54 protein-coding genes and 1 pseudogene are annotated in these 55,744 nt (G+C 74.0%); 29 read left to right on the top strand and 26 right to left on the bottom strand.

The annotated features are described in order from the left end of the window. The first annotated feature begins 218 nt into the window (after nucleotides 1–218). Nucleotides 219–1,115 carry an alpha/beta hydrolase gene (locus tag CBZ_RS00680; RefSeq protein WP_130779698.1) on the top strand — a complete coding sequence of 299 codons (897 nt, stop codon included), beginning with the start codon at nucleotides 219–221 and terminating at the stop codon, nucleotides 1,113–1,115. Here CBZ_RS00680 and CBZ_RS00675 read toward each other — a convergent pair. Further along, nucleotides 1,078–1,662: a DapH/DapD/GlmU-related protein gene (locus tag CBZ_RS00675; RefSeq protein WP_130779697.1), complete on the bottom strand. Its 585-nt coding sequence runs from the start codon at nucleotides 1,660–1,662 to the stop codon at nucleotides 1,078–1,080. The genes CBZ_RS00680 and CBZ_RS00675 overlap by 38 nt on opposite strands. 43 nt (nucleotides 1,663–1,705) lie before the next feature. Then, the gene (locus CBZ_RS00670) at nucleotides 1,706–2,590 is read right to left on the bottom strand and encodes a helix-turn-helix transcriptional regulator (RefSeq protein WP_130779696.1); all 885 of its coding nucleotides are present in this window, start codon (nucleotides 2,588–2,590) and stop codon (nucleotides 1,706–1,708) included. 138 nt (nucleotides 2,591–2,728) lie between these two features. Between CBZ_RS00670 and CBZ_RS00665 the strand changes: the two genes are divergently transcribed. Together CBZ_RS00665 and CBZ_RS00660 are read left to right on the top strand one after the other, a co-directional pair. After that, nucleotides 2,729–3,748: a zinc-dependent alcohol dehydrogenase family protein gene (locus CBZ_RS00665; protein WP_130779704.1), complete on the top strand. Its 1,020-nt coding sequence runs from the start codon at nucleotides 2,729–2,731 to the stop codon at nucleotides 3,746–3,748. A gap of 68 nt (nucleotides 3,749–3,816) precedes the next feature. Further along, a complete protein-coding gene (locus CBZ_RS00660; RefSeq protein ID WP_130779695.1) occupies nucleotides 3,817–4,419 on the top strand; it encodes a hypothetical protein in 603 nt (200 codons plus the stop codon). A 45-nt stretch (nucleotides 4,420–4,464) separates the two neighbouring features. On the opposite strand, the gene CBZ_RS00655 is transcribed toward CBZ_RS00660, so the two are convergent. The 6 genes from CBZ_RS00655 to CBZ_RS00630 all read right to left on the bottom strand — a co-directional run bounded on the left by CBZ_RS00655 (nucleotide 4,465) and on the right by CBZ_RS00630 (nucleotide 10,195). Beyond that, on the bottom strand, nucleotides 4,465–5,106 hold the full coding sequence (locus CBZ_RS00655) for a winged helix-turn-helix transcriptional regulator (protein ID WP_130779694.1): 642 nt from the start codon (nucleotides 5,104–5,106) through the stop codon (nucleotides 4,465–4,467). Between the two features lie 5 nt (nucleotides 5,107–5,111). After that, on the bottom strand, nucleotides 5,112–5,546 hold the full coding sequence (locus CBZ_RS00650; RefSeq protein ID WP_130779693.1) for a VOC family protein: 435 nt from the start codon (nucleotides 5,544–5,546) through the stop codon (nucleotides 5,112–5,114). Between the two features lie 65 nt (nucleotides 5,547–5,611). Next, nucleotides 5,612–6,256, bottom strand: coding sequence for a maleylpyruvate isomerase family mycothiol-dependent enzyme (locus tag CBZ_RS00645; RefSeq protein WP_246012920.1), 645 nt, complete (start codon nucleotides 6,254–6,256; stop codon nucleotides 5,612–5,614). A gap of 38 nt (nucleotides 6,257–6,294) precedes the next feature. Continuing rightward, complete coding sequence (locus tag CBZ_RS00640) at nucleotides 6,295–7,296, bottom strand: DNA polymerase III subunit beta family protein (protein WP_130779691.1); 1,002 nt, start codon at nucleotides 7,294–7,296, stop codon at nucleotides 6,295–6,297. 33 nt (nucleotides 7,297–7,329) lie between these two features. After that, a complete protein-coding gene (locus CBZ_RS00635) occupies nucleotides 7,330–8,595 on the bottom strand; it encodes an MFS transporter (RefSeq protein WP_130779690.1) in 1,266 nt (421 codons plus the stop codon). A 79-nt stretch (nucleotides 8,596–8,674) separates the two neighbouring features. After that, the gene (locus tag CBZ_RS00630) at nucleotides 8,675–10,195 is read right to left on the bottom strand and encodes an SDR family NAD(P)-dependent oxidoreductase (RefSeq protein ID WP_130779689.1); all 1,521 of its coding nucleotides are present in this window, start codon (nucleotides 10,193–10,195) and stop codon (nucleotides 8,675–8,677) included. Between the two features lie 160 nt (nucleotides 10,196–10,355). On the opposite strand from CBZ_RS00630, the gene CBZ_RS00625 reads away from it, so the two are divergent. The 4 genes from CBZ_RS00625 (at nucleotide 10,356) to CBZ_RS00610 (ending at nucleotide 13,001) form a co-directional block, all read left to right on the top strand. After that, a complete protein-coding gene (locus CBZ_RS00625) occupies nucleotides 10,356–11,225 on the top strand; it encodes an AraC family transcriptional regulator (protein ID WP_130779688.1) in 870 nt (289 codons plus the stop codon). Between the two features lie 44 nt (nucleotides 11,226–11,269). Next, nucleotides 11,270–11,656, top strand: coding sequence for a Rid family detoxifying hydrolase (locus CBZ_RS00620; protein ID WP_130779687.1), 387 nt, complete (start codon nucleotides 11,270–11,272; stop codon nucleotides 11,654–11,656). 153 nt (nucleotides 11,657–11,809) lie between these two features. Continuing rightward, nucleotides 11,810–12,532 (top strand): dienelactone hydrolase family protein, encoded by a 723-nt coding sequence (locus tag CBZ_RS00615; RefSeq protein WP_130779686.1) that lies wholly within the window; start codon nucleotides 11,810–11,812, stop codon nucleotides 12,530–12,532. 25 nt (nucleotides 12,533–12,557) lie between these two features. Next, on the top strand, nucleotides 12,558–13,001 hold the full coding sequence (locus tag CBZ_RS00610; protein ID WP_130779685.1) for a hypothetical protein: 444 nt from the start codon (nucleotides 12,558–12,560) through the stop codon (nucleotides 12,999–13,001). Between the two features lie 19 nt (nucleotides 13,002–13,020). On the opposite strand, the gene CBZ_RS00605 is transcribed toward CBZ_RS00610, so the two are convergent. Together CBZ_RS00605 and CBZ_RS00600 are read right to left on the bottom strand one after the other, a co-directional pair. Continuing rightward, nucleotides 13,021–13,812, bottom strand: a complete 792-nt coding sequence (locus CBZ_RS00605; RefSeq protein WP_130779684.1) for an SRPBCC family protein — start codon at nucleotides 13,810–13,812, stop codon at nucleotides 13,021–13,023. Continuing rightward, nucleotides 13,809–14,387 (bottom strand): ArsR/SmtB family transcription factor, encoded by a 579-nt coding sequence (locus CBZ_RS00600; protein WP_130779683.1) that lies wholly within the window; start codon nucleotides 14,385–14,387, stop codon nucleotides 13,809–13,811. Before CBZ_RS00600 ends, CBZ_RS00605 begins: the two co-directional genes overlap by 4 nt. 116 nt (nucleotides 14,388–14,503) lie before the next feature. Here CBZ_RS00600 and lgt point away from each other — a divergent pair, with 116 nt between their 5' ends. Next, nucleotides 14,504–15,373 (top strand): prolipoprotein diacylglyceryl transferase, encoded by an 870-nt coding sequence (gene lgt, locus CBZ_RS00595; RefSeq protein WP_130779682.1) that lies wholly within the window; start codon nucleotides 14,504–14,506, stop codon nucleotides 15,371–15,373. A gap of 25 nt (nucleotides 15,374–15,398) precedes the next feature. Next, on the top strand, nucleotides 15,399–15,773 hold the full coding sequence (locus CBZ_RS00590; RefSeq protein WP_130779681.1) for a DoxX family protein: 375 nt from the start codon (nucleotides 15,399–15,401) through the stop codon (nucleotides 15,771–15,773). Nucleotides 15,774–15,800: 27 nt separating this feature from the next. Here CBZ_RS00590 and CBZ_RS00585 read toward each other — a convergent pair whose 3' ends face one another. From CBZ_RS00585 to CBZ_RS00575, 3 genes are all read right to left on the bottom strand, one after another. Continuing rightward, complete coding sequence (locus CBZ_RS00585) at nucleotides 15,801–16,202, bottom strand: type II toxin-antitoxin system VapC family toxin (RefSeq protein WP_130779680.1); 402 nt, start codon at nucleotides 16,200–16,202, stop codon at nucleotides 15,801–15,803. Next, complete coding sequence (locus tag CBZ_RS00580; RefSeq protein ID WP_130779679.1) at nucleotides 16,199–16,471, bottom strand: type II toxin-antitoxin system VapB family antitoxin; 273 nt, start codon at nucleotides 16,469–16,471, stop codon at nucleotides 16,199–16,201. The genes CBZ_RS00585 and CBZ_RS00580 overlap by 4 nt, the downstream gene beginning before the upstream one ends. Before the next feature lie 75 nt (nucleotides 16,472–16,546). Further along, nucleotides 16,547–17,116: a TetR/AcrR family transcriptional regulator gene (locus CBZ_RS00575; protein ID WP_373862129.1), complete on the bottom strand. Its 570-nt coding sequence runs from the start codon at nucleotides 17,114–17,116 to the stop codon at nucleotides 16,547–16,549. Nucleotides 17,117–17,256: 140 nt separating this feature from the next. Between CBZ_RS00575 and CBZ_RS00570 the strand changes: the two genes are divergently transcribed. Then, nucleotides 17,257–18,093 carry an alpha/beta fold hydrolase gene (locus tag CBZ_RS00570; RefSeq protein WP_130779677.1) on the top strand — a complete coding sequence of 279 codons (837 nt, stop codon included), beginning with the start codon at nucleotides 17,257–17,259 and terminating at the stop codon, nucleotides 18,091–18,093. A 64-nt stretch (nucleotides 18,094–18,157) separates the two neighbouring features. Here CBZ_RS00570 and CBZ_RS00565 read toward each other — a convergent pair whose 3' ends face one another. After that, the gene (locus CBZ_RS00565) at nucleotides 18,158–19,354 is read right to left on the bottom strand and encodes a VOC family protein (RefSeq protein WP_246012919.1); all 1,197 of its coding nucleotides are present in this window, start codon (nucleotides 19,352–19,354) and stop codon (nucleotides 18,158–18,160) included. Between the two features lie 64 nt (nucleotides 19,355–19,418). Next, on the bottom strand, nucleotides 19,419–20,366 hold the full coding sequence (locus CBZ_RS00560) for a helix-turn-helix transcriptional regulator (protein ID WP_130779676.1): 948 nt from the start codon (nucleotides 20,364–20,366) through the stop codon (nucleotides 19,419–19,421). A gap of 63 nt (nucleotides 20,367–20,429) precedes the next feature. Here CBZ_RS00560 and CBZ_RS00555 point away from each other — a divergent pair, with 63 nt between their 5' ends. Beyond that, nucleotides 20,430–21,419, top strand: coding sequence for an alpha/beta fold hydrolase (locus CBZ_RS00555; protein WP_130779675.1), 990 nt, complete (start codon nucleotides 20,430–20,432; stop codon nucleotides 21,417–21,419). Here CBZ_RS00555 and CBZ_RS00550 read toward each other — a convergent pair. From CBZ_RS00550 to CBZ_RS00540, 3 genes are all read right to left on the bottom strand, one after another. Further along, nucleotides 21,410–22,783: a permease prefix domain 1-containing protein gene (locus CBZ_RS00550; protein ID WP_130779674.1), complete on the bottom strand. Its 1,374-nt coding sequence runs from the start codon at nucleotides 22,781–22,783 to the stop codon at nucleotides 21,410–21,412. The genes CBZ_RS00555 and CBZ_RS00550 overlap by 10 nt on opposite strands. Beyond that, nucleotides 22,780–23,139, bottom strand: coding sequence for a PadR family transcriptional regulator (locus tag CBZ_RS00545; RefSeq protein WP_130779673.1), 360 nt, complete (start codon nucleotides 23,137–23,139; stop codon nucleotides 22,780–22,782). The genes CBZ_RS00550 and CBZ_RS00545 overlap by 4 nt, the downstream gene beginning before the upstream one ends. Nucleotides 23,140–23,253: 114 nt before the next feature. After that, a complete protein-coding gene (locus CBZ_RS00540; RefSeq protein ID WP_165446594.1) occupies nucleotides 23,254–24,873 on the bottom strand; it encodes a cellulase family glycosylhydrolase in 1,620 nt (539 codons plus the stop codon). 132 nt (nucleotides 24,874–25,005) lie between these two features. On the opposite strand from CBZ_RS00540, the gene CBZ_RS00530 reads away from it, so the two are divergent. The 3 genes from CBZ_RS00530 (at nucleotide 25,006) to CBZ_RS00520 (ending at nucleotide 27,189) form a co-directional block, all read left to right on the top strand. Beyond that, on the top strand, nucleotides 25,006–25,587 hold the full coding sequence (locus CBZ_RS00530; protein WP_246012917.1) for a GNAT family N-acetyltransferase: 582 nt from the start codon (nucleotides 25,006–25,008) through the stop codon (nucleotides 25,585–25,587). A 241-nt stretch (nucleotides 25,588–25,828) separates the two neighbouring features. Continuing rightward, complete coding sequence (locus CBZ_RS00525; protein WP_130779671.1) at nucleotides 25,829–26,770, top strand: cold-shock protein; 942 nt, start codon at nucleotides 25,829–25,831, stop codon at nucleotides 26,768–26,770. A gap of 77 nt (nucleotides 26,771–26,847) precedes the next feature. Further along, the gene (locus CBZ_RS00520) at nucleotides 26,848–27,189 is read left to right on the top strand and encodes a YciI family protein (RefSeq protein WP_130779670.1); all 342 of its coding nucleotides are present in this window, start codon (nucleotides 26,848–26,850) and stop codon (nucleotides 27,187–27,189) included. A gap of 19 nt (nucleotides 27,190–27,208) precedes the next feature. On the opposite strand, the gene CBZ_RS00515 is transcribed toward CBZ_RS00520, so the two are convergent. Continuing rightward, nucleotides 27,209–28,036 carry an SGNH/GDSL hydrolase family protein gene (locus CBZ_RS00515; RefSeq protein ID WP_130779669.1) on the bottom strand — a complete coding sequence of 276 codons (828 nt, stop codon included), beginning with the start codon at nucleotides 28,034–28,036 and terminating at the stop codon, nucleotides 27,209–27,211. Nucleotides 28,037–28,218: 182 nt separating this feature from the next. Here CBZ_RS00515 and CBZ_RS00510 point away from each other — a divergent pair, with 182 nt between their 5' ends. The 4 genes and pseudogenes from CBZ_RS00510 to CBZ_RS21615 all read left to right on the top strand — a co-directional run. After that, nucleotides 28,219–28,767 (top strand): sigma-70 family RNA polymerase sigma factor, encoded by a 549-nt coding sequence (locus CBZ_RS00510; RefSeq protein WP_246012915.1) that lies wholly within the window; start codon nucleotides 28,219–28,221, stop codon nucleotides 28,765–28,767. Continuing rightward, the gene (locus tag CBZ_RS00505; RefSeq protein WP_130779668.1) at nucleotides 28,757–30,202 is read left to right on the top strand and encodes a hypothetical protein; all 1,446 of its coding nucleotides are present in this window, start codon (nucleotides 28,757–28,759) and stop codon (nucleotides 30,200–30,202) included. Before CBZ_RS00510 ends, CBZ_RS00505 begins: the two co-directional genes overlap by 11 nt. An 89-nt stretch (nucleotides 30,203–30,291) precedes the next feature. Next, nucleotides 30,292–31,479, top strand: coding sequence for an FG-GAP repeat domain-containing protein (locus tag CBZ_RS00500; protein WP_165446593.1), 1,188 nt, complete (start codon nucleotides 30,292–30,294; stop codon nucleotides 31,477–31,479). Between the two features lie 76 nt (nucleotides 31,480–31,555). Beyond that, nucleotides 31,556–31,999 (top strand): annotated as a pseudogene (locus CBZ_RS21615) (GNAT family N-acetyltransferase); the annotation flags it as partial. A gap of 651 nt (nucleotides 32,000–32,650) precedes the next feature. Here the strand turns inward: CBZ_RS21615 and CBZ_RS00490 are convergent. The 3 genes from CBZ_RS00490 to CBZ_RS00480 all read right to left on the bottom strand — a co-directional run bounded on the left by CBZ_RS00490 (nucleotide 32,651) and on the right by CBZ_RS00480 (nucleotide 35,096). Continuing rightward, the gene (locus tag CBZ_RS00490) at nucleotides 32,651–33,250 is read right to left on the bottom strand and encodes a histidine phosphatase family protein (protein ID WP_246012926.1); all 600 of its coding nucleotides are present in this window, start codon (nucleotides 33,248–33,250) and stop codon (nucleotides 32,651–32,653) included. 180 nt (nucleotides 33,251–33,430) lie between these two features. Then, entirely contained in the window at nucleotides 33,431–34,597 is a 1,167-nt protein-coding gene (locus CBZ_RS00485; RefSeq protein ID WP_130779666.1) for a hypothetical protein, read from the bottom strand. Nucleotides 34,598–34,616: 19 nt separating this feature from the next. Beyond that, a complete protein-coding gene (locus tag CBZ_RS00480) occupies nucleotides 34,617–35,096 on the bottom strand; it encodes a GNAT family N-acetyltransferase (RefSeq protein ID WP_246012924.1) in 480 nt (159 codons plus the stop codon). A 41-nt stretch (nucleotides 35,097–35,137) separates the two neighbouring features. Here CBZ_RS00480 and CBZ_RS00475 point away from each other — a divergent pair, with 41 nt between their 5' ends. Further along, nucleotides 35,138–35,653: a GNAT family N-acetyltransferase gene (locus CBZ_RS00475; protein WP_130779664.1), complete on the top strand. Its 516-nt coding sequence runs from the start codon at nucleotides 35,138–35,140 to the stop codon at nucleotides 35,651–35,653. Between the two features lie 342 nt (nucleotides 35,654–35,995). Here the strand turns inward: CBZ_RS00475 and CBZ_RS00470 are convergent, their stop codons facing one another. Beyond that, nucleotides 35,996–37,084, bottom strand: a complete 1,089-nt coding sequence (locus tag CBZ_RS00470) for a HEAT repeat domain-containing protein (RefSeq protein ID WP_165446592.1) — start codon at nucleotides 37,082–37,084, stop codon at nucleotides 35,996–35,998. Between the two features lie 442 nt (nucleotides 37,085–37,526). On the opposite strand from CBZ_RS00470, the gene dnaK reads away from it, so the two are divergent. The 8 genes from dnaK to CBZ_RS00430 all read left to right on the top strand — a co-directional run bounded on the left by dnaK (nucleotide 37,527) and on the right by CBZ_RS00430 (nucleotide 48,044). Next, nucleotides 37,527–39,386 (top strand): molecular chaperone DnaK, encoded by a 1,860-nt coding sequence (dnaK, locus tag CBZ_RS00465; protein WP_130779662.1) that lies wholly within the window; start codon nucleotides 37,527–37,529, stop codon nucleotides 39,384–39,386. Then, entirely contained in the window at nucleotides 39,383–40,036 is a 654-nt protein-coding gene (locus CBZ_RS00460) for a nucleotide exchange factor GrpE (protein ID WP_130779661.1), read from the top strand. Before dnaK ends, CBZ_RS00460 begins: the two co-directional genes overlap by 4 nt. A 40-nt stretch (nucleotides 40,037–40,076) precedes the next feature. Continuing rightward, nucleotides 40,077–41,060 carry a DnaJ C-terminal domain-containing protein gene (locus CBZ_RS00455; RefSeq protein WP_130779660.1) on the top strand — a complete coding sequence of 328 codons (984 nt, stop codon included), beginning with the start codon at nucleotides 40,077–40,079 and terminating at the stop codon, nucleotides 41,058–41,060. 121 nt (nucleotides 41,061–41,181) lie between these two features. Continuing rightward, nucleotides 41,182–41,607 (top strand): heat shock protein transcriptional repressor HspR, encoded by a 426-nt coding sequence (locus CBZ_RS00450; RefSeq protein WP_130779659.1) that lies wholly within the window; start codon nucleotides 41,182–41,184, stop codon nucleotides 41,605–41,607. Nucleotides 41,608–41,793: 186 nt separating this feature from the next. Beyond that, nucleotides 41,794–43,284, top strand: coding sequence for a hypothetical protein (locus CBZ_RS00445; RefSeq protein WP_130779658.1), 1,491 nt, complete (start codon nucleotides 41,794–41,796; stop codon nucleotides 43,282–43,284). 169 nt (nucleotides 43,285–43,453) lie between these two features. Continuing rightward, nucleotides 43,454–44,923: a hypothetical protein gene (locus tag CBZ_RS00440; RefSeq protein WP_130779657.1), complete on the top strand. Its 1,470-nt coding sequence runs from the start codon at nucleotides 43,454–43,456 to the stop codon at nucleotides 44,921–44,923. Nucleotides 44,924–44,992: 69 nt separating this feature from the next. Further along, a complete protein-coding gene (locus CBZ_RS00435) occupies nucleotides 44,993–46,492 on the top strand; it encodes a hypothetical protein (protein ID WP_130779656.1) in 1,500 nt (499 codons plus the stop codon). Between the two features lie 34 nt (nucleotides 46,493–46,526). Next, nucleotides 46,527–48,044, top strand: a complete 1,518-nt coding sequence (locus tag CBZ_RS00430; protein WP_130779655.1) for an FGGY-family carbohydrate kinase — start codon at nucleotides 46,527–46,529, stop codon at nucleotides 48,042–48,044. A gap of 156 nt (nucleotides 48,045–48,200) precedes the next feature. On the opposite strand, the gene CBZ_RS00425 is transcribed toward CBZ_RS00430, so the two are convergent. The 3 genes from CBZ_RS00425 to CBZ_RS00415 form a co-directional block, all read right to left on the bottom strand. After that, the gene (locus CBZ_RS00425; protein WP_218022687.1) at nucleotides 48,201–49,796 is read right to left on the bottom strand and encodes a sensor histidine kinase; all 1,596 of its coding nucleotides are present in this window, start codon (nucleotides 49,794–49,796) and stop codon (nucleotides 48,201–48,203) included. Further along, nucleotides 49,793–50,527 carry a response regulator transcription factor gene (locus CBZ_RS00420; protein WP_130779654.1) on the bottom strand — a complete coding sequence of 245 codons (735 nt, stop codon included), beginning with the start codon at nucleotides 50,525–50,527 and terminating at the stop codon, nucleotides 49,793–49,795. The genes CBZ_RS00425 and CBZ_RS00420 overlap by 4 nt, the downstream gene beginning before the upstream one ends. A 117-nt stretch (nucleotides 50,528–50,644) precedes the next feature. Further along, nucleotides 50,645–51,343 (bottom strand): TetR/AcrR family transcriptional regulator, encoded by a 699-nt coding sequence (locus tag CBZ_RS00415; RefSeq protein ID WP_130779653.1) that lies wholly within the window; start codon nucleotides 51,341–51,343, stop codon nucleotides 50,645–50,647. 89 nt (nucleotides 51,344–51,432) lie between these two features. On the opposite strand from CBZ_RS00415, the gene CBZ_RS00410 reads away from it, so the two are divergent. Then, nucleotides 51,433–53,973, top strand: a complete 2,541-nt coding sequence (locus CBZ_RS00410; RefSeq protein ID WP_130779652.1) for a beta-d-glucosidase — start codon at nucleotides 51,433–51,435, stop codon at nucleotides 53,971–53,973. A gap of 57 nt (nucleotides 53,974–54,030) precedes the next feature. Next, entirely contained in the window at nucleotides 54,031–55,716 is a 1,686-nt protein-coding gene (locus CBZ_RS00405; RefSeq protein WP_130779651.1) for an ABC transporter substrate-binding protein, read from the top strand. The last annotated feature ends 28 nt before the right edge of the window (nucleotides 55,717–55,744 follow it).

Here is a 55,744-nt window from a genome sequence, read left to right as displayed (position 1 = left end):
GGGGGGGGGGCGTCGAGGGGGCGCGGAGGTGCGTCGACGTCGAGTGTGCCGTCACTGCGGCCTGGCCGATGCCGGATTCGCCCTGGTTCGCCCGGTTGGCCGAGCGGTGGTCCACCGGGAGCAACCTGCGGGTGAACGTCCGGCCGGTCGGCCCGTCCGCACGGCGTCCCGGTGAATCACCGTGCCGGTGGCCTGACCGGTCCGGCAGAGTCACGGCCGTGACCGCGCCCGTGCCGTACCGCCCGCTCCCGCTCGACCTCGCGGACGTCCGGTACGCCCACGGCCCCGACTCCGAGCGCCGGCCGGACGTCCCGGCCGGGAAGACGACCGAGGTGACGCTGACGACCAGCGCGATCTACCCGGGGACGTCGCGGAAGGTCTGGGTCCACGTCCCCGCGGGGTGCGACGCATCCGTCCCGGCGGCGCTGCTGGTCGTCAACGACGGCTGGTGGTACCTCGACCCCGCGGGTGAGGTGCGGGGCGGGGTCGTCCTCGACAACCTCGTGCACCGCGGCGAGATCCCGTGCACGATCGGCGTCTTCGTCGACCCGGGGGTCGTCGTCGGGAGCCCCCGGCCGAAGAACCGCAACGTCGAGTACGACGCCTTCGACGACCGCTACGTGACGTTCCTGCTCGACGAGGTCGTCCCGCTCGTCACCGCGCCGTACGCGGTCACGGACGACCCCGAGCGGTGGGTGGTCTGCGGCGGGAGCAGCGGCGGCAACGCGGCGTTCACGGCTGCCTGGCTGCGCCCCGACCGGTTCCGGCGGGTCGTCGCGTACCTGTCGAGCTTCGCGCAGATGCCCGGGGGCAACCCGTACCCGGACCTCGTCGCGCGCGCGGACCGCAAGCCGCTGCGGGTGTTCCTGCAGGCGGCGCACCGGGACCTCGGCTGGGACGCGCCGACGCGGAACTGGTTCGCGGAGAACCTGCGGGTGGCCGCCGCGCTGGCCGAGGCGGGGTACGACCTGCGGCTCGTCGTCGGCGACGGCGGGCACAGCCCGAACCACGGGGGCGTGCTGCTCCCCGACGCGCTGCGGTGGGCGCTGGGCGGGGTGGCGGCGGCGGCCGCGCCGATCACGCCTCCGAGGACCGGAACCCCGTCGGCCGGATGACGCGGGCCGGGACGCCCGCGACGACGGTGTCGGCGGGGACGTCTTTCGTGACGACCGCCCCCGCGCCGACGACCGCGCCGTCGCCGATCGTCACGCCGGGGACGACGGTCACGGCGGCACCGAGCCACACCGAGCGGCCGATGACGACCGGTGCGGGGACCATGTCGCCGCGCCGTGCCGGGTCCATCGCGTGGTTGAGCGTGACGATCGTGCAGCCGTGGCCGACGAGCGTCCCGTCGCCGATCGTGATGCCCCCGGCGTCCTGGAACCGGCAGCCCATGTTGACGAACACGTCCGTGCCGAGCGTGAGGTTCTTGCCGAACTCGCAGTGGAACGGGGGGAAGAGGGCGACGGACGGGTCGACGGGCCGGCCGGTCAGCCGGGCCAGCAGGGCGCGGACCTCGTCGGGCGTCCGGAAGCCGGTGTTGAGCTCGGCGGTCACCCGCAGCGCCTCCTGGGCGGCCTCGTGGAGGAAGGCGTGCTGAGGGGAGCCGGCCTCGATGACCGCGCCCCGGCGCACGTGGTCGAGGAAGTCCTGCAGGTCCATCACCGCTCCCGTCCGTGGTCGTGCGCGCGGCAGCCGCCGGCAGTCATCCGGCGACCGGCGGTGCGTCGGTGGTGACCGGGTCGGCCGCCCACGACGCGAGCAGGCGCAGGCGCTCGGCCGACGGCGACCCCGGCTCGGCGGTGTAGACGAGCAGCACCTGACCGGGCTCGGCGGTGATCGCGAGCTCCTCGTAGGCCAGGGTCAGGTCGCCGACCACGGGGTGGTGGAACCGCTTGGTGCCGGACCCGTGCGTCCGGACGTCGTGCGCGCCCCACAGCCGGCGGAACGTCTCGCTCCGGGTGGAGAGCTCGCCGACGAGGTCCTGCAGGCCCTTGTCGTGCGGGTCCCGGCCGGCCTCGGCGCGCATGATCGCGACACACATCTCCGCGAACAGGTCCCAGTCCGGGTAGAAGTCGCGTGCCACGGGGTCGAGGAACTGGAACCGGGCGAGGTTCGGGGTGCGGCCGCCGTCGCCGATGACGGGCGAGTAGAACGCCCGCCCCAGCGCGTTGGTCGCGAGCAGGTCCTGACGCTGGTCGCGCACGAACGCGACACCGTCCGTGATCGCGGACAGCGCCCACTGCAGGCCTGGCCGGGGTGCCGACGACCGTGCCGTCCGGCGGCGGGGCCGGCCCGACGACGGGACGCCGTCGGCCGCGCGGGCCAGGTCGAACAGGTGCGCACGCTCGGTGTCGTCGAGCTGCAGCGCCCGCGCGACGGCGTCCAGGACCGACGCCGACGCCCCGCCGATCGCGCCCCGCTCGAGCTTCGCGTAGTACTCGACGCTCACCCCGGCGAGGATCGCGACCTCGCTGCGCCGCAGCCCCGGCACGCGCCTGTTCGCCCCGCCGACGACACCCGCCGCCTCGGGGCTCACCTTCGCGCGCCGCGACATGAGGAACTCGCGCACGTCCGCCCGGTTGTCCATGCTCCCGACGGTAGGCCGGTCGGCGCCCGCGAGGGAGGCCACGGCGAGGGGTGTACCGCGGGTACACCGCTCGACAGGGACTCCCCGTCGCTCCGGCGGTCCTGTTCCGTGGAGGTCATGAGCGAACGAGAGAACACCATGCGGGCCGTCGTCATGTACGCGTCCGGCGACGTCCGCGTCGACCGCACCCCCCGCCCGACGATCGTCGAGCCGACCGACGCGATCGTCCGGCTCGCCGCGACCTGCATCTGCGGGTCCGACCTGTGGCCCTACCGCGGCACCGACCACGTCGACCACCAGCCGATGGGCCACGAGTACGTGGGCGTCGTCGACGAGGTCGGCTCGGCCGTCGAGAACGTGCAGGTCGGCGACTTCGTCGTCGGGTCGTTCTTCGCGTCCGACAACACCTGCGAGATCTGCCGGGCCGGCTACCAGACGCACTGCGTGCACCGGCAGCCCGGCGCCCAGCCCGGCGCCCAGGCCGAGTACGCCCGCATCCCGCTCGCCGACGGCACGCTCGTCGCGACGCCCGGCACGCCCGACCCCGACCTGGTCCCGTCGCTGCTCGCGGCGTCCGACGTCCTCGGCACCGGTTGGTTCGCGGCCGTCGCCGCCGAGGTCGGTCCGGGCAAGACCGTCGCGGTCGTCGGGGACGGCGCCGTCGGCCTGCTCGGGGTGCTCGCCGCGAAGCAGCTCGGCGCGGAGCGGATCATCGCGATGTCCCGCCACGCCGACCGCCAGGCCCTGGCCCGTGACTTCGGGGCGACCGACGTCGTCGAGGAGCGCGGCGACGCGGGCGTCGCCCGCATCAAGGAGCTCACCGGCGGCCTCGGCGCGCACTCGACCATCGAGGCCGTCGGCACGCAGGAGTCGATGATGCAGGCCATCCGCGCCACCCGAGCCGGCGGGCACGTCGGGTACGTCGGTGTCGCGCACGACGTCGCGCTGCCCGGGGAGGAGATGTTCTTCTCCGGCGTCCACCTGCACGGCGGGCCCGCGCCCGTGCGCCGCTTCCTGCCTGAGCTCATCAAGCTCATCTGGGACCGCGAGATCGACCCGGGCAAGGTCTTCGACCTCACCCTGCCGGTCGAGCAGGCCGCCGAGGGCTACCGGGCGATGGACGAGCGCCGCGCCACGAAGGTCCTGCTGACGTTCTGACCGGCGGTGCGCCGGCGCGGCCCTGGTTCGCCCGGGCCGCGCCGCGACCCCGGCGATAGGTTCCCCTCGTGACCCGCTCCCGGCGTGCCGTCGTCGTCCCTGCCCTGGTGGTGTCGGCGGTGGTCGCGCTCGGGGGGTGTGCGGGCCGTGCCGGCTCGGCGACCGCGACGCCGACGTCCACCGGCCCGGCCGACCCCGCCGTCATCGCGGCGCGGGTCCGGCCGGCCGGGATCGCGCCGGAGCTCGTGTACGTCACCGACGTCGTCGGGTTCGACCTCGCGACGCAGTCCGTCGGGGTGGTCGGCGACGACGGCATGTCGGCGATCTACGTGCGGCTCGGCGGCGACGCGACCGGCACGGTGGTGCTGACGACGGGACGGACCGCCGACCCGTCGGCGGTGCCGTGCGCCGACCTGCCCGACTCCGCGGGCTCCGTCCTGCGGTGCGGGGTCCAGCGCGGCGACGCGCCCGTCGTGCACGTCCTGCTCGAGGGCGACGGGGCTGACGCCGCGACCTTGCGCGCCGCGGGCGAGGCTGTCCGGGTGCCGCGCGCGGACGAGCTCGACGCGCTCGTCGTCGACCTGCCGACACCCGGCGCACCGGTCGAGCGGGGCGACCTGCCGCCGTTCGGCGAGGGCGCCCCGGTCGACCCGCCGGCGCAGGGTGGGTGACACCGAGAGCGCGGAGCCCGAGCGTGTCGCGGCGGCGTCACCGGGTCAGGCGGCCAGGTGGAACGTCGTCGCGAAGCGGTCGAGCAGGTCGCCGCGCCCGCGCAGCACCTCGACGACGCCCGTCTCGATGGCGCGGCCCGGCGCGAGCTCGCCGGAGATGAGCCGGTGGATCGACGGTCCGGCGGCGAACGCGAGGTCGGCCGGCCCGTCGCCGCGCGTCACGACGAGCGACGGCCCGTCGACCCGGACGAGCAGCCCCGTCGGGCCGAGGTGCGCCGCGTAGGCGGTCGCGGGCAGGTCCGCCGCGACCTGCGGCCGGAAGGCGGTCCGCAGGGTGATGGCGAGCGCGTCGGGCGTGAGGACCTGCTCCTCGCGCGGGTCGCCCATCGCCTTGAAGCCCCAGGCACCGAGCGCGAGCACGACGGGCTCGAGCTCGCGGCCGTAGGGCGTCAGCTCGTAGACGATGACGCGCGAGCGCGGCGCACGGCGCAGGATGCCGGCCTCCTGCAGCTCCTTGAGCCGCGCCGCGAGGATGTTGCTCGGGATGCGGGGGAGGCCCGCGGCGAGCTCGCCGTAGCGGCGCGGCCCGACGAGCAGGTCGCGGACGATGAGCAGGGCCCAGCGCTCGCCGACGAGCTCGAGGGCGCGGGTGATCCCGCAGTACTGCCCGTAGTCGCGTGCGGCCATCGGCCTCAGGCCTGCTGGCTCGCGAAGGCCTCGGGCCCCTGCTCGGCGGCACTCGGGTCCATCCAGCCGAACTCGAGGACGTTGCCGTCGGGGTCGGTGAGCCCGCGCTGGTACATGAAGCCGTAGTCGGACGCGGGGCGCGGCTCGGCGCCACCCGCGACGAGGCCGGCGGCGACGGTCGCGTCGACGCTGTCCCGGCTGTCGAGGAAGACGGCGGTCGACACCGACGGGCTGACCGCGGGGTCACCGAGGGGCAGGTCGGTGAAGGTCTGGAAGTACTCGCGGGTGAGCAGCATGAACGCGCTGTGGTCCTCCTCGACGACGACGCAGGCCGCGTTGTGGTCGGTGAAGAGCGGGTTGATGGTGAACCCGAGCGCCGTGTAGAAGGCCTTGGCGCGCTCCAGGTCGGTCACGGGCAGGTTGACGAACATCGCGGTCATGGTGCGCTCCCTCGTGTGCTCCGGACTGCTGACAGGAGCCACGCTTGCAAAAAACAAGTGGGGCGTCAAGACCCGCAGCGCGCACGGAGCGTGGCGACGCCCGGGCCGGACAGGTCGTCGCAGAACGCGGCCCGGCCCGCGACCGCCATCGTCAGCGCGAGCGTCGACCCGCGGACGACGTCCCCGTCCGCGTCACCGGCCCGGAACGGCCCGTCCGTCGCCTCGACCCGCAGCCCCCGGATCGCCGCCCGGCCGTCGACCGTGACGTCCCGACCCACGAACAGCTCGGCCACGTGCGTCACCACGTCCACCGGCGGGGCGCCCGTCAGCCCCAGCGGGCGGCGGACGTCCTGGCCGTGCACCACGACCTCGCCCAGCCACGCCGCGACCGGCCCCGGCGGCGCCGTCGTGCTCGCGACGACCGACCGGAAGCGCGCCAGCGTCTCCGCCGGGCCGGCACCGCGCTGCTCCGCGAGACGCCGGTCGTTGTGCGCCGCGAAGTCGAACCGCGCCCCCACGACGCTCCGGAACCACGCGGCCCGGCCGTGGCTCGCCCCCGCCGTGAGGTGCGCGACGACGTCCTGCACCGACCACCCCGCGCACAGCGACGGCTGCGCCCACCGGTCGTCGGTCAGCGTCGCCAGGTCGTCCGCGAGCGCCGCTCGCTCGGCGTGCACGGCGGTCCACAGGGGGTCATGGTCGCGGCTCATGGGCGAGAGCCTGCCAGCAGCCCCGGACACCGGGGCGATCATGCGCCGACCGCCCCGACGGACGGAGGGTGCAGGCGGATCGGCATCACCAGCCCGACGTCATGTGGGCGGTCTGCCGGGGAGACGTTGAGCGCGGACCGCTCGTCGAGGGTCAGGGCGACGTGCTCGGCACGTGCCGCACGGACGGCGTCGAGCAGGAACGTCCGCGAGAAGCCGAGGGCGTCACCGACCCGCGGCTCGGACAGCTCCACCTCGCCCCCGTCGAGACGCACGACCACGACGTCGGCGGCCTCGGTGGCGGTCGCCACCAGCAGGTCGGTCGCCACGGTCACACCGCGTGACCCGCCGGCCCGCAGCAGCCGCTCGTAGGCGGGGTACGCCGCGACGAGCGGCTGCCCCCGGACTCCGAGGACGTCCAGCACGTCGGGGCCGAGCACGACCGGACCGGACGCGGGCGGCGAGGCGGACTCCAGCCCGTCGAGCAGGGCGAGGGGCGCGACGACCCTGGCGCTCGGCCCGGAGCGTTCCCGGACAGGGACGGTCGCGACCGCGATACGGAAGCCGTCGCAGCCGACGAGCCGGAGCGTGGCCCCGTCGAGGTGGAGCAGCACTCCGGCCAGCCCCGGCCAGGCGGGTGTGGCGCCGACCGCGTGGCGGACCGCCGCGACGGCCGCGACGAGCTCGGCGGTGATGACGGTGCCGCGGGCGGGTCCCGCCAGGAGGTCCGTGGCCGCGTCGAGGTGCGAGGACGCCGCGACCAGGTCCTCCTCGAGTCGCCGACGGTGCCGGGCGAGGACCTCGTGCGCGTCGTCGGGTGCCGTGAGGACGGCGACGAGGTCGGCGACCGGCAGCCCGGCCCGGCGCAGGCGGGCGATCAGCAGGGCCGTGTGGACCTGCGACGAGGTGTACCGGCGGTACCCGGTCACCGGGTCGACGTGCGCGGGTCGCAGCACCCCGGCGGCGTCGTAGAACCGCAGCGCGGTGACGGGAAGGTCGCCGACGCGAGCGAAGGCCCCGATGCTGAGCAGGTCGTCGTTCACGGGGCCACTGTGAACCCTCGACCGGCGTGAGGGTCAAGCCCGGGCGGTCACCTCGTCAGGCGCGCCACCCACGCCCTTCGCGGACGTCGCCGCGCTCCCCGGCGCACCTGCGGACCAGATCCCGAGGGAGGCCAGGCCCGCTGCGGTCACCCCGAGGGCCCACGGCGTCGACGTGCGCTCCGCGAGTGCGCCGAGCGCGGCGCTCGTGACCATCACGGGCACCACCTGGACCAGCCCGACGAGCGCCTGCACGCGGGCGAGGTGCGTCCGCGGGGCACTGCCGAGGACGACTGGCGCCAGCCGGGAGACGACCACGCCGTTCCCCACCCCGAACGCCAGCGCGCCGACGACCGAGACGGCGACGGCCGACGGGCTGCCTGCCGTCGGCCCGGCTGCGAGGACCGCAGCCCCGGCCGCACTCATGACGAGCGCACCGCGCAGGCCCGCGTGGGCGCGAGCCCGACGCCGAGCCGCGAACCAGGCCGCACCGATGACCCCGCCCCCGACCGCGCCGGCGACCGCGCCCGTCTCGACCGGCCCCCAGCCGGCCGCCCGGCCCAGCAAGGGGACGAGCAGCGACGGGACGGGCACCATGAGAGCCGCAGCAGCCCCCACGAGGACGAGCGCACCGCGCAGCCTGGGGACCTGGGCGACGACCCGCAGCCCGCCGACGAGGTCGAGCCGCCGCCTGTCCGCAGCGGCGGACTCCACAGGGCCGGACCGCTCCCGCACGGCGACCAGGACGCACAGCCCGATGCCGAGCAGGACCGCGTCTCCCCAGGCGACCGCCGCGAGGCCGAACCCGCCGACCAGGGCACCGCCGAGCGGCGCGGCGGTCAGCAGCACCGCCTGACCCAGACCCTGGCGCACGGCGAGCGCACGGGAGAGCTGGTCGTCCGGGACCAGCCGACGTGGCATGGAGCCGGTGGCCGGCAGGCAGAACGCGGACACCGTGCCGAGCGCCAGAGACGACGCGAGGAGGAGCCACGTCGGGGCGCCGAGTCGTGCGAGCGCGGCGGCGAGCGCGACCGTGAGCACGAGGAGGGCCGACTCCCCGGCGAGGAGGAGGCGTCGCGCACCGAGGTGATCGGCAACCGCACCGCCGACGACCAGGAGGATGACGCGGGGCAGGGCGCCGACGCCGAGGACGAGCGCCGCCGTCGTCCCGCCGTGACCCGACGCCGCCCAGCCGAGCGCGAAGGTCAGCACGGCATCGCCGAGCCGCGCGATCGTGGTACCGGACAGCCAGACGAGGTAGGGGCGGGGGAGCGCCAGGGCAGGGGCGTCGACGAGGGGCATGGCGGCACGCTCGCGTCTCGACCCGGTCGAGGGTCAACGCCGTGCGGAGCCCCGCACGGCAGCGGCTACCGCGGGCGGGTCACCACTGCGAGCGGACGTAGTCCTTGAGGAAGCAGCCGTACAGGTCCTCGCCGGCCTCGCCGCGCACGATCGGGTCGTAGACCCGTGCCGCCCCGTCGACCAGGTCGAGCGGCGCGTGGAAGCCCTCCTCGGCGAGCCGCACCTTCGTGTGGTGCGGGCGCTCGTCGGTGATCCACCCGGTGTCGACGGCCGTCATGAGGATGCCGTCGGTCAGCATCTCCGCCGCGCTCGTGCGCGTCAGCATGTTGAGCGCGGCCTTGCTCATGTTCGTGTGCGGGTGCCCCGGACCCTTGTACCCACGGGAGAACACGCCCTCCATCGCGGACACGTTGACGATGTACGTGCGCCGCGCGGGCGACGCGGCCAGCGCGGGGCGCAGGCGGCTGACCAGCAGGAACGGCGCCGTCTGGTTGCAGAGCTGGACCTCGAGGAGCTCCATCGGGTCGACCTCGTCGACGGTCGCGACCCAGCTGTTCGTCGTCGCGACGTCGGGGATGAGCCCGCCGGCGTCGATCGACGTGCCCGCGACGAGCCGCTCCAGGCTCGCGGCCTGCGCGGTGAGCGACTGCGCGACGAGGTCGTCGGCGGCGTGCGCCGCGCGCTCGATGGCGAGCGACGGGCTGGACAGCTCGCTGACCGACCCGGCGAGGGCGCGCGGGTGCGCGTCGCTCGTGTGCCCGAACGTCGTGATCATCCGGTCCGCCTCGGCGGGCAGCGGCGCCTGCTCGGCGTCTGCGAGGCGCGAGTACGCCCCGGGCGAGCGGCGCACGGTCTGCGCGGCGTTGTTGATGAGGACGTCCAGCGGGCCCTGCGCGGCGACGTGGTCCGCGAGCGACACGACCTGCGCCGGGTCGCGCAGGTCGATGCCGACGACGTGCAGCCGGTGCAGCCAGTCGCCCGCGTCCTCCATCGCGCTGAACCGGCGGACCGCGTCGCGCGGGAACCGGGTCGTGATCGTCAGGTCCGCGCCGTCGCGCAGCAGCCGCAGCGCGATGTACATCCCGATCTTCGCGCGGCCGCCCGTGAGCAGCGCCCGGCGACCCGTGAGGTCCGTGCGGGCGTCACGCTTCGCGTGGTGCAGCGCCGCGCAGTCCGGGCAGAGCTGGTGGTAGAACGCGTCGACGACCGTGTAGTCGTCCTTGCAGACGTAGCAGGCCCGCGCGCGCAGCAGCACCCCGGCGGTCGCGCCGGTCGCCGCGGACGTCAGCGCCACGCCGTTCGTCTCGTCGTCGATCCGCCCCGGGCTCCCGGTCGCGGTCGCCGCGACGACCGCCGCGTCGGCCTCCGCGACCAGGCGCCGCTTCTCGTCCCGGCGGTGCTTCTTCGCCGCCTTGAAGAGCGCCGACGCCGCACGCCGGGCGGCCGCGTGCTGCGGGTGCGTCTGGGGCAGCACGGCGACCTGGTCGACGACCCGCAGGAACGCTGCGAAGTCGGCGGAGGAGACCCCGGGGGCCTCGGTGGCCGAGTCGTCGGGGGTGTCGCCGGGGTGCTGCACCGGCGTGGTCGTCTGCGCGCTCATGCGCCGTTCCGTCCTGCGGGGGGAGGGCCGTCGCGGTCTCGCGCGCCCGGAAGATGGTACGCAACCCGCCGCGACGGCGACGCACCTGATCACGACGGACCGCGATGATCGGGTCCCGCGGCACCCGCGGACGTCAGGGTGGACGGCGGAAGGGAGCACCGTGATCGCCTGGCTCAACCGGCTCGTGGACCTCGTCGAGGAGAGCCTCACCGAGGACCTCGACGTCGACCGTCTCGCCGCCGCGCTCGGCACGACCGAGTACCACCTGCGCCGCATGTTCTCCACGCTGGCCGGGATGCCGCTCTCGGAGTACGTGCGCCGCCGGCGGATGACGGTCGCGGCGGCCGACGTCCTGCGCGGGTCCGACGACCTGCTGGGCGTCGCCGTCCGGTACGGGTACGGCTCGGCCGAGGCGTTCGGCCGGGCGTTCCAGTCGGTGCACGGCGTGAGCCCGGGTCAGGCCCGGCGCGACGGAGGGCCCTTCCGCAGCCAGCCCACCCTCAGGTTCCGCCTGACCGTCGAAGGAGCAAGCCCCATGGACGTCCGACTCGTCACCCGCCCCGCGTTCCGCCTCGTCGGGCACGCCGCCCGCGTCCCGCTCGTCCACGAGGGCGTCAACGCCGCGATCCAGCAGCACGTCACGTCGCTGCCGCCGCAGGAGCACCAGCGTCTCAAGGACCTGGGCGACGCCGAGCCGCACGGCCTGCTCGCCGTCAGCGCCGACCTCGACCCCGACCGCCGGGAAGGCACCGACCTGACCTACCTGCACGGCGTCGCCGTCAGCGACTCGGCGGAGGTCCCGGGCGACCTCGACGTCCTCGACGTGGACGCCGGCACGTGGGCCGTGTTCCGCGCCTCCGGCCCGTACCCGCAGACCCTGCAGACGGTGTGGGCCGCGACCGCGACCGAGTGGTTCCCGTCGAACCCGTGGCGCCTGCGGCCCGGCCCCGAGGTGGTCGCGGTCGTCGACCGCGCGGACGACTTCAGCACCGCGACGGTCGAGCTCTGGCTGCCGGTCGAGGCCGACTGACGCGTACCCGCGTCGGGGGGCGGGGCGCTGGCAGCATGGGAGGCATGACTCGGTCGACCGTCACCGCTGCCGCCGCTCCCGCCGCGATCGGCCCCTACTCGCACGCCGCGACCGGCGGTGGACCGCTGTTCCTGTCCGGCCAGACGCCCATCGACCCCGCGACCGGCCGCCTGGTCGACGGGGACGTCACGGTGCAGACGCGGCGCGTCCTCGACAACCTCGAGGCGGTCCTGCGGGCCGCGGGCGGGACCCTGGCCGACGTCGTGAAGGTGAACGTCTACCTCACGTCGATGGACGACTTCGCGGCGATGAACGCGGCGTACGCGGAGGCGTTCACCGAGCCGTTCCCGGCGCGCACGACGGTCGCGGTCGCGGGGCTGCCGCTCGGTGCGCGGGTCGAGATCGAGGCCGTCGCCGCGATCGGGGCGTGAACGCCCGCTGCTAGGGTCGTGGGCACCGTGCGAGAGAAGAAGGAGGTGGGACCCGTGAGCTCGATGTCGACCTGGGTGCTCCCCTCCGGGGTCACGGTCGGACGCTAGGTCGTCCGGGAGCGCCACCCTGCAGCGCTCCCGAAAGGCACGACCATGCACCTCACCTCCGAGCACCTCCACGACGACGGCGTCCTCGAACGCGACTTCACCGTCGGCGAGATCCCCGGCACGCTGTGGACGCCCGCGTCCACGCCCGCACCCCTGCTCCTCATGGCCCACAACAACGGCCTGCCCCGGACCGACGCGCGGCTCGTCGCGCGGGCCCGGTTCCACGCCGCCGAGCTCGGCTACGCGGTGGCGTCCGTCGACGCCGCCGGGTGCGGGGACCGTCCCCGGTCGGCCGCGCAGGAGCACGCGCGCGCCGAGTTCCGCCGCGCGATGCAGTCCGGCGGGCCGAGCGACGAGGTCTTCGAGACCTTCATCGGCCCGCTGGTCGAGCAGGCCGTCCCGGACTGGCGGACCGCGCTCGACGCCCTGCTCGCGCTGCCCGAGGTCGACGGCCCGGTCGGGTACTCCGGGTGGGCGGCCGTCGGCATCCGGCTGGCGGTGAGCGAGCCGCGCATCGCGGCCCTCGGCCTGTTCGCCGGGGGCTACGTGCCTCAGGCCCAGCGCGAGGAGGCCCGGCAGGTCACCGCGCCGCTGCTGCTCCTGCTGCAGTGGGACGACGAGGGGAACCCGCGCGAGCGGGCGCTGGACCTGTTCGACGCGTTCGGCAGCACCCAGAAGACGCTGCACGCGAACCCGGGCGGGCACCTCGGCACCCCGTGGTTCGAGGCGCAGGACCAGGGCCGTTTCTTCGACCGGCACCTGCGCTGAGGGCGGCGACGGTTACGGTGCGCGCATGAGCAACCTGAACGAGGTCGGCGAGCGGGACGCGTGGCGGTGCTGGCTGTGCGACGAGCCGGTCGACCCCGACGCCTCGGTCAACTCGGACCGCGGCCCCAGCGTCGACCTCGGCGCCGCCGGGAAGTCGAAGAAGCCGGCGGCGGGCAGCGAGCGGCTCGCGCACCGGGCCTGCAACACCCGCAAGGGTGCGGTGACGCCGGTCGTGCCGTGGTCGCCCGACCTGTTCGTCGTCGACCCGGCGCCGATCGTCCCGACCGTGGAGCGCCTGGGGCGCAAGCGGGGGCGTGAGGTCGTCGCGCGCTGCCCGAGCCGTGCGGACGCCGACCAGGCTGCCGCGTGGCTGGTCGACCGGCTCTCGCGGCTCGCCCCGGACCTGGCGGTCACGACGGACGTCGAGCCGGGTGGCGGGCAGTTCTTGCTGGTCCTGCGCACCGCCTGACGCCTGACGTCGTCGAAGGTCAGGCCGAGACCGACAGGCCCTGCAGCCAGGCCTGCCAGGCCGGCTCCTCGCGCCGGACGTAGTCGGCGGCGTCGGCGGAGAACAGGTACGCCCGCACGCCGACCGCGGCCGTGCCGTCGCCCATGTCGTGCACGAAGGCGCTGAGCATCCCGGGCACGGGCGCGGTGAGCCGGACCAGCGCGTGGCGCACGCCGACCCGCTCGACGGTGCCGGTGACGCCGCGGGCGTCGACCGCCGTGCCCTCCTCGCCGAGCCCGAGCGCGTCGTGCAGGGCGGACCAGAGCCTCGGCGTGTCGCCCGGGACCACGGCGGTGACCTCCATCTGCGTCGCCTCCTGGCCCGGGAAGTGCGCGACGTAGAGCCGCAGGTTGTCGAAGTACTGCAGCCACGCGGGGCCCATGCTGTCCCACCACGGCGCCTCCCAGTCGGCGCCCGTCCCGAAGCCGCTCGTGGTGACGCGCACGACGCACGTCCCGCCGGACTGCGCCTCGACGACGAACTCCGAGGTCAGCGGGCTGAGGGTGTCCGGGTCCTTGCCCATGAGGGCGGCCCAGTCCTCCTCGTACTCGATGCGGTGGGGCGGGTCCCACCGGGTGACGTGCCCGTCCGAGCCCATCTCCGGGCCCATCGAGAAGTGCAGGGTCCCGCCCTCGCGCTCCTCGAGCCGGGTCGGCAGGAACCAGGCGCTCATGCCCGTCGCGGTCGCGACGGCCTGCCAGACCTGCTCGGGCGTTCCGGGGACCTCGACGCTGAACTCCAGGCGGTACGGGACGTTCGTGGCGGTGCTCATGGCATCTCCTCAGGGACGGGGTGCGCGGCGACGACGAGCCGGTGCGGTCGCCCGTCGTCGTGGTGGTAGCGGGCGGCCAGGTCGAGCACCGCCGCGGTGAGGTCGTCGGCGAAGGCCGCCCGGTCGGCGGCGGAACGGAAGCCGATCTGCGTGTCGATGGTCAGCGTCGGCAGCCGCCCGCCGGACGCGCCGGCCCGGCGGGCCAGGGCGCCGACCTCGCGGACGAGCCGTCCGGCGAGCGCGACCAGGTAGCCCGCCGACAGGTGGTCGGCGCGGGCGCCGGGGTCGGCCGCGGACGCGCTGACGACGGCGGGCGACACGACGTACGACGCGGCCGACGCCCGCAGCACCCGCTCGGTCAGGCCGCCGTGCCGGCGCTCCTCGGCGAGCTCCACGAGGCCGTGCGCCTCGAGCGCCTTGAGGTGGTAGTTGACCTTCTGGCGGGTGATGCCGACCCGGGCGGCGAGCCCGGCGGCGGAGGCCGGGACGGCCAGCTCGCCGAGCAGCCGGGCCCGGACGGGGTCCAGCGCGACGGCGGCTGCGCCTGCGTCCTCGATGACCTCGACGTCCCGCATGCCACCAACGTCGCATTGACAAGAAATGTTGTCAAGAGGTGGGACGCGAACCCGCGTCGAGCGAGCGCCCTCTGCTCCTAGGCTCAGCAGCGGCGTCGACAGGAGAGGTCCCGCGCGTGCGCACCAGCATCCCGAGCCCCGACCCGTCCTGGGCGTCGTGGTCGATCGGCCCCCTGACCGTGCACGCGTACGCCCTGTGCCTGCTCGCCGGCATCGTCGCCGCCGTCTGGCTCACGTCGCGCCGCCTCACCGCCCGCGGCGGGCACGAGGGCGCCGTCGTCGACATCGCGATGTGGGCCGTCCCGCTCGGGATCGTCGGCGCGCGGGTCTACCACGTGCTCACGCACTGGGGCGACTACGTCGGGCCCGGCCACGACCTCGTGCACGTCCTCTACGTCTGGGAGGGCGGGATCGCCGTCTTCGGCTCGCTCCTCGGCGGCGCCGTCGGGGCGTGGATCGGGTGCCGTCGCGCCGGGATCCGCCTCTGGTCGTTCGCCGACGCGCTCGCGCCCGCGATGCTGCTCGCTCAGGCCATCGGCCGACTCGGCAACTGGTTCAACCACGAGCTGTTCGGACGCGCCACGACCCTGCCGTGGGGGCTGGAGATCCCGTCGAGCAACCCCGCCTTCCCGGCCGACCTGCCCGACGGCACGCTCTTCCACCCGCTGTTCCTCTACGAGGCGCTGTGGAACCTCGTCGGGATCGCCGTGATCCTGCGGCTCGAGAAGCGGTTCGGGCTGCGGTGGGGGCGTGCGTTCGGCCTCTACCTCGTCTGGTACGGCACCGCCCGCGTGTGGCTGGAGGCGCTGCGGATCGACCCCACGAGCGTCACGCCGCTCGGGCTTCCCGCCAACGTCTGGGGCGCCCTCGCGGCCGTCGCGCTCGGCGTCGGGATCGTCGTCGTCCAGGGCCGACGGCACCCCGAGCCGGAGCCGTCCGTGTACGTGCCCGGGCGCGAACCTGTCGCGACCGACCTCCCGGCGTGACGCCACCGACGAACGGGGACGACCGATGGACCTGGTGCTGTGGATCGTGGCCGGCCTCCTGGCCGCCGTCTTCCTCGCGACGGGACTGCTCAAGCTCACGCGCACCAAGGCGCAGCTCGCCGCGTCGGGGCTCGGCTGGACCGAGGACTTCGGCGCCGGGACGATCAAGGCGATCGGCGCGACGGAGGTGCTGGCCGCGCTCGGCCTGATCCTGCCCGCCGTCACCGGGATCGCCCCGGTCCTGGTCCCGCTCGCGGCGATCGGGCTCGTCCTGGTCATGGCCGGGGCGATCGTCGTGCACGCCCGGCGCCACGAGACCCCGCTGCTCGTCGCGAACGCGGTGCTGCTCGTCCTCGCCGCCTTCGTCGCGTGGGGGCGGCTCGGGCCGTACGCCTTCTGACCGGCGCACCGACCAGCCGTCGACGTCTCAGCTCGACGGCACCGCGGGCCGCAGGTCGGTCCGGCTGAAGTCCTCCCCGACGAACAGCAGCGGCTCGTCCTCCGCCGCCGCGAGCGCGTACGCGAAGCAGTCGCCGAGGTTCAGCCGCGCCGGGTGTCCGCTGCCGCGCCCGAAGTCGCGGTACGCCTCCGCAGCGATCCGCGCGTGCTCGGGCGTCATCGCGACGACCTCGACGCCGAGGCGGTCGAGCAGCGCGTCGACGCGGCGGCGCTGCTGGGGGGCGCCGTTCTGGTGGACGACCGCGGCCAGCTCGACGAAGGTCGCGGCCGACATGCGGGGACGCGGGTCGGCGAGGACCGCGCGGGCGAGGTCGTCGGCGCCGGGCTCGCCCAGCAGGATCGCGACGACCGCCGACGTGTCGACGATCACCGCGGCAGGCCGTGCTCGTCGTACAGGTCCGCGTCGGCGCCGAGGATCCGCGCGCGGTCGTCCGGCGTGACCTCGGACCGGTACTCGACCAGCAGGCGCTCGACGTCGGCCCACTGCGCGTCGATCCGCCCGGCCGAGGCGAGGGCCTCGACCTCGGCGAGCCTGCGCGCGACGGCGTCCTCGACGGCGGCGGTCTGCGACTGACCTGTGAGGTCCGCGAGGCGACGGACGAGCCCGTGCGTCCGCTCGTTCTTGATGTTCAACGACACCGTGCCATTCTACCGGGGGATACGATGGTGTCTACCGTTCCACCTCGCCGTCGGAGGAGCCGGGCCGCATGCTGCTCAGCGCGGGCCGAGCGCGGCGTCGACCAGGACCTCGGCGGCCTTGCGTGCCTGGCCGGCGGCGTCGGCGCGGCCCGAGATCGCGGCGGTCGTCTGGGCGCCTTCGGCGAGCAGCGCGAGGTGCGCACCGAGCGACGCGTCGGCACCGGCCTCGACGGCGAGGCGTGCGACGTGGTCCTGGAAGGACTGCTTGTGCGCGCGGGCGGCGTCGGCGACGGCGGGTGACGTCGCGCCGAGCTCGCCGAAGGCGTTGACGAAGCCGCAGCCGCGGAAGGTGTCGTCCCGGAACCACTCCTCGAGGAAGTCGAACACGGCGAGCAGGCGCTGCCGGGGGTCGTCGAGCCCGGCGGCGGTCCGGGCGAGGCCGTCCTCCCACTGCCGGTGCCGCGACGCGAGGACGGCGAGGACGAGCTGCTCCTTGCCGGGGAACTCGGCGTAGAGGCGCTTGAGGGAGACGCCGGCGGCGGTCCGGACCTCGTCCATCCCGACGGCGTTGATGCCGCGGGCGTAGTAGAGCGCGTCGGCGGTCGAGACGATCCGCGCGCGCGTCTCGTCCGTCTGCTCGGTCACGTCGACCATGGTCCACCGTCCTCCGCCGGGGTGTCGCCCGGTGTTCACGCCCGGCCCCTTGCGCCGAGAACGTGCGTTCTCTACTGTAGGCCACACAGCCGGAGAACGCTCGTTCTCCACCGGATGACAAGGGGCACGTCATGGGTCGCATCACGGTCGGCACGGAGAACTCGGTCGACATCGAGCTGCACTACGAGGACAAGGGCACCGGCCAGCCCGTCGTCCTCATCCACGGCTTCCCGCTCGACGGCAACTCCTGGGAGGGGCAGACGGCCGCGCTCCTCGACGCGGGCTACCGCGTCATCACCTACGACCGCCGCGGCTTCGGCCAGTCCAGCCAGCCGTCCGTCGGCTACGACTACGACACCTTCGCGGCCGACCTCGACACGGTCCTGACGACGCTCGACCTGCACGACGTCGTCCTCGTCGGCTTCTCGATGGGCACCGGCGAGGTGGCGCGCTACCTCGGCACCTACGGCTCGGCCCGCGTCGCCAAGGCCGCGTTCCTCGCGTCGCTCGAGCCCTTCCTCACCAAGACCGAGGACAACCCCGAGGGTGCGGTCCCGGCGTCCTTCTTCGAGGACGTCGCCGCGAGCGTCCGCAAGGACCGGTACGCCTACTTCACGGGCTTCTACCAGGACTTCTTCAACCTCGACGAGAACCTGGGCACCCGCATCAGCGAGGAGCAGGTGCGCCACGCCTGGGACGTCGCCGCCGGCTCCGGCTCGGTCGCCTCGGCCGCCGCGCCGCTCACGTGGGGCACGGACTTCCGCGCCGACATCCCCAAGGTCGACGTGCCCGCCCTCATCCTGCACGGCACGGGCGACCGCATCCTGCCCGTCGACGCCACCGCCCGCCGCTTCACGCAGGCGCTGCCGTCCGCCGAGTACGTCGAGATCGAGGGTGCGCCGCACGGCCTGCTGACCACCCACACGGCCGAGGTCAACGAGGCGCTGCTCGCGTTCCTCGCCCGCTGACCCATCCGGCGGCCGAGTGCCGCCCTCGGTCGCCCGTCCCGGGGCCGGCGACTGAGGGCGGCGTTCAGCGCGCGACGACCACCAGCTCGTTGCCCTCGGGGTCGGCGACCCGCCAGCGCCCCTCCGCCTCGTCGAGGAGCCGGCCGCCCGCCGCGAGGGCCGTGGCGAGGCGTGCCGGCGCGACGTTCGACGGCACGGCGAGCTCGAGGTGGATCCGGTTGCGCTGCTGCCGCCGTTCGGTCTCCGCGAGGTCGACGTCCTGGAACATCAGCACCGGGTTGAGCCGACGCGGGTCGACGACGTCGGTGAGCCCGGCGCGCCGGTCGTGCGCGTACCCGAGCGCGGCGACCCAGAACGCGCGGACCGCGGGGATGTCGGCGGCGTCGAGCACGACCTGGACGAGGCGCGGCAGCCCCGGGTCCGCCGTGGCCCCCACGTCGCGGGCGGCGGCCTGGAGTCGCGCGGCGAGGGCCGTGAAGTCGACGTCCAGACCGTGCGCGTCGTCCTCCCACAGGTCCTTGCCGGTGTCGAGGACGACGAGCCCGGGACGCAGGTCGACGAGCAGCGGGAACCCGGCGTCGTCGGCCAGGGCCGCCGCTGCGGCAGCCAGGTCGCGCTGCTGCTCGGTCGAGGTCGTGCGGTAGGACGCCATCGCGCCGAACACCGCCTGCCAGTCGGCCGTCTCCGCCCCGTCGCCGAGCGCACCGCCGGGCACGAGGTCGACCTCGTTGCCGTCGGCGTCGGCGTGGCAGACCCCGAACGGCCCGTACGCCTCGCCGACGTCCGCCTGCTCGACCGCCGCGGCCGGTCGCACGACGTCGAGGTGGACGCGGTTGCGCAGCGGGCGGGGCTCGGACGACGGCCGGACCTGGACCGCGGGATCGCGTCGCGACGGGTCCGCCAGACCACCGTCAACGCCGGGCGCGTAGTCCAGCACCCGCTGCCAGAACGGCGTCACCGCGGAGGGGTCCCTGGACTCGATCACGATGCCGAGGTGCTGCAGGACGGCCGGGTCCGCGGTCAGCCCGAGGTCGCGCGCGGCCGCCGACACCGCGGCGGCGTGCTGCTGCGAGCCGAGGTGCGTGTCGGGACGCACGTCGAGCCGTACCCGCACGCCCGTCGCGCGCACGTCGACCGCGGCCCCGGCCGACAGCGCCAGGACGCGCCCGGCGAGCGCGGCCCCCTCGGTCAGCGACGACGCCTCGAACCATGCCGTCGTGATGCCGTCGACCATCCGCCAGTCCGCACCGATCCCGGTCATACCGGGCACTGTAGGACCCGCCCCTGACAACCTCTCGGGCAGACGCGTCGCGTCCGTGCCGGTCTCAGCGGTACCGCTCGACGAGCGCACCGCCGATCGCGGCCAGGTGGGCGCGCACCCCGGGCGGGCCGGTCACCTCGACCCACTCGACCAGCCCGGCGAGCTCGCCCGCGAGCATGTGCTCGTCGCGCCCACGGACCACGACCTCGACGCGTCCGTCGGGCGTGCGACCTCCGACCTCGAGCCGCCCGCTGAACCCGATCCGCAGGATCCCGACCCCGTCGGGTGTGCAGAGCGCCCGAGCCTCCAGCGGTGTGCGTCGGCGGTCGACCTCGTCGGCGATCTCGCGCCAGCTCGCGGCGAGGTCGAAGTCCTCGGGCCGGTCCACGGGGTCGTCGGTGGGGTCGACGGACGACACGCGGTCGGCCCGGAAGGTCCGGCGGCCCGCGTCGGTCTGGGCGACGAGGTACCACGACGGCCCCTTGGCGACGACGCCGAGCGGGTGGACGGTCCGCCCGGTCTCGGCGCCGGTCCGGTCGACGTAGCCGAGCCGCACCTGGACGCCGCGGACCACCGCGTCCAGGAGGTCGTCGAGGAACCGGGGTGGCCGGTGCTCGGCCCCGCTCGACCCCCACCCGCGCGGGTCGACGACCGACGCCGTCGCCGCCGCCTCGGCCTGGTCCCGGAAGGGCTCGGGCAGCGCGCGGACGAGCTTGCGCAGGGCCGCCTTCACGGCCGGGGTCGCCGCCGAGGCCGGGCCGGCGACGAGGAACAGGGCGCGGGCCTCTCCCGCGGTCAGCCCGGACAGGTCGGTGCGGGCGCCTCCGACGAGCCGCCACCCGCCGCCGCGACCCGGCAGGGAGTACACGGGTACCCCGGCGGTGGACAGGGCGTCGAGGTCGCGCCGCGCGGTGCGCTCGGAGACCTCGAGCTCGCGGGCGACCTCGGCGGCCGTCACCTGCCGGCGCTGCTGCAGCAGCAGGACGAGGGCCATCAGGCGGTCTGCTCGCACCCGACGAGACTCCCAGGGAAACCGGTCAGGAGGTGACCGGTTTCGGTCGCCACGATGTGCGCCATGACCTCATCGACACGCCCTCTGGACTTCCCCCGGCCCACCCTCGTCCCCGTCGACGGCGTCACGCTCGAGGTGTTCGAAGCAGGACGTGAGAACGCCGGACGGCCGGTCGTGCTCTGCCACGGCTGGCCGGAGCACGCGTACTCGTGGCGCCACCAGGTTCCCGCGCTCGTCGCGGCGGGGTACCACGTGATCGTCCCCAACCAGCGAGGGTACGGCGGGTCGTCGCGTCCCACCGAGGTGACGGAGTACGACCTCGCGCACCTGACGGGCGACCTCGTCGGGCTCCTCGACCACTACGGCTACGCGGACGCGGTCTTCGTCGGCCACGACTGGGGCGCCTTCGTCGTGTGGGGCCTGACCCTGCTGCACCCGAGCCGCGTCCGTGCGGTGGTCAACCTGAGCCTGCCCTACCAGGAGCGCGGGGAGCGGCCCTGGGTCGAGGTCATGGGGGAGGTCCTCGGCGACGACTTCTACTTCGTGCACGTCAACCGCCGGCCGGGCGTCGCGGACGCCGTGCTCGACGAGAACCCGTACCGGTTCCTGCGGAACCTGTTCCGGAAGGACGTGCCCCCGACGCCGCCGCAGCCGGGCATGGCCCTGATCGACCTCGCGCGCGCGCAGACCCCGCTCGGAGAGCCGCTCATGGGCGACGACGACCTGGCCGTCTTCGTCTCCGCGTTCGAGTCGACCGGGTTCACGCCCGGCATCCACTGGTACCGGAACCTCGACCGCAACTGGCACCTGCTGGCCGACGTCGACCCCGTGGTCCGGCAGCCCGCGCTCATGGTCTACGGCGCCCGTGACACGGTCGCGCGGGCGGAGCGGCTGACGGAGCTCGTGCCCCGCGTGGACGTCGTCACGCTGGACACCGGGCACTGGATCCAGCAGGAGGCGCCGGAGGAGACGAACCGGCTGATCCTCGGGTGGCTGGCGGAGCTGGACGCCACGCGGAGTGCCGACCCCGCGCGCCCGCCGGCTCAGGCGTAGGCGAAGACCGGCGGGAAGACCAGCACGACGACGGCCGCCCACGCCGCGTACACGGGCAGGTAGCGGGTCTGCCAGCGCTCCAGCGCGTCGAACGTGCCTCGTGCGCGCAGGAACCGCGCCAGCAGCCAGCCGGTGCCGACCAGGTGGACGAGCAGCACCAGGTTGAGGCCCAGCGCGGCGGCCTTGTTGGCCGTCCAGCCGGCGTCGGCGATCCGCGTGACCATCGCGGTGAGCGCGACGACGTCGACCGCGAACGCCACCCCGACGAGCACGAGCTGCAGCCAGTCGAAGGCCCCGGCCGGCGCGAGCGGGTCGCGGGCGCTGATGGAGTACAGCAGCAGCGCCAGCACCAGCAGCAGGATCGCGTCCATGAGGATCAGCAGGTTGCGGTCCACGGCGGTCAGCGGACCACCGGTGAGCAGCGCGACGAAGGCCGCGACCAGCAGCACGACGGTCAGCGGGGTGAACACGCGGGTGAGGACGGGGGCCATGTTCTCGACGACGCTCTTCTTCGCCTCGACCAGCCAGGCCGCGACGAAGAACGCACCGGGCACGGCGAACGGCATGAGCCAGTCGCCGACGAAGGGCTCGATGTCGATGTCGACGACCTCGAAGGTGGCGAACAGCAGCCCGGTCAGCAGGCCGCCGCCGAGCGCGATGAGGGCGAAGTAGATGACCAGCTCGCCGGTGAACCGCACGAAGTCCATGCGGCGGGCGTGGTCGCGCCACGGCCCTCCGGTGTAGGCGACCCCGAGGAGCAGCCACAGCAGGACGGGCAGGTGGGTCGCGGTGAGCACGTACGTCATCCCGACGTCGCCGCCCGCGTCGGTGACGAACGGGTACAGGTTCACGACGACCGCGACCGCGGTGGCCAGGCCGACCAGGGCGCCGACGACCCGGCCGGGCAGCCGGCGCGACCAGGCGAAGTACGCGGCGAGGAACGGCAGGACCGCGAACGCGACGTTGAGCCCGAACGTCTCGTCGTCGAGCGCGAGGAGGGCCTTGACGGCGATCCCCGCGCCGACGGCGAGGCCGATCAGCACGCCGAGGTCGCGCCACCGCCGGTCCGCGTCCGACGTCGTCCCCGGCACGAGCACGAGCTGCTTCCAGAGCCGCTCGGAGTGCTCGCGGGCGAACTCGCGCGAGACGTCGTCGAGGTTGCCCATGCGCCTGACCGCGACGAGGAACGCCTCGTCGTCGTCGAGGCCGCCGGCCCGCAGGTCGGCGACCCGGCCGCGCAGGTTGTCCTCGAGCTCCGCGGCGTCGTCGGGCGTGATCGCCCTGCGGCGGAGCAGCCAGGTGCGCCACTGGTCGATCTGGTGCTCGAGACCCGTGTGCTCGTCGAGGGAGGCGTTCTCGCTCATGCCCACGCCACCGCCTCGTCGGGTCCCTGGACGGCGTTCCACACCTGGCGCAGCGCGTCGGCGACGACGTCCCACTGCGCCTGCCGCTGCTCGAGGGCCTCTCGTCCGGCCGCGGTCAGCGCGTAGTGCTTGCGCTTGCGCCCGGCGTCGGAGACGCCCCACCGGGCGGACACCCAGCCGTTGCGCTCGAGGCGGTGCAGCAGGGGGTAGAGCATGCCGTCGGTCCACTGCATGCGACCGTCGGACAGCTCGCCGACCCGCTTGAGGATGCCGTACCCGTGGAGGTCGCCGTCCGCGAGGATGCCGAGGACCAGCGGGGTCGCGGAGGCCGCGACCAGGTCCTTGTCGATGTGCACGCAGGCTCCCGATACCTCGGAGTGCTAGGGATCAGAACCCTAGCACCGCAAGGTATGGCGCGGGTGCCCGACGAACGTGCGCCGGGCATCCGCGGACGGCGACCAACCAGCCCGTCAGGACCCCATGATCGCGTCGATGATCCCCTGCTGGGTCACGGTTGCGGTGCGCCGGTCGAACAGCGCGAACCCGTACTGACCGTTGTGGCCGTTGTCCCAGTAGGCCGTGACCGCGCCGTACTTCTTCGCGGTCGCGACGAGCGTGCGCGCGTAGTCCGCCCGGTACCGGTTGTTCGACGAGTCGAACGCCGTCTTGTCGATCGAGCCGTACTCGCCGACGAACACCGGGTAGCCCTTGGTCGTGAACGCGTCGTACGTCTTCTTCAGCTGCGCGTCCATGAAGTCCTGCTGGCCCCACGACGTCTTCTTCGACGCGTCCGTCGCGTTCGGCCCCCACTGCGTGTAGGTGCCGTTCTCCGCGCCCGCGAAGTCCCACGGGTCGTAGTAGTGCACCGAGATCATGAGCCGCTTCTCGTTGCTCGGGATCGCCGACGAGCGGTACTGGTCGGTCGGGATGACGAACCCGTAGCTCCCCGTCGTGTAGTCGATGTTCGTGTTCCACCCCGGCACGAGCAGCCAGCGCGAGGCGTTGTTGCCCCCGGTCTGGCGCACCGTGTCGACGAAGACCTGGTTGTACGCGTTGATGTTCGAGTAGCACGGCTGCGTCGGGTTCCCGTACTGCCCGTCGAAGTTCTCGTTCATCGACTCGAAGACCAGACGACCGCCGTAGCCCCCGAGCTCCGAGGCCACCTGCTGCCAGACCTTCTGGTACTTCTCCCGGATCGCGGTCTGCGACGACGCGTCGCAGATGAGCCACGAGCCGCTCACGCTCTTGTAGCCGTCCCCGTGCATGTTGACGACGACGTACAGCCCGCGGTCGTAGGCGAGCTTCACGACCTCCTCGATCCGGTCCAGCCACGCGGCGTCGACGGTGTAGCTCGGCGCCGAGCCGATCTTGCTGAGGTACGAGACCGGGATCCGGACCGTCGAGAAGCCGGACGCCTTGACCCGGTCGAGGAGCGCCCCCGTGACGACCGGGTTGCCCCACGCCGTCTCGCTCGGCACGCCGTTGATGTTGGCCTCGAGCTGGTTGCCGAGGTTCCAGCCCTTGCCCATGCCCGCGACGAGCTGGGCGGCGTTGCCCGTGACCGGGCCCGTGGTCGGCGTCGGGGTCGGGGTGGGCGTGGGCGTCGGTGTGGTCGTCGGCCGCGGCGACTGGGTCGGCGTGGGGGAGGGGGACGTCGTCGGCGTGGTCGTCGGGGTGACCGGGCTGCCGGTGCACGCGACGCCGTTGAGCGTGAAGGCGGTCGGCGCCGGGTTCGACCCGGACCACGTGCCGTTGAAGCCGAACGACGCGGTGCCGTTCGTGCCGACCGACCCGTTCCACCCGGCGTTGCGCACCGACACCGCGGCCCCGGACTGGGTGACCGTGCCGTTCCACAGCTGCGAGACCGTCTGGCCGGCGCCGAAGGAGAAGCGCAGGTCCCACGAGGTGACCGGGTCGCCCAGGTTCGTCACCTGCACGTTCGCGCCGAAGCCGCTCTGCCACTGGTTGGTCACCGCGTAGTCGACGCGGCAGCCGGCGGCGGCGCTCGCCGGCTGGGAGACCACGATCGAGCCGGCGACGACGACCAGGGCCGCCGTGGCCACGGTCAGCGCCTTGCGGAGTGCGCGCACGGGAGGGACCCCTCTCAGGGGACGGGAGCGCCACGGCCCGGGCGACCCTGGCGACGGACTGGCAAGCCCACCAGAGCGACGTCACCCGCGCAGCCGTGCAAAACGATTCACACCGCGACCGGCCCGCTCGGCATGCTGGCGTCCGTGGACATGTACCTGCAGACCGAGCGCGTGACGTTGCGCCGCCTCCGCGCCGACGACGCCGACCTGCTCATCGAGCTCGACAGCGACCCCGCCGTCATGCGCTACCTGTCCGGAGGCGAGCCGACCGCGCCGGACCTGATCCGCGACCGCGACCTTCCGAGCATCCTCGCCGGCTACGACCGGTGGGCCGGCGACTTCGGGCTCTTCGCCGCCGCCACGGCGGGCGGCGAGTTCCTCGGGTGGTTCTGCCTGCGTCCCGAGCGTGACGGGCCGCTGGACGAGGTCGAGCTCGGGTACCGGCTGCGGCAGGTCGCGTGGGGCCAGGGCTACGCCACCGAGGTGTCGTCCGGCCTGCTCGAGAAGGCGTTCACCGACCTCGACGTGCGCGTCGTGTGGGGCGCGACGATGGCGCTGAACCGCTCGTCGCAGCACGTGATGGAGAAGGTCGGGATGACCGTCACCGGGGCCCTGGAGACGCCCGAGGACATGCTCGCCGTCGAGGGCGCCGAGCTCGGTGGCTACAGGTACGAGATCACCAAGGAGCAGTGGGAGCAGCGGCACCGTCCCTGAGGTGCGTCGCCGCCGGCCGTGACGAGGCCGGAGTCGTCGGCACGGCGCCACCCGCCCAGGTATCGCCGGGTGTGCGGATCGGCGACGACCGGGGACGACGTCCCGGCCGGCCGCACGTCCGCGACTCCCGACGTGGCCCAGGTGTGATCGCACAGGCGCCTGACGTGACGGCCTGAGGGCGCTCCCTCGTCGGCGGTGGAGGACACTGGACGCACCATCCGTGCATCGACGAGGAGTCCCCGTGCCGCAGGCAGTCGTCCGTTGGTTCGACCCCGAGCGGGGGTTCGGCTTCCTCGACCTCGGGGACGACGCCGAGGACCTGTTCGTCCACGCGTCGGAGATCGTCGGCGACGACGGGCCGAGGGTGCTCCGCGAGGGGCAGGAGGTCGAGTTCGAGGTCGGCGAGGGGGACCGCGGCCCCGTCGCCCGCCGGGTCCGGGTGGTCGGCGACGTGGCGGCCGACGCCGCGCTCGGCGTGCTCGGCACCGTGAGCTGGTACGAGCCGGCGAAGGGGTACGGGTTCATCGGCCCGGACGGCGGCGGTCCCGAGATCTTCCTCCACAGCTCGGCGATCGTCGGCGGCGGCGTGGTCGTCGAGGGGCAGCGCGTCGCCTTCCTCGTCGTCCCCGGGGAGAAGGGGCCGCAGGCGGACCACCTGCTGCCGCTCGGCGACGCGGCCGGCCGCGCGGTGGCGTCCGACGGTGCCGACGGCACGGTGACCTGGTACGACCCGGACAAGGGCTTCGGGTTCGTCGCCGCGGACTCCGGCGGAGAGGACCTGTTCGTCCACGCCCGCGCACTGACCGGCGGGCTGAACGAGCTCGTCGAGGGTGACCGCGTGACCTACGAGGTGGCGGCCGGCGAGCGAGGTCCGCAGGCCCTCGACGTCCGGCTCGTCGCCGGCCCCCCGCGCCGGAGCAGGCCCGCGGCGCCGCCTGCTCGCGGTCGGTCGGGGCCGCCTGCGGGCGGTGGGGCACCCGCGCGCGGCGGTGAGGGCGTGGTCGCCCGCTACGACGCGGACCGCGGCTTCGGGTTCATCACGCCGGACGCCGGAGGCCCGGACCTGTTCGTGCACGTGTCGGTCGTGCGCAACGCCGAGATCCTCGAGGAGGGCGACCGCGTCCGGTTCAAGGTCCGCCAGAGCGACCGAGGACCGCAGGCGGACGGCGTCGAGCTGCTCTGAGCTCCTGTCGATTCCGGCGAGGCTCGTCCGTCAGAGTGGTGACAGGGCAGGCAGATCAGCCGCACAGGAGGAGCGACATGACGCAGTACGCCATCTACTTCCACCAGCAGTGGGTCGGCGACCACCCGGCCGAGTGGTTCCAGAGCCGCGTCGAGCCCAGCACGGCGGTCGTCCGCGAGATGGAGGCGGCCGGGGTCCTGGTCTTCGCCGGCGGGCTCGAGGAGGACCTGGCCGACGCGTTCACCGCCGACGCGACGAGCGGGACGGTGACGATCACCGACGGTCCCTACACCGAGACGACCGAGTACCTCGGGGGGATCACCATCATCGACGTGCCCGACCTGGAGACCGCCAAGATGTGGGCGGGCCGGGTCGCCGTGGGCTGCGGCTGGCCGCAGGAGGTCCGGGTCGTCAAGTAGGCCCCGGCACCGGGTCGACTCAGGAGCGGTGCCCGCCGCAGCGCGGCTTGACCGGACCCAGCGCCGAGTTCACGGCGGCCGTGTAGGCCCGGTAGCCCTCGACGGTGGGGTGGAACGCGCCAGGGTCGGACGCCCCGAGGATCCACGCCTCGGGCGCGTTCGCCCCGTGCCCGTCGAAGCGTGCGCGCACGTCGACGAACCGGAACCCGGCGCGGCCGGCCGCGGCGGCGATCACGGCGTCGAGGGTGTCCGCGGCGGCATTGAGGGTGGCGAGCTCGGCCGTGGTGGCGGCGAGGTAGGGGCCGTGCTCCGGCGAGAAGAGCCGCGGGTAGCCGGTCACCACGACGCGGGCGTTCGGGGCAGCCGCCGTGACCTGGGCGTAGACGGTGTCGAGGAGCGCCGGCAGCTCGTTCGTGATCCGGCCGTCCACGAGGGCGACCGCGCCCGCGCACTGCGCGTCGGTGCCGCCGAGGCACGCGGAGACGGCCGTCGACCAGCCGACGTCGTTGCCGCCGACGGTCAGCGTCACCACGTCGGTGTCGGCGTCCAGCGCGGCGAGCTGACCGCCGCTGACGAGCGAGGTCGTGGTGGCGCCGGCGCAGGCCACGAAGTCGTCGAGGCGCAGGCGGTGGCGCCCGTCGAGCTGCACCGGGTAGGCGCTCTGCGACCGGCCGCAGGCCTCGTAGGGCGGGACGCCGTACCCGGAGGCGTACGAGTCGCCGAGGGCGTCGAGGACGACGCGGGAGGGAGAGGCCGACGCCGCACCTCCGGCCGACCCGACGAGGACGAGCGCGGCGGCGATCACGGCCAGGACGGCGGACCTCGTCGTCCGCTGAGAGCGCGTCATCCTCGCACCGTAGCCACCCCGGGCGAGCGGTGCCGGGCGAGAGGGGGCGTCGCCCCGCCGTCGGCGTCGCGGGCGCCCAGCGCCGTCGGATCGGCGGCCGGGGACGACGCCGGTCGGCCGCTGGTCGGTGACCCCAACTTTTCTCGACGTCGGCCCGTTCTAGTGGACGTCGACCGAGGGAGATGGGTGTGCCGATGGGCCGGTGGGAGCCGATGCTCGAGCAGCTCGTGCGGGAGCGGTATCCGCGCTTGCTGTCGCGGGCGACGTTCCTGACCGGGTCGCGCGAGGACGCCGAGGACCTGGTCCAGGAGGCGTTGGTGGCGTCGTTCTCGGGGCGGGCGCGCTTCGGGTCGGTGAACGAGGCCGAGGCCTACGTGCGGCGGGCGATCACGACGAGGTCCGTGGACCGGTCGCGGACGGCGGGGCACGAGCGGCGGGCGTGGGTGCGGCTGGCCGGGTTCGCGACGTCGGAGGTGGTACCGGAGCCGCAGGGCCTGTCGGGTGACGTCGTGGCGGCGTTGGGGGTCCTGGCGCCGCGGGTGCGGGCGTGCGTGGCGCTGCGGTTCCTGGACGACCTGTCGATCCGGGACACCGCGGACGCGCTCGGGCTGACGGAGGGGTCGGTCAAGCGCTACACGGCTGACGGCATCGCCGCCCTGAATACGGCGCTCGGCACCACGGCGAGCGATCCGGAGTTCGTGAGCGTGAAGGAGGTGGGTCGTGGAGCGTGACCTGCACGACGTGCTGCGTGCCGCGGCGGACACGGACGCGGCGGCGCTCGCCCAGGTGGGGACCGAGGGACCGTGGGGGCGGGCACTGTCCGGTGTGCGGCGCCGGCGCAGGGTCCGGCACGCCCGGCAGACGGTGCTCGGTGTCGCGGCGGTCGCGGTCGGGGTCGCGGTCGTCCTGGTGGGCAACCTGGTGCGACCGCAGGTGGAGCCGGCGGTGACGCCCAGCCCGCACGTCACGACCAGCCCGCGCATCACGACCAGCCCGCAGCCGTCGACCACCCCGACACCTGTGCCGACGACGCCGCCCGTGGCGCTGATCGAGGAGCCCGGGCTGCCGCCCTACCGGCCGCTGACTGCCGACGTGCTCGCGACCGCGGGTGCCGGATGGGTCGTCAGCCAGCTCGACCTTCGAGAGCCGGGCGCGGCCCTCGGGGACGCCCCGGTGCGGGACACCGCGGTCTTCGTGTCCTCGCCGGCCGGCGAGGTGTACCGCGCGGCCGACCCGGACCCGTCGGGCCTCGGTCCCGAGACCGGGTTCTCCCTGGAACGCTGGCCCGCGGGGGCCTCCTTCGTCGTGGTGAGCGGCTCGGGCGAGCAGCACCACCGGGCCCGCCTCGACCTGCTCACCGGGGCGGTGACCGACGACAGCCGCGGCCTCCCGGATCGAGTGGGCTTCGTCGACGTGACGCCCGACGGCACCGAGGTCTGGGAGCGATGGCCCTCAGCGTGGCCGCTCGGCGGCGCGTGGGTGCTACCGGCGTCCGGAGACGCTCGACAGATCGGGTCCGGTGGCGACGACGACGACACGGACGTCCTCGTGGTCGACCCCACGGGACGGTACGCGGCCGTCAGCACCGGGCAGGGCCCCGCGGTGCTCGACCTGACGTCGGACGCACCCGGCGCGCCGATGGCGGTGGACCGGCCGGCGGACGAGAGCTGCCAGTCCGGGCTCTGGTTCAGCCCGACCCGCCTGCTGCTCAACTGCTACGCGCTACGTGAGGGCGCGACGCTGTCGGTCGTCGTGACGGCGGTCGTCGTCGACGTCTCGAGCGGGTACCCGGTGGTGACGTCCACGCGCGAGTACCCGCCCGGTGAGCCGTACCCGGCGTGGGCGGTCCGGGTGGCGGACGGGGTCTTCGCCGCGTCGATCGGTGAGGGCCGGGGGTGGCCCGGGACGCGGTGCCCGGGCGTCGCGTGGTTCGACGGCGAGGGGCGGGCGACGGCGCCGCTCTCGACCGCCGACGACGGATCCACCTTTGTCGTCGCGGGAGTGGAGGGATTCCTCTACACCGTGGAGTCGGGGTGCGGGACAGGGGGGCCCACGTGGTCCGTCACCCGGCACGACCCGCGCACGGGCGAGTCCACGGTCGTCCTCACCAGACCCGTGACGGACCTCGACGGTCCGGGCATCGGAGAGGTGGTGGTCGCCAGGTGAACGACGTGCCCATGGGCGTCTTCCGCGGCGCCCCGAGGTGGCTAGGTTGGTTCCGGGAGGACCACTCCCGGCACGGAGATGGAGCAGCGATGCAACGACGTATCGGACTTGTCGCCCTGTCGGTCCTGGGCATGCTCGCGCTGGGGGCCCCACCGGCCGCCGCCGCGGACGACGCGGGCGCGCCCGCGCTCGACATCACGCACTGGCTGCCGTACGGCGGCGTGAACCTGTGGGAGGTCCCGCTCGCGGCCGACGACCCCGCGTTCGGCCGACCGCAGCTGGTGACGTCGCTGGTCGCGGGCGGGTGGGACTTCGGCTCGTCGCGCACCGAGGCCGGCGACTTCGGCGACGTCTCCGGCACGGACGACGGCAGCCCGGACTGGCTCCTGCCGCACCGTCAGCCCGACGGCGGGCTGCTCCTGTGGGTCGTCGGCGGCGGCCCCGACCCCACGCCGCACGTGTGGGGTGAGCTGCGCACCGGCGGGTGGTCGTGGGACGCGTCGCGCCAGCTCGTCGGCGACGTCGACGGCGACGGCCTGGACGACGTCGTCAGCGTGCACAGCAACCCGGTCGCACCCGGCGACGTCCGCACCAACGTGTGGGTGCACCACAACACGGGGACCGGCTTCGCCGCGCCCGAGCTCTGGGCCCAGCTGCAGGACACGGCGCGCCCGTGGCTCCTGCCGTTCTTCCAGGTCCGGTACGCGCTCGGCGACACCGACGGCGACGGCCGGGCGGACCTCGTCAGCACCGTCCCCGACTCCACCGGGTCGTCGTCCTCGTGGGACGACGGCGTGCGCCACACGATCCACGTCAGCACGGGCTCGGCGTTCCGCACGGCCGCGTCGTCGACCGTGGCTCCGGCCGGGCAGCGGTGGTCGTTCACCGCCGGTCGCGAGCTCCTCGCCGACGTCGACGGCGACGGGCGCGACGACCTCGTGAGCGTGCAGGTGCAGCAGGGCGGCGGGATCGCCCTGTGGTCGCGCGCGTCCGCCGGAGAGGTGTTCGCGGACCAGCCGACCCTCCTGACCGGGCTCTACGCGGGCGGCTGGGACTTCTACCTGTCGCGCCAGTACGCCGCCGACGTCGACGGCGACGGGCGCGACGACGTCGTCACCATGCACGCCCAGCCCGACGGCGGGTCGCTCCTGTGGTGGCACCGCACGAACGACGCCGGCACTGCCTCGGAGGCGCCCGTCGTGATCGGCACGCTCAGCGGCGGCGGGTGGAGCTACTGGTCGAGCCGCGCGAGCGTCGGTCACGCGCACGCCGTCTGAGCCCACCGACCGGTAGGCGGCGCGCCGTCGGTGCCCCACCGGGGCGGCGTTCCGGCGCGGTCCGATACTGGGCGGCATGCTGACGATGCCGACGGTCGCGCCCGCGTGCGGCGGCGTCCGGCTCCGCGCGTTCGAGCTGCGCGACACCGCGATGGTCCGCGACCTGGCCACCGACCCCTACGTCCCCCTGGTCGGCACGCTCGTCGCCCACGCGACGGAGCAGCAGGCCGTCGAGTGGATCGAGCGCCAGCACGACCGGCTGCGCACGGGCACCGGGTACTCCTTCTGCGTCGCCGCCGCCGCCGACGACCGCGCCGTCGGGCAGGTCGGGCTGTGGGTGAAGGACGTCGCGGACGGCCGGGCCACCGCGGGATACGGCGTCGCGCCGCGCGCGCGGGGGAGGGGCGTCGCGGCCGATGCGCTGAGGGCCGTGACGGCGTTCGCCTGGAGCCTGCCCGCGCTGCACCGCGTCGAGCTGTACATCGAGCCCTGGAACGTCGCGTCGGTCCGCACCGCCGAGAACGCCGGCTACGAGCGCGAGGGTCGGCTGCGCAGCCACCAGGTCATCGGCGGGCGGCGGGTCGACATGGAGGTCTACTCCGCGCTCCGACCGCGCTCACCGGGCACGTCGTTCGCCGAGTGCAGGCGGCCGCATGCCGCCGGTGTCGTCGAGGACGCGGCGGGCGCGCGAGCTGTGCACGGCCCTCCGGGGGGCCCCGGACGTGGGCCTGGTTGTCCGAATCCTCGGAAAGGGTCTACGGCCCCGCGCGCGGAATGGACGTTCACCGGGCTGACGATGGCGCCGTGCTCAGGGGCGCGGTGCGGCTGCCAGGGTTGCGAGTTCATCGACCTGAGCGATGAAAGAGTCGCGATACGGCTCGTCGACCGGGATTGCCCGCACCATCTTCAGCAACCGACCCACGAGGGACAGCAGCTCGACGCGTTGATCGTCTGCCAGCTCTTCGACACCGAAGAATCCGACGTTGAACTCGATGAGCTCCAGCAGGTGGTCGGCGAGAACCTTGTCTGTTGTGTGGTTCGCCAGGGCGTCGAGCACCCAGAAGAACGTCGACGACGACGAGTGCCACTCCCGTCCGTCCGCGAGAAAGAAACTGCCGGCCACGATCACTCACCTACCAGGAAGACGCGATCACCGAGCGTCTCGATGAACTCAGCTCCGGCGGTCATGAGTGTCCACAGTGCGCAGGTGGTCGACCTCGCCGACGGTGACGACGGCGCGGTTGTGGAAGTACCCGTCCTCACGGAGCGTCGTGATGCTTCCCGACGGCACCGGGAACGCGACGTGGCCGGCAGCCTCGACCGGCATGCCGATCCAGGCCGCGACGAGCAGGCCGGCGGTGAACCCGTGGGTCACGACGACCAGCTCGTCGACGTCGTGCAGGAGAAGGTCGGTCATCGATGCGTAGGCGCGAACGGCGACGTCGAGCCGGGTCTCCGCGCCGGCCACACCCTCGTGGTGGCGGAGACGGTCTCCGACGGCGGGCGGCGGCACGAAGCGGGCGTCGAGCCACGCCTGCGGGCGCCCACCCGCCTCCCCGTAGGACTTCTCGCGCAGCCGGGGGTCGAGCACCGGTTCGACGCCCAGGGCCTCACCGATCGTCGCGGCGGTCTGACGCGTGCGCCGCAGGTCGGACGTGGCGACGGTGACCCGCCCCACCGTGCTGATGCGTGCGCGCAGCGCAGCGGCGATCGCCACAGCCTCACGTTCCCCGCGCAGGGTCAGGGTCGAGTCGAACTGGCCACCGACCACACCGTCGACATGGTGGGTGGCCTCCGGGTGCGTCACGACGTGGACAGTGCGCTCACGCGCCGGCACCCGGCCGGGTACCGGCGGCAGCGGGTAGGCGTCCACGACGACACACTCCCACGACCGCCGACGTCGACCTGCCGCGCGGGACCGCTTTGCTAGTGACAGCTGCGGCCGCCCGCGTCACCGCGTGGCGAGCGACCGCACCACCACGAGCGCCTCGGCGAAGCAGGCGTCGCGGTCGAGCGCCCCTGACCCGAGACCGTCGACCGCTCCTGCTGCCGCCGTGCCAGGGTGCGGGTCCGCGGCCGCGAGGACGGCGTCGATCGCCGCGGCCTCGGGTGCGAGTGGCGTCCGTGCCGCGGCCGCCGGCCCCAGCGAGATCGTCGCGACGGCCGCGGCCACCGGTCCGGACGCGCCGGCGCCGTCCTCGTCGTCGGGCTCTGCCGGGAACAGGGCGTCCCACGCCTCGCCGAAGCCCGTCCAGGGTGCGGCCGGCGTCGCACCGCGTGCGATGTCGGCGAGTGCCGTGGCGAGCCCGGGCCGGTCGAGGATCCCGGCCCGTTCGCAGGCCCGGGTCGCCGCCCAGGTCGCGACGGCACGCTGCTGCTCGGGGTCGAGCCCGGCGATCGCGTCGACGAGGTCGCGGTCCTGCCCCGCGAGCTGGCGGGCGCGCCACCCCCAGGCCCGGAGGTCGTCGCTCGGTGGCCGACCACCCCAGGCGTCGGTCTCCTCGCGCTCGAGCCGCGCGCGACGCGCAGCCTCGTCGCGGGCCCGGTCCGACGCCTCCTGAGCGATCCGCGCACGCGCGCGTTCCTCCGGTGTCGGCGGCGGGGGCGTCCGCTCGGCGACGCCGTGCCAGTACCGGGCCGCCTCGCTGCCCCACCGCACCACCGTGTCGGCGGCGGGCGGAGCGGGCCAGAGCTGCAGGAGGTACCGGTCGAGCGGCTGCTCCCCCTCCCCGGGTCCCCCGCGATGGGACTCGTCCATCCCGTGCGCACTCCAGCGGGCGCGCAGGGACCTGTCGGTGGGCAGGTCGAGCGGCTCCGCGTGGCCGAACGAGGTGAGCGCGTACGGCTCGCCCTCGACGGGGGTCAGCGAGGCCTCGACGACGTCCTCCCAGTCGGGTTCGGGCGGCGGGGCGTCGTCGTGGAGCTCGATGCGGACCGGGACGGACCCGGTGTGCAGCCCGACGACGAACGACAGCGCTCCGGGGAACGTCGCCCCGCACAGCCCGTTCCGCTGGCCGCCCCGTGCTTGGAGCAGCTCGGCAGTGAGGCCGGCGCCGAACGGCTCGATCGCCATGTACCCATAGTGGACGCCGACCGACTGGTCCAGCAGCACTCGCACCGTCACGACCTCGGCGTGCTCAGAGCTCGCGCAGCATGGTGTCGGAGCCTCCGTTGCGGCCGACCACCACGAAGCCGTGCCGGGAGTAGAGGGCGCGAGCGGCGGCATTCCCGTCTTCGACGCTCAGACTCACGGCCCGCCACCCGAGGCCGTTGGCCTGCTCGAGGCAGCCGGCCAGCAGCGCGGTCCCCACGCCCCGGCCGTGATGGGGTCGGGCGACGGCCATGCCGAGCTCCGGGACGTCGTCCGCGACGTAGCCGTAGCCCGGCGTGGCGGCGGGCAGGGCGCGCGCCCAGACGGCTCCGAGCGGGCAGCCGGCGTCGTCAGTCGCGACGAGCCCGAAGTCGTCCGGGCGCTTCCACCCTCCGAGGTAGCGGTGGGTGTGGGCGTCTGCGACGACCTCGGCGCGGGTGAACCGCTGCGTCCCGTCCCAGTTGAACGCCTCGAGGAGCAGGTCGTGGAGCAGGTCGATGTCGTCGCCGGTCGCATCGCGGAGCATCACGCCCGCGATCCTGGCACGGCACGTGACACCATCGCCGCATGGCGCCGATCCGCGTGCCCGACACCCTCGAGACCGATCGCCTCGTGCTGCGGCCCCGCAGGGTGGAGGAGGCCGCGACGTACCGCCGGCTCTGGACCGAGCGGGATCCACGGGTGCCGGAGCACCGGCGGATCGACGCGCACGGCCGGCCGACCGTGGCGGACATCGCCGCAGGCGTCGACGGTGAGCCGGGGCTTCTTGCCGTGCACCGCAGGGCCACGGCCGAGCTGATCGGGTACTGCGGCCTGACCCTGCACGGCAGCGAGCGGTCCGACGAGCCCGAGCTGGCCTTCGAGCTGTTGCGGGCGGCGCATGGCCGCGGCTACGCCACCGAGGCGGGCCGGGCGGTGGTCGAGTGGGCGCGCGAGTCGGGCTGCCCCCGGCTGTGGGCGACCGTGTGGGACTGGAACGTGGCGTCGCGCCGGGTCCTGGAGAAGCTCGAGTTCGACGAGACGGGCACGGTTCTGGCGGAGTCCACCCATGGCCGCAGCATGCTGACCGTCCGGCACCTCTGAGCCGGCCCGCGGTGTCCCCGTGGCCGACGTGTCGCGATCGGGGACGCCATCGGACCGGGCACCCCACCCGCAGCCGCTGATCGGACCAGTTCTGTCAAGCCGAAGCGGCCTGACGTGGGACTGGACAGGATGGTGAGACGCGCGTCGTCTCACGAACTTGTCCAAGTCCTCGAGCGGCTCGTGTTGGGCTGCGAGCAGCCGGGGCGGGCGGGCGGTCCGAGCGCCTGGATCAGGAGCGCCCCTGTGGGTGCGGTGAGCACCGAGAGATCCCCGTTGTACGGGACGACGATGACGACCCACGGACCACGGTGCTGAGCCCGGTCCGCGGCTCGAGCAGGACTCTCAATCCCGACGGGCCATAGCCTCGTGGATCAGGGCGACGCACCGAGTCACGACGGCGTCGATCTCCAACCTGCCCGGGGCGCATCCCTCCCACAAGGCGTCTGGCTCGACCGACTCGTCAACCGCATCGTCGGGACGACGGGGCCACGCCAGCGTGCGCGGGTAGGCGCCCGTCATTGCGAGCGACCACCCCGTGCCTGCGGCGCGCTCGTCGACCGCGGTGACGATCTGCTGTTCAATCTGCCTCGCCGACTCGGGTGCCTCTGGGTCGCACCTGGTGAGCGCGAACGCGACAGCCTCGGTGTGCTGGTCCTCGTCGCCGTCCCACTCCAGTGCCAGCGCTTCCAACGCCGGCATCAGCATGGGGTCGGCGAGTTCTGCCGCCGCCTCGAGCACCAACAGCGTGATGGGCCCGTCGGGCTCCTCGAGTAGAGCCCGGACCCGGACCAGCGCCTCCGGGGCCCCTCGGCGGGCCAGCCCGACCAGCGCCTCTGCTGCCGCGTCCGCGTCCTCGTCGTCCAGCCGCGCGAGCAGAGCGGCGCGGATTTCGGACGAGTCCTGCGACGACTGGGTACCCAGACCGAACGTCGCCCAGTCGCGCACCCGCGGGTCGGTGTCCGTCGAGAGCATGATCAGCGCGTCGATGGCCCGATCAGGCAACGGGTCGGCGTATGGCATGCCCGGAACGTGGCTCGCCACTGCCCGGCGCACGCCGGGAGCCGGGTCTCCCGCGAACGACAGCAGGTCGTCGAGCCACGCGGCGTCCTGCGCGTCGCCCAGGGCGGCTACCAGGTCCTCGCGGACGTCATCGTCCCGCTCCGCGCGGGCCGCACGCAGCACCTCGGGAAGCACCCGTGCACCGAAGGGCCGTCCCTCCGGGAACCCGAACTGTCCGAGGACCCATGCAGCCGCTTGCCGATGCCACGGATCATCGTGCGACAACGCGCTCAAGGCGAGTTCGAGGACCGACTCCTCCGCCTCGACCTGGAACTGCGCAACCAGCGAGGCCGCCTCGTCCTCTACCTCCGCGTCCCCGAGCCCCTGACGAAGCGCGAGCAACCGCACCCACCGTGCGTCGACCTCAGCCACGACGCCGACGGTAGCGCTCGAGCCCACGGCTTCGGGCGTCGTCCCTGGCCAACTCGATGAGACTCGGACCCGCCGTGGCCAACTGCGTGAGATCTGGCCAACTCGGATGAGATCCCACAGCGTTAACCGGCGGGGAAGCGCGCCGTGACCGTCGCCCCTCACGCGTCTTCCCGAGCGATTCGGCGTCTTCCCGAGCCCTTGGATGCGTCTTCCCGCGGGATCCGGGGAGGCGGGCACGCAGACCACCGCAGGAGACCCGGTCGATCCTGGGAATGCTCAGAACGCTCACAAGGTTGAGCCAATCAGACTCAAGTTTGGCGGGTCGAGGTTGCGCGGCCGTCACGGCCGACGCAGACTTGAGCCCGGCGGACTCAAGAGCGGCCCGCTCCACCCCGGAGCAGGGCCCCGCAGACCCGAAGCAGCACAGGAAGAAGGCACGCACATGGCACGAGCAGTCGGCATCGACCTCGGCACCACGAACTCGGTGGTCTCGGTCCTCGAGGGCGGCGAGCCCACGGTCATCGCCAACGCCGAGGGGTCGCGCACGACGCCGTCGGTGGTCGCGTTCTCCAAGACGGGCGAGGTGCTCGTCGGCGAGATCGCCAAGCGCCAGGCCGTCACCAACGTCGACCGCACCATCACGTCCGTCAAGCGCCACATGGGCACGGACTGGACGGTCGAGATCGACGACAAGAAGTACACGCCGCAGGAGATCTCCGCGCGCGTGCTGGGCAAGCTCAAGCGTGACGCCGAGGCGTACCTGGGCGAGCCCGTCACCGACGCCGTCATCACGGTCCCGGCGTACTTCAACGACGCCGAGCGCCAGGCGACGAAGGACGCGGGCGCGATCGCCGGCCTCAACGTCCTGCGCATCATCAACGAGCCCACCGCGGCGGCCCTGGCCTACGGCCTGGAGAAGGGCAAGGAGGACGAGCTCATCCTCGTCTTCGACCTCGGTGGCGGCACGTTCGACGTGTCCCTCCTCGAGGTGGGCAAGGACGACGACGGCTTCTCGACGATCGAGGTCCGCGCGACGTCCGGCGACAACCGCCTCGGCGGCGACGACTGGGACAACCGCATCGTCGAGCACCTCGTCTCCGAGGTGAAGAACACGACGGGCGTCGACCTGTCGAAGGACAAGATCGCCCTGCAGCGTCTGCGCGAGGCGGCCGAGCAGGCCAAGAAGGAGCTGTCGTCCGCGACGGCCACCAACATCTCGCTGCAGTACCTCAGCATGAGCGAGAACGGCCCGGTCCACCTGGACACGAAGCTCACGCGCGCGCAGTTCCAGCAGATGACGCAGGACCTCATCGACCGCACGAAGGCGCCGTTCCACTCGGTGATCCGCGACGCCGGCATCAAGCTGTCGGAGATCGACCACGTCGTGCTCGTCGGCGGCTCGACCCGCATGCCCGCGGTGACCGAGGTCGTCAAGGAGCTCACCGGCGGCCAGGAGCCCAACAAGGGTGTCAACCCGGACGAGGTCGTCGCCGTCGGCGCCGCGCTGCAGGCCGGTGTCATGAAGGGCGACCGCAAGGACGTCCTGCTCATCGACGTCACGCCGCTGTCGCTCGGCATCGAGACCAAGGGCGGCGTCATGACGAAGCTCATCGAGCGCAACACGGCGATCCCCACCAAGCGCTCGGAGATCTTCTCCACGGCCGAGGACAACCAGCCGTCCGTCCTCATCCAGGTGTTCCAGGGCGAGCGCGAGTTCGCGCGGGACAACAAGCCGCTCGGCACGTTCGAGCTCACCGGCATCGCGCCCGCCCCGCGTGGCGTGCCGCAGATCGAGGTCACGTTCGACATCGACGCGAACGGCATCGTGCACGTGTCCGCGAAGGACCGCGGCACGAGCAAGGAGCAGTCGATGACGATCACCGGCGGCTCGGCCCTCCCCAAGGAGGACATCGACCGCATGGTGAAGGAGGCCGAGGAGCACGCGGCCGAGGACAAGAAGCGCCGTGAGGACGCCGAGGCCCGCAACTCCGCCGAGCAGCTCGTCTACTCGACCGAGAAGCTCCTCGTCGACAACGCGGACAAGCTGCCCGAGGACGTCAAGACCGACGTGCAGGCCGCGGTCGGCGAGCTCAAGGTCGCCCTGGAGGGCACCGACGTCGACGCCGTGAAGGCGAAGACGCAGAACCTCGCCACGGTGAGCCAGAAGATCGGCGAGGCGATCTACTCGCAGCAGCAGTCGGCCCCGGCCGACGCGCCTGCCGCGGAGGAGCCCGCTGCGACGACGCCCGACGAGGACGTCGTCGACGCCGAGATCGTCGACGACGAGGACGACAAGAAGTGACGGACGAGAACGACCGCCCGGTGGGGTCGGGTCAGCCCGACCCCGCCGAGGGGGCACCCCGGTTCACCGACAAGCGCCGCATCGACCCGGAGACGGGGCAGGTGCGCCAGCCGTCGCCCGAGGAGCAGGTCCTCGCGGACGCAGAATCAATCGTCCAGGGCGCTGGGTCTGAAGGTCGGGAGGAGGTCGTCCTCGAGGGGCTCATCGAGGCGCAGAAGCTCGCGGCCGAGCGGCTCGAGGAGCTCCAGCGGGCCCAGGCCGCGCACTACAACCTCGAGCAGCAGTACTCCGCGTACGTGAAGCGGTCGAAGGCCGACGCCCTCGCCGCCCACGACCGGGGCATCGCGTCGCTCGCGGAGGGCCTCATCCCGGTGCTCGACGACATCGAGCTGGCCCGCCAGCACGGTGACCTGACCGGCCCGTTCGCGTCGATCGCCGAGAAGCTCACGGCGACGCTGCAGCGGTTCGGCGTCGAGCAGTACGGGCAGGCCGGCGAGGCGTTCGACCCCGCGGTGCACGAGGCGCTCATGCACGCGCACTCCGCGGAGGTCACCGAGCCGACCGTCCAGATGGTCCTCCAGCACGGCTACCGCACGGCCGACCGCGTCCTGCGCGCGGCCCGGGTGGCGGTCGTCGACCCCGAGGCCTGATCATCACCACCACGACCCGCACGTCCAGGAGGGAGGCGCCGTGACCGGGCAGGACTGGCTCGAGAAGGACTTCTACGCGGTTCTCGGCGTCCCCAAGGACGCCGACGGGCCGACCATCAAGAAGGCGTACCGCAAGCTGGCGCGGAGCATGCACCCGGACCACAACCCGGGTGACGCCGTCGCCGAGGCGAAGTTCAAGGAGATCGGCGAGGCCTACGCGGTCCTGTCCGACACCGAGCAGCGTCAGCAGTACGACCAGCTCCGGGCCATGGCCGGCGGCGCCCGCTTCACCGCGGGTGGCCGCGGCGGCGGCAACGCCGGGTTCGAGGACCTGTTCGGCGGCATGTTCGGCGGGTCCAACGGCCCCGGCGGGCGGGTCCGCTACTCGACGTCCGGCGCTCCCGGCGGGGCGGGCGGGTTCGAGGACATCCTCGGCGGCCTGTTCAACCAGGGCGGCGGCGGGTTCCGCGGCCCGCAGCAGGGTGCCGAGCTCGTCGCCGAGGTGACCCTGCCGTTCCGGCAGGCCGCCGAGGGGGCGACCGTCGGGCTCACCGTCGAGGGCCGCTCGTTCACCGCGCGCATCCCGGCCGGGGTGCGTGACGGCCAGAAGATCCGGCTGCCCCGCAAGGGCCGGCCCGGGGAGAACGGCGGCCCGCCCGGCGACCTCGTCGTCACCGTGCACGTCGCACCGCACCCCGTGTTCTCCCTGGAGGGCTCGAACGTGCGCGTCACCGTCCCGGTGGCGTTCGACGAGGCCGCGCTCGGCGCGACCGTCGAGGTCCCGACGCTCGACGGCGGCACCGTGAAGGTCAAGGTCCCCGAGGGCACGCCGTCGGGGCGCACGCTGCGCGTCAAGGGCAAGGGCATCACCACGCCGAAGGGCGTGGGGGACCTGCTCGTCACCGTGCAGGTCGTCGTTCCGCAGCGGCTGTCCGCCGCGGCACGCGAGGCGGTGCAGGCGTTCGGCATCGCGACGTCCGGCGAGGACGTCCGTGCCGACCTGCTGGACGCCGCGAGGAAGTGACCGGCACGCCGCCGGGTGGGGGAGACCCGCCCGGCGGCGCCGGTGCAGGACGACGGGTGCCGACCGCGGCATGGCGGCGACGGGCCGCGTCGGGCGACGGCGCGAGAGGTGGTGAGGTGACGTGGCGACGGACGACGCGAAGGTCTACGTGATCTCGGTGGCCGCCGACCTCGCGGGCATGCACCCGCAGACCCTGCGCCAGTACGACCGCCTCGGGCTGGTCTCGCCCGGGCGCACCAGCGGGCGCGGCCGCCGCTACTCGCTGCGCGACATCGCGACGCTCCGCGAGGTGCAGCGGCTGTCCCAGGACGAGGGCGTCAACCTCGCGGGCATCAAGCGGATCCTCGAGCTCGAGGCGGAGCTCGACACCCTGCGCCGCCAGGTCGAGTACCTGCGCGCGTTCGTCGACCCGGGTCGCCGCGTCTTCACGGCCGACCCCCGCGGCGACGTCGTCGCCGTCCAGCGGCCCGGCCGCGAGGCCCGTCGTCGCCGCCCGTCCGAGCCGGCGGAGGCGGGCGCGATCGTCCTCTGGCGTCCGCGCGGCTGAGCAGCGCGGCCCCCCGACGTCGTGACCGACCTGCCGAGGTCGTGAGCCCGAGGTCACGACCTCGGCGCGACGTCACGAGCTCGGCGCACGGCTCACACGGGCGGCGGCTGCCGGACGTGCGGGGGCGAGGGATAGGGTGCGCCTGCCTGCACCGCCCGGGTGCCGCATGCTGCCGAGGAGACACCCGTGCGACGTCGCACCACCTCCGTGCTCGTGATCGCGCTCGTGGGAACGGGGGCGACACTCGCCTCCGGCCCGGCCGCGGCGGCCGACTGCGTGGCACGCGTCTACGGCCTGGTGCAGACCGTCGACGCCGACGAGGCGGCACTCGGCGGGATGACCGTCGAGCTGGTCGGCACCGGTGCCGCCGCCCACCTCGGAGTCGTGGGGTCGGCGACGACCCGCGCCGACGGCTGGTACCTCGTGGAGACCGCGTGCCTCGACGTCGACGTCGTCGTCCGCGCCTCGGACCCGAGCGGTTTCCACGGCCCGCGGTACGCGCCCTACGCCACGGACGCCGGGTCCGCCCAGGTCGCCCGGCTCGACGGCGGCCCGTCCACCATGGCCAACGTCTACCTGAGGGAACCGGGGCGGTTCGTCGCGGTCGAGCCCACCCGGGTCATCGACACGCGAGCCGACGAGGGCGGACCGGTCGGACCCGGTGAGAACGCCGCCTTCCTGTTCGACGAGCTGCCCGTGGACACGACCGCGGTCGTGCTGAACCTGACGGCGACCGAGGGCACCGCGCCGACGAGCTTCGTCTCCGCGCAGCCGACCCGGGACGCGGGCGTCCCGACGACCAGCGTCATCAACGCGACCGCGGGCCGCGACGTCGCGAACCTCGTGACGATCCCGGTGTCGAGGTGGACCGAGTCGGGCGGACCGGAGGTCGTGCTGTACAACGACGCCGGCTGGACCCACCTCGTCGCCGACATCCAGGGCTACTACGTGCCCGACCCGAGCGGCGCCGGGTTCGTTCCCGTCACCCCGGACCGGGTGCTCGACACGCGTGAGTCGACACCGGTGGGTCCGCACGGCACCCGGTCGCTCGACCTGGCGGGACCGGGTGCCCCGGCACCCGCCGACGCGGTGGCCGCGGCCATCACCGTGACGTCGACGGAGGCGACCGCCGCGACGTCGTACGTGTCGGTGTACCCGTCCGACGCCGTCGACGGCCCCGCGACGAGCGCCCTCAACGCCTACCGGGGCGACGACGTGCCCAACCTCGCGATCGTCCCTCTCGGCCCCGACGGCGCCGTGACCCTGTACAACGACCAGGGGTCGACGCACCTCGTGGTCGACGTCGTCGGGTGGTTCGTCGAGTCGGGCGGCGCCGACTACTACGCGATCGACCCGCGCCGGTCCTCCGGGTCGGGAGCGCTGCCCGGTGGGGTGTCGGCGCACTTCGACGCGGCCGGCCTCGGCGGCGACGTCCGGGACGACGCGGTCGCGATGGCCGTCAACCTCACGACCGCGGGCGCGCAGGTGCCGTCGTACCTGACGGTGCACCCGACCGGTGCGTCCCGACCGCTCGCGAGCAACGCGAACGCACGGCCGGGGGCCGACGTGGCGACGGGGGTCCTCACTGGGCTCGACCAGGGCTTCTCCGTCTACAACGACCGTGGCACCCTGCTCGCGCTGGTCGACGCGTACGGGTGGTTCGCGGTCAACGACTGACGGCGCCCGGCATCCTGGCCGACCGGTGTCGGTGGGGTAGGCGGAGTGCGCCGCGACGCGACCGTGAGGGCCCTGGCCTGTCGTGGCGCGCTGCTAGCGTGTGCGCCGACCTGGCCGAGCGTCCGGGTTCGCGAAGGGGGGCGTCGTGCGACTGAGGGGCAGGGCCGTCGTGACGGCCGCGGTGGTGGCGGCGACGTGCGCCGGGCTCGTGCCGGCGGCGGCGTCGGCAGCGGAGTGCGTCACGACGGTGCGCGGGACGGTGCGCGACTCCGTCACCGGTGCCCCGGTCCCGGGGATGACCGTCATGGTGATGGCCGCCGACGGTTCGTCGGGCGAGCCGATCTTCAACCTCAACTACGTCTACTCGGACTCGCTCGGCGGGTACGCGATCGAGGAGGGGTGCACGGGCGTCGAGAGCGTCGTCCTGGTGGACGCCGCGTTCGACGCGCCGTACGCCGGGCAGTCCTACGGGCTGCACGCGACGGACATGTCGCGCGCGACGACCTTCCCGCTCGGCGGCGGCCGCGTCGAGCAGGACGTGCTCGTCACGCCGGGCGGTCGGTTCGTCCCCGTCCAGCCCCGTCGTGCGCTCGACACCCGCACCGACCCGGGCGGCCCGCTGGGGCCGGGGCAGAGCCGGAGGTTCGCGCTCGACGGCGTGCCCGCCGACGCGACCGCGGTCGTGCTCAACCTCACCGCGACGGAGGGGAGCGCGCAGACGTCCTTCGTGTCCGCGGTGGTCGACGACGAGTCCGGTGCCCCCGGCACGCCGACGACGAGCGTGCTGAACACCGAGCGCGGCCGGGACGTCGCGAACCTCGTGACGGTCGGCATCGCACCGTCCCAGGTCACCGGCCTCGCCCGGCCCGAGGTGACGCTCTACAACAACGCGGGCACGACGCACCTCGTCGCGGACCTCGCGGGCTACTACACGCCGACCTCCGACGCGGGCTACGTGAAGATCGACGCGGTCCGGGCGTTCGACTCGCGCACCACGACGGCGCTGGGCGAGCGTGAGAGGCGTCGGGTGCCGCTGGGCGCGCTGGCGCCGGCGGGCGCGGTCGCGGCGATGGTGACGGTGACGACGACCGAGGGGACCGCGGCCACGTCGTACGTGTCGGCGTTCCCCGCCGGCGCGCAGGACGGCCCGTCGACGAGCGTCGTGAACGCGTACCGGGGCGACGACATCGCGAACCTCGCGATCGTGCCGCTCGGCGACGGCCAGGACGTCGAGCTCTACAACGACCGCGGCGACACGGACGTGATCGTCGACGTCACCGGGTGGTTCGTGCGGGGCCAGGGGTCGATGTACTTCCCGCTGGACACCCAGCGGGTGGCGGACCGGATCGCGCCGACGATCTTCCGGTCCACGAGCTTCATCCTCGACCCGGACGAGTTCGGTCTCTCCTCGTCGGCCGAGGCGGTCATGCTCAACGTGACGACCTACGGGGCGACGCGGCCGACCTACCTCAAGGTGTGGGGATACGACGAGCCCGAGCCCGCGACGAGCGCGACCAACGCCCGCCCGGGGGCCGACGTCGCCGCCGCCGCGGTGGCCGGCAGCTGGATCGTGGACATCCACAACTCGGGTGACGCGTACGGCGTCATCGACGTCACCGGGTTCTTCGCGAACCGCTGAGCGCCCGCTCCCCGACCGACCGACCGACCGACCCACGACAGGCGCCGCCAGGCCGCCGGAGGAGGAACCGTGCGACGTCGCACCGTCTCGATGCTCGTCGTCCCCGCGCTCGCCCTCGCGACCGCCGTCGCCGTCGCCGCGCCGGCTTCCGCCGTCGAGTGCACGACGCGCGAGGTGCACGGGTGGGTCTACGACGGCGACACCACTGGCGGCGGGCTGGCCGGCATGACCGTCGAGCTCGTGGGCGGCTGGGAATGGGCAGGGCTCGGCGTCGTCGCGACGGGTGTCTCGGGACCGGACGGCCATTTCTCTCTCGTCGCGCCCTGCTCCGACGCGAGCGCCACGGTGCGCGTGAGCGACCCGAGCGGCTTCTACGGGACGCGGTACGGATACGCCGACACCGACCCCGACGACGCGCCAGGCGTGTGGCTCGGCAACGCCGTCGACCTGGGGGTGTGGAGCGTCCGCATGACGAAGCCCGGCCGGTTCGTGCCGGTCGAGCCGACCCGTGTGATCGACACCCGCGAGGACGCCGAGGGACCGGTCGGGCCCGGCGAGAACGCCGTGTTCCTGCTCGACGAGCTGCCCGACAACACGTCCGCGGTCGTCCTCAACCTCACGACGACGCAGGGCAGCGCCCCGACGAGCTTCGTGTCCTGGCAGCCGTACCGGTTCGCGGGCGAGCCGTCGACGAGCGTCATCAACTCGACCGCTGGGCGTGACGTCGCGAACCTCGTGACGGTCCCGGTGTCGCGCTTCACCGAGTCCGGCAAGTACGAGCTCGTCCTCTACAACGACGCCGGGTGGACGCACCTCGTCGCGGACATCCAGGGCTACTACACGTCCGACCCGGCCGGGGCGGGCTTCGAGCCGGTGACGCCGACGCGTGTCCTCGACACGCGTGCGTCGGCGCCGGTCGGCGCGCACGGCACGCGCCGCCTCGACCTGGCCGGTCCCGGGACGCAGGCGCCCGTCGACGCGGTGGCCGCGGCCGTCACGGTGACCTCGACGGAGGCGACCGCGGCCACCTCGTACGTCTCCGCCTACCCGTCGGACGCCGTCGACGGCCCGTCGACGAGCGTCCTCAACGCGTACCGCGGCGACGACGTCCCGAACCTCGCCGTCGTCCCCCTCGGCGCCGACGGCAGCATCACGCTCTACAACGACCAGGGCTCGACGCACCTCGTCGTCGACGTCGTCGGGTGGTACGTCGCGTCGGGCGGCGCGGACTTCTACCCGGTCGTCCCGCGCCGCGCCGACGGGTCGGGCTTGCTCGGGGCGGGTGCGACCACCGGGTTCGACGGGGACGCCATCCCGGCCGTCGTGCGTGCCGACGCGACCGCGATGGCGGTCAACCTGACCACCGCGGGCACGGCGGTCCCGTCGTACCTGACCGTCCACCCGACGGGCGGCGTCCGACCGTTCACGAGCAGCGCGAACGCGCGGCCCGGGGCGGACGTCGCGACGGGTGTGCTCACGGGTCTCGGTCCGGGCTTCTCGGTGTACAACGACCGGGGCGACCTGCAGGCGCTCGTCGACGTCTACGGGTGGTTCGCCGTCAACGACTGACCGGGCCGTGACCGCGGCGCGGCAGGATGGGGGCGTGCCCACGACCCCGCCGACCGCGCTCGGGATCGACGTCGGCACGACGAACACCAAGGTCGCGCTGGTCGACCTGGCGGAGCCGCGTGTGCTCGCGGTGGCGTCGGCACGCACACCGGCGCCCGCCGACGCGGCCGACGTGCTGGCCGGCCTCGTCGCCCGCGTGCTGCGGTCCACCTCGCACCCGGGCGGGCACGTGTCGTCCGGCGTCGTGCCGTGCGCGGTCGGGGTCGCGTCGATGGCGGAGACGGGTGTACCCGTCGGCCCCGACGGGCGACCTCGCGGCGACTGGCTGCGGTGGGACGGGCAGCGCGCGGGCGCCGAGGCCGACCTGCTCGCCGCGCGGCTGGGCCGGGCCGACCTGTTCGCGGCCACCGGTGTCCGGGTCAGCGCGAAGGTCCCGCTCGCGACGTGGGAGTGGCTGCGCACGCACCGACCGGACGACCTGCACGGGGGAGCGGGCCGGTGGGCGGGCGCGGCCGACCTCGTCGGCATGCTGCTCACCGGTCGGCTCGCGACGGACCACACGCTCGCGGGCCGGACGGGCGGGTACCGTCTGGGCCGCCCCGGCGACCTGCCCACGGCGTTCGACGCGGACCTGCTCGGGGCGGTCGGCCTCACGCCCGCGCACGTCCCGGACGTCCTCGTCCCCGGGGAGCCGCTGGGCGTGGTGCTCGACGGCCCCTTCACCGCGGCGGGTCTGCGTGCGGGGACGCCGGTGGTGGTCGCGGGGCACGACCACCCGGTGGGTACCTGGGCGGCGGGCGTGCGGCGGCCCGGCCAGGCCGCGGACTCGGTCGGCACGGCCGAGGCGGTGTGCACGGTCCTCGCGGTCGACCCGGTCCCCGGGCCCGTCGCGGCGGCGGGCATGAGCCTGGTCCGGACCGTCTCGGGTGCGCACGCCGCGCTGCTCGCGGGCTCGTCGAGCGCGGGCGCTGCCGTCGCCTGGTGGCTGGAGAGCCACGGCACGGCGGACGTGGACGCCCTCATGGCGGACGTCGCCGCGCTCGGCGACGCGCCGCTCGACACGCTCGTCCTCCCGTACGTCCGGGGCCGGCAGACGCCCGCGCCCGACCCCGACGCGACACCGCAGGTCGTGGGCGACCTCGACGGCCGGTCCGCGGCCGAGGGGGCGTTCGCGCTGCTCGCCGGGCTCGCGCTGCAGGCCCGCTGGATGCTCGACGAGCAGCGCCGCCTCGCGGGCGCCGACGCCGCGACCTCGGTGGCCGTGCTCGGCGGGCCGATGTCCGCCAACGCGGCGTGGCTGCGGCTCAAGGCCCGCGTCAGCCCGTCGCCCCTGCGCCTGGTCGCGGAGGCCGAGCCGGTCGCCGCCGGGGCGGCGCTGCTCGCGGCCGAGCGCTCGGGGCTCGGGGGCGGGAGCGTCGCGGTGCTGCCGTCGTCGCCCGTGCCGGGGCGCCCGGACGGTGCCGCGTCGGACGTCGAGCACGCGCTCAGCCGCTTCGTCGCTGCGGCCCGCGGTGGCGGGCGCGGAGGGCGCGACAGGAGCGGGACGCCCTAGCCCTCTGAGTCCTCCGCCTCCTCCGCGAGGTGTGCGGACAGGCTGCGCATCGTCGCGACGACGGCGTAGCGTGCCCGCACGTCGCGGGCCGCCTCGTGCATCTCCCGGAAGTCCACCGGTCGACCGTCGCGAGACGGCCTCGGGCCGGGTGAGCGTTCAGGCGTCGACGAGCCGGGGCGGAGCCGTGGGGCGGCTCGGGGTCGCACCAGGGGCGGCCGGGAGGCGGACGGTGAAGGTCGTGCCGTGACCGGGGTCGCTCGTCACGTCGATGGTGCCGTGGTGGGCGGTGACGACGGCGTCGACGATCGCGAGCCCGAGGCCCGTGGACCCGGCGGCGCGGTTGCGGGACGCGTCGCCGCGCACGAACCGCTCGAACAGGTGGTCGCACAGCTCGGCGGGGATGCCGGGGCCGTCGTCGGCGACCTCGACCACGACGTCGTGGCCCACACGCGCGACACGGACGGTGACGGTGGTGGCCGCGGGGGTGTGCAGGCGGGCGTTGGAGAGCAGGTTCGCGAGGACCTGGCGCAGGCGGTGGTCGTCGCCGACGACCTCGGGGGCGTCGGGCTCGGTCGCGCCGTCGCCGTCGGCGCCGGTGTCGAGCGCGGACAGGTCGAGCGACCACACGTGGTCCGGGCCGGCGGCGTGCGCGTCGGTGACGGCGTCGACGGCGAGCAGCGCCAGGTCGACGGGCTCGGTCTCCAGGGGTCGTCCGGCGTCGAGGCGTGCGAGGAGCAGCATGTCCTCGACGAGCGCGGTCATGCGCTGCGACTCGGACTCGACGCGGGCCATCGCGAGCAGCGCCTCGGGGGGCAGGTCGTCGGGGAGCCGGCGGACGAGCTCGGCGTAGCCGCGGATGGAGGCGAGCGGGGTGCGCAGCTCGTGGGAGGCGTCGGCGACGAACTGGCGGACCTGCGACTCGGACGCGTGCCGCGCGGTGAGGGCGCCCTCGACGTGCCCGAGCAGCCGGTTGAGCGCGGCGCCGACCTGCCCGACCTCGGTCGCGGTGTCGGTGTCGGCCAGCGGGACGCGGTCGGCGAGGACGACCTCGCCCCGGTCGAGGGGCAGGCGCGAGACGCGTGCGGCGGTCGCCGCGACGCGGGTCAGGGGGCGCAGCTCGCGGCGGACGAGGACGAGCCCGACGGCGGCTGCGGCGAGCACGGCGAGGAGCGCGACGACGGCGGCGGTCGCGACGTAGGCGGTGATGGTGCTGGTCACGCCGGACAGCGGCATCGCGGTGACGACGACGGTCCCGTCGGGCGCGCTCGACGCGAGCACCCGGAACGCGCCGGCGTCGTCGAGGTGGACGCCGTGCACGTCGCCGTCGACGGGGACGTCGAGGAGCGTGGTCGTGGCGGTGTCGGGGAGGCGGACGAACTCGCCGTCCTCGTTCCAGTAGCCGGCGGTGACGTCGGACGCGGTGTCGCCGGGGGTGGCGACGACCGTCACGGTGCCGGTGCCCTGCCCGGGCAGGTCGGCGATCGGCGGGCGGTCGTCGCGGTCGAGCACGAGGCCGCCCGCACGCATCGCGGCGGTCCCGCCCGCGGCGCCGGGACCGTCCTGCGCCATCTGGGCCCGCCCGTGCGCGCCGCGCAGCCGGTCGTCGAGCTGCCCGACGAGAGAGCCGTGCAGCGCGACGGTCGTGACGGCGCCCATCGCGACGGCGACGACGGCGACGAGGGTCACGACGAGCGCGACGAGCCGCCGCCGCAGCGTCCAGCGGTTGCGGGGCGCGGGGCGGGTCGTGGTCACGCCGGCTTCAGCACGTAGCCGACGCCGCGCAGGGTGTGCAGCATCGGCGTGCGGCCCTTGTCGATCTTGCGGCGCAGGTAGGACACGTAGAGCTCGACGATGTTCGCCTGGCCGCCGAAGTCGTACTGCCAGACGCGGTCGAGGATCTGCGCCTTGGACAGGACGCGCTTGGGGTTGCGCATGAAGTACCGCAGCAGCTCGAACTCGGTGGCGGTGAGGCGGATGTCGTCGCCGCCGCGGGACACCTCGTGCGAGTCCTCGTCGAGGACGAGGTCGCCGACGGTGAGGACGGCCTCCTCGCGGGCGGACACGGCGCCGGCGCGGCGCAGCAGGGCGCGCAGCCGGGCGACGACCTCCTCGAGGCTGAACGGCTTGGTCACGTAGTCGTCGCCGCCCGCGGTGAGCCCGGCGATGCGGTCCTCGACGGCGTCCTTGGCGGTGAGGAACAGGACGGGGACGTGCGGGTGGGCGGTGCGGATGCGGCGCAGCACGTCGAGGCCGGTGAGGTCGGGCAGCATGACGTCGAGCACGATGACGTCAGGGCTGGACGCCTTGGCGAGCCGCACGGCGGCGTGCCCGGTGAGCGCGTGCTCGACGGTCCAGCCCTCGTAGCGCAGCGCGGTGGACAGGAGCTCGGCGAGGGTCGGCTCGTCGTCGACGACGAGGGCGCGGACGGGGGACCCGTCGGCGCGGGTGAGCGTGTCGGGGCGGCGCACGGTCGAGGTCGTCATGGTCCGAGGATGACCGCCGGACCTTGGTCGCGCCTGAACCGTTCCTGTGAATCTGCTGTGCGCGCCCCGCCGCAGTCCCCGCCCCCTGCCGGCGAACTCGGTGGAGCGCCGGGGTGGTCAGGCCAGGGGGTGCGGGCGGTCCGTGCCGGCGAGGGCGGCGGCGAGGATCGCCTCGATCGCGAACGTGGTGGACTCGGCGAGGTCGACGGTGTCGTCGAGGAGCCACTGGACCTGCAGGCCGTCCATGACGCCGATGATCGCGCTCGCGGCCTGCTCGGCGGTCGCGTCGCTGACGCCGGGGCCGCCGATCTCGCGGACGGCGTCGGCGATCTCGCCGCGCAGGACGCTGAAGCGGGACGTGACCCAGCCGCGCGCGGGGTGGTTCTCGGTGACGGACTCGCCGGTGAGGACGGTGTAGCCCTGCACGATGCCGGGACGGTCGGCGTTCATGCGCGCGGTCCGCACGAGGTGCCGGAAGAGGTCGATGCCGCCGGGGATGTGCTGGCCCTCGAGGTGCCGCACGTCCTCCTTGTCGCGGTACTCGAGGACCTCGACGAGCAGCTGCTCCTTGGACCCGAAGTGGTGCAGGACGCCGGCGTGGGTGATGCCGACCTGCTCGGCGACCTCGGCGAGCGAGCCGGTCTTGTAGCCCTTGGACCCGAAGGTGTTGGCGGCGGCGCGCAGGATCTCGGCGCGGCGCTCGGCGGTGGCCTGCCGGGGTCGGCGGGTGCGCTTGACGGGGTCCGCGGCGGTGGCCGGGGGTGCGGCCGGACCGGTGGCGGTCGGGGGAACGGCGTCGTCCATGACCGAAACCATACTGTGACCAACCCGCTTACTAACAAGTCAGTAAGTTGTGCTCTACTTCTGCTGACGGCAACGACGACGTCCGGACGGAGAACCACCCCGTGTCGACCGACACATCGGCCCCCACCAGGCCCGACGCGCCCCTCGCGGCGCTCCTCGCGCGGCTCACGACCGACGACAAGGTCGCCCTCGTCGTCGGCGCCGGCCTGTGGTCCACGACCGCGATCCCGCACATCGGGCTGCGCGCCCTGCACCTGTCCGACGGCCCCGCCGGCGTCCGCGGCGTCAGCGACGACCCGACCGAGACCGCCGCGTCGTTCCCCGCCCCCAGCGCCCTCGCCGCCACCTGGGACCTCGACCTCGCCGACGAGGTCGGCACGCTGTTCGCCGCCGAGGCCCGTCGGCACGGCGTCGACGTCGTCCTCGCCCCCCAGGTCAACCTCCAGCGGACCCCCGTCGGCGGCCGGCACTTCGAGTGCTACTCCGAGGACCCCCTGCTCACCGGAGCGATCGCCGTGCACGTCGTGCGGTCCGCGCAGGACCGCGGCGTCGGCATGTGCGTCAAGCACTTCGTCGCCAACGACTCCGAGACGCAGCGCACCACCTACCTGTCCCGCGTCGACGAGCGCACGCTCCGCGAGGTCTACCTCGCCCCCTTCGAGCGGCTCGTCCGCGACGCCCGCGCGTGGTCCGTCATGGGCGCCTACTCCGGCGTCGACGACGGCACCACCGCCGCGCCCGTCCTCGAGCACCGGCCCCTGCTCACCGGCGTCCTCAAGGACGAGTGGGGCTTCGACGGGGTCGTCGTGTCCGACTGGGTCGCGACCAACACCGTCGAGGCCGCGGCTGAGGGCGGCCTCGACCTGCAGATGCCCGGCCCCGACGGCCCCTGGGGCGACGGCCTGCTCGATGCCGTCCGCGACGGGCGCGTCAGCGAGGACCTGCTCGACGACAAGGTGCTGCGCGTCCTGCGCCTCGCGCAGCGCGTCGGGGCGATCGAGGGACTCCCCGCCGAGGGCGACCACCGCGACGAGGTCGCCGACGTCGACGTCCGCGGCACGCTGCGCACGCTCGTCGGGCGGTCGATGGTCGTCCTGCGCGACGAGGAGCACGCGCTGCCCGCCGAGCCCGCGCACGTGCACCGCGTCGCGCTGCTCGGCCCCAACGCCGTGAGCCCGTTCGTGCAGGGCGGCGGGTCCGCGTACGTCCGGCCCGAGCGGTCGTCGACGCCCGCCGACGCGCTGGCCGAGGCGTTCGGCGTCCCCGTCGACGTGCACGCCGGGGCCGTCTCCCGCGAGCGGCCCCCGCACCTCGACCTCGCCGGCCGGTGCACCACGCCCGACGGCGACGCCGGGGTGCTCGTCGAGCTGCTCGACGCCGACGGGACCGTCCTCGACGCACGCACCACCACCACGTGGGGCGGCTGGCTGCGCGACGTCCCCGCCGCCGCCGCGACCGTCCGCCTGCGCACCACCGTCCGGCTCGACGAGCCCGGCCGGCACGAGGTCGGCGTCGGGACCGTCGGGCGCCACCTCGTCGCGGTCGGCGGTCAGGTCGTCTCCACCGGCGACCGGGTCGTCGGCGCCGAGGTCATCCTCGACTCGTCCGTCAACCAGCCGGTGCCCGCGACGCTCGTCGTCGACGTCACCGAGCCGACCACCGTCGACCTCGACGCGCACGTGCAGGCGGTCCACCCCGTCGGGTACGCGTCGTTCGCGCGGGCCGAGCTCGTGCACCGCACCCCCGGGACGTCCCCCGACGAGCTGCTCGCCGCCGCCGTCGCGGCCGCCGAGGCCGCCGACCTCGCGGTCGTCGTCGTCGGCACCAACGAGGAGATCGAGTCCGAGGGCTACGACCGCACGTCGCTCGCGCTGCCAGGCACGCAGGACCAGCTCGTCAAGGCCGTCGTCGCCGCGAACCCCCGCACGGTCGTCGTCGTCAACGCCGGCGCCCCCGTGCTGCTGCCGTGGCTCGACGAGGTGCCGTGCGTCGTGTGGGCGTGGCTCGGCGGGCAGGAGTGGCCCGAGGCGCTCGCCGACGTGCTCACCGGCGTGACCGAGCCGTCGGGCCGCCTGCCGTGGACGCTGCCCGCGCACGAGGACGACGTCCCCGTCCCCGACGCGGTCCCGGTCGGCGGGGTCGTCGACTACCACGAGGGCGTGCACGTCGGGTACCGGTCGTGGCTGCGGCTCGGCCGCACGCCCGCGGCGCCGTTCGGGCACGGGCTCGGGTGGACGACGTGGGCGCACGAGTCCGCGGTCCTCGTCGAGCGGGCCGCGACGCCCGACGCGACGCCCGGCACGTCCGACGCGACGGGCGACGTCCTGCTCGACGTCACCGTCACCAACACCGGGCCCCGCGCCGGCCGCGAGGTCGTCCAGGTCTACGTCGAGCCCCCCGCCGGCACGGCCGACGGCCGCCCGGTCCGGTGGCTCGGCGGGTTCACCGTCGTGCGCGCCGCACCCGGCGAGCGCACGACCGCCCGGGTCCGCGTCGACGCCGACGCCTTCCGCACCTGGGACCCCGCAGGCCACGGCTGGGTGACCCCCGCCGGGACGTACACGCTCCGCGTCGGTCGCTCCAGCGGCGACCTGCGCCTCACGGTCGACGTCGAGGTCCCCCCGGCGCCGACCGCCCCCTGATCCCACAGCGCAGCACCGCACGACCCCACAACCAGCAGTCAGTGCAAGGAGGCACTCGTGAGAACGCGCAAGCTCGCAACGATGGTGGCCGGTCTGTCCACCGTCGCGCTGCTCGCCACCGCCTGCTCGGGCGGCGGCGGCACGTCCGACGACAGCAGCACGGGCTCCGGTGACGGCGCCGTCCTGACCGTCGGCATGCCCAACGGCCCGCAGAACGAGAACCAGAGCCCGCTCATCCCGACGGGCTCCGCGGCGAAGTCGCTCGGCTACGCGTGGGTGATCTACGAGTCGCTCATGCAGGTCAACGACGTCAACCCGCTCGAGGACCCCGAGCCGTGGCTCGCCGAGTCGGTCACCTGGAACGCCGACTACACGGAGGCGACGATCGTCCCCCGTGCGGACGTGACGTGGTCCGACGGCGAGGAGTTCACGGCGGACGACATCGCGTTCACCCTGCAGCTCCTCATCGACTACCCCGCGATCAACAACAACTTCCCCGACCAGATCGCGTCGGTCGCCTCCGCGGACGGCTCGGTGACGATCACGTTCACCGAGGGCCAGTACGTCAACCAGGTCAAGCTGCTGCAGCAGGTCATCGTGCCGGAGCACATCTGGAAGGACGTCGACCCGACGACCTACACGGACACCGAGCCCGTCGGCACCGGCCCGTACCTGCTCGACACCTGGACCCCGCAGGCCGCGACCCTCGTCCCGAACCCGACCTACTGGGGCGGCGAGCCGAAGGTCGCGAAGCTGCAGTACTCGTCGTACAACGACAACAACGCCCTCACCACGGCCCTCACGACGGGCGAGGCGCAGTGGGGCTGGACGTTCATCGCGGACTTCGAGGACGTCTACATCGCCAAGGACCCGGAGCACCACCACCAGGTCGCGGGCGGCGGCTTCGGCAGCGACATCCTGTACCTCAACAACGAGAAGAAGCCGTTCGACGACGTCGCCTTCCGCAAGGCGCTCAACATGGTCGTCGACCGCACGCAGATCTCGGCGCTCGCGGGCTCGGGCGTGTGGCCGGTCATCTCCAGCGTCACCGGCATGCCGATGCCGTCGGGCGAGGCGTACCTGGCCGACGAGTTCGCCGGCGAGGAGCTGGACGTCGACGTCGACGCCGCGAAGAAGCTGCTGACCGACGCCGGGTACACGTGGGACGGCAGCGACAAGCTCGTCGACCCCGACGGTGAGGTCGTGACGTTCGAGCTGGTCAACCCCGCAGGCTGGAACGACTACCTGACGGCCCTCGACCTCATCAAGACGGCCGCCGCCGAGCTCGGCGTCGACGCGACGGTCAACGCCGCGAACCAGGACGCCTGGTTCAACGACATCATCCCGTTCGGCAACTTCCAGGCGACGCTGCACTGGACGGACGGCGGCGCGACGCCGTGGAACATGTACGCCAACCTCATGGACGGCAACTCGTACGTGCCGCTCGGCGAGACGGCCACGTGGAACTTCGGCCGGTACAAGAACGACGCCGTCACGCAGGCGCTCAACGACTTCAAGAGCGCGTCCGACGAGGCCGCCCGCAGCGCCGCGATCGCGACCGTCCAGAAGGCGTACGTCGAGGACGTCCCGGGCCTGTACATCTGGTCCCGCCCGGCCGTCGCGCAGTACTCGACGAAGAACTACACGGGCTTCCCGACCGAGGACGACCTGTACGCGAACCCGCAGCCCACGGGTCCGCAGGCCGCCCGGATCGTCATGAACCTGGAGCCGACGCAGGACTGACCGACCCGCTCCCGGTGGTGCGGCGGCG

The sequence above is a fragment of the Cellulomonas biazotea genome (assembly GCF_004306155.1).
Taxonomy (GTDB): Bacteria; Actinomycetota; Actinomycetes; order Actinomycetales; family Cellulomonadaceae; genus Cellulomonas; species Cellulomonas biazotea.
This window is presented reverse-complemented; position numbering and strand designations above follow the sequence as displayed.

What these genes read in the sequence shown, in the direction of transcription:
- CBZ_RS00415 (WP_130779653.1), bottom strand. Translation starts at nt 51,343, where the DNA reads ATGGTTTCGGTCATGGACGACGCCGTTCCCCCGACCGCCACCGGTCCG.
- dnaK (WP_130779662.1), top strand. Translation starts at nt 37,527, where the DNA reads ATGGCACGAGCAGTCGGCATCGACCTCGGCACCACGAACTCGGTGGTC.
- CBZ_RS00475 (WP_130779664.1), top strand. Translation starts at nt 35,138, where the DNA reads ATGGCGCCGATCCGCGTGCCCGACACCCTCGAGACCGATCGCCTCGTG.
- CBZ_RS00650 (WP_130779693.1), bottom strand. Translation starts at nt 5,546, where the DNA reads ATGACCGCGATGTTCGTCAACCTGCCCGTGACCGACCTGGAGCGCGCC.
- CBZ_RS00675 (WP_130779697.1), bottom strand. Translation starts at nt 1,662, where the DNA reads ATGGACCTGCAGGACTTCCTCGACCACGTGCGCCGGGGCGCGGTCATC.
- CBZ_RS00565 (WP_246012919.1), bottom strand. Translation starts at nt 19,354, where the DNA reads ATGACCGGGATCGGTGCGGACTGGCGGATGGTCGACGGCATCACGACG.
- CBZ_RS00515 (WP_130779669.1), bottom strand. Translation starts at nt 28,036, where the DNA reads ATGACGCGCTCTCAGCGGACGACGAGGTCCGCCGTCCTGGCCGTGATC.
- CBZ_RS00570 (WP_130779677.1), top strand. Translation starts at nt 17,257, where the DNA reads ATGGGTCGCATCACGGTCGGCACGGAGAACTCGGTCGACATCGAGCTG.
- CBZ_RS00500 (WP_165446593.1), top strand. Translation starts at nt 30,292, where the DNA reads ATGCAACGACGTATCGGACTTGTCGCCCTGTCGGTCCTGGGCATGCTC.
- CBZ_RS00670 (WP_130779696.1), bottom strand. Translation starts at nt 2,590, where the DNA reads ATGGACAACCGGGCGGACGTGCGCGAGTTCCTCATGTCGCGGCGCGCG.
- CBZ_RS00510 (WP_246012915.1), top strand. Translation starts at nt 28,219, where the DNA reads ATGGGTGTGCCGATGGGCCGGTGGGAGCCGATGCTCGAGCAGCTCGTG.
- CBZ_RS00620 (WP_130779687.1), top strand. Translation starts at nt 11,270, where the DNA reads ATGACTCGGTCGACCGTCACCGCTGCCGCCGCTCCCGCCGCGATCGGC.
- CBZ_RS00530 (WP_246012917.1), top strand. Translation starts at nt 25,006, where the DNA reads ATGCTGGCGTCCGTGGACATGTACCTGCAGACCGAGCGCGTGACGTTG.
- CBZ_RS00600 (WP_130779683.1), bottom strand. Translation starts at nt 14,387, where the DNA reads ATGCGGGACGTCGAGGTCATCGAGGACGCAGGCGCAGCCGCCGTCGCG.
- CBZ_RS00480 (WP_246012924.1), bottom strand. Translation starts at nt 35,096, where the DNA reads ATGCTCCGCGATGCGACCGGCGACGACATCGACCTGCTCCACGACCTG.
- CBZ_RS00665 (WP_130779704.1), top strand. Translation starts at nt 2,729, where the DNA reads ATGCGGGCCGTCGTCATGTACGCGTCCGGCGACGTCCGCGTCGACCGC.
- CBZ_RS00630 (WP_130779689.1), bottom strand. Translation starts at nt 10,195, where the DNA reads ATGAGCGCGCAGACGACCACGCCGGTGCAGCACCCCGGCGACACCCCC.
- CBZ_RS00610 (WP_130779685.1), top strand. Translation starts at nt 12,558, where the DNA reads ATGAGCAACCTGAACGAGGTCGGCGAGCGGGACGCGTGGCGGTGCTGG.
- CBZ_RS00555 (WP_130779675.1), top strand. Translation starts at nt 20,430, where the DNA reads ATGACCTCATCGACACGCCCTCTGGACTTCCCCCGGCCCACCCTCGTC.
- CBZ_RS00635 (WP_130779690.1), bottom strand. Translation starts at nt 8,595, where the DNA reads ATGCCCCTCGTCGACGCCCCTGCCCTGGCGCTCCCCCGCCCCTACCTC.
- CBZ_RS00420 (WP_130779654.1), bottom strand. Translation starts at nt 50,527, where the DNA reads ATGACGACCTCGACCGTGCGCCGCCCCGACACGCTCACCCGCGCCGAC.
- CBZ_RS00655 (WP_130779694.1), bottom strand. Translation starts at nt 5,106, where the DNA reads ATGGCCGCACGCGACTACGGGCAGTACTGCGGGATCACCCGCGCCCTC.
- CBZ_RS00590 (WP_130779681.1), top strand. Translation starts at nt 15,399, where the DNA reads ATGGACCTGGTGCTGTGGATCGTGGCCGGCCTCCTGGCCGCCGTCTTC.
- CBZ_RS00645 (WP_246012920.1), bottom strand. Translation starts at nt 6,256, where the DNA reads ATGAGCCGCGACCATGACCCCCTGTGGACCGCCGTGCACGCCGAGCGA.
- CBZ_RS00615 (WP_130779686.1), top strand. Translation starts at nt 11,810, where the DNA reads ATGCACCTCACCTCCGAGCACCTCCACGACGACGGCGTCCTCGAACGC.
- CBZ_RS00605 (WP_130779684.1), bottom strand. Translation starts at nt 13,812, where the DNA reads ATGAGCACCGCCACGAACGTCCCGTACCGCCTGGAGTTCAGCGTCGAG.
- CBZ_RS00550 (WP_130779674.1), bottom strand. Translation starts at nt 22,783, where the DNA reads ATGAGCGAGAACGCCTCCCTCGACGAGCACACGGGTCTCGAGCACCAG.
- CBZ_RS00520 (WP_130779670.1), top strand. Translation starts at nt 26,848, where the DNA reads ATGACGCAGTACGCCATCTACTTCCACCAGCAGTGGGTCGGCGACCAC.